Raw genomic sequence first — 55,282 nt, forward strand, 5'->3', positions numbered from 1 at the left:
GAAGCGCGCAGACGGGCAGCGACCTCGGCCGCCGCGTGATGGGCGGGTCGGGCAAACAGAAAGTTGGCCCGTGAGGGTCGATAACGACAGCGTTTCAGCCGACGTCTGTGATTGTCCTGGAAGAGAATAGTGCGCCCTAAATTGCCCTCGCGGCCCATCGTGGCCCTGTCTGATAATGGCATTTTTCTGTCGTACCATGAATTAAAGACAATAAAAAAGACATCCATCAGGATGCCTTTTTATGAATAATTATTTCTGAAAGCAGAGTCTGAATTACGACGATATCTGCAGCCAGTGCGTCAGCGCTTCTCGATCAATAGAGTCGCGATCAACCTTCAAATAAGCTACATCCTCTTCCTTGACGACCAATGCATCTTCGATGCCTTTAATGTTCTTGAGCTCTCTACTGCACTCGCTACTATCAGTGATTTTTTTCCCCTTTAGAGAAATAACTTCACTTGAAAGATGCTTGGGGACAGTCATGTTAAGGATGGACAGAAACCATAAGGCACCGAGTGCAGCGGCAAAAAGAAAGACGGCGTCGATACCGAAATGACCGGCCACTGCGCCGCCCAGACCGCCGCCCACGCTGGCGCCCAAAAACTGACTGGTAGAATACACACCCATGGCCGTGCCTTTGGCGCCCGCAGGGGAGAGCTTGCTGATCATGGACGGCAGCATGGCTTCCATCAGATTAAAGCCGGTAAAGAATACCAACAGCAGCAGGATCAATACCCACTTGGTCTGTCCTGTCTCGCCAAGGCCCAGAAGTGCCAGAGTCATGGCAATCACCGCGCCCATGAATACCATTTTCATGTGGCGATATTTCTCTGCCGCAATGATCAATGGCACCATGGCAAAAAAGCCAACCGCCATGACAGGAAGGTATACCCAACCATGATACTGGGCATCAATGCCGAGGTTTTCGAGCCTGAGCGGCAGGGCAATGAAGCAGCCTGTCAAAATGGCATGAAGGGCAAAAATTGAGAAATTCAGACGCAGGAGTTCGCTCTGAAACAGCATTTTTCTCAATTGCCGAGGGTCTACACCGACATCACGATGTTGTCTTGCCGGCGCTGCAGGTACCAGTCGCCAGAGAATCAAAAGACCAACAAGCGCCAGAAGGGCCGTACTCCAGAAAACGCCTGAAAGTCCGAATACCTCTGCCAGAAACGGTCCCAGTGCCATAGCCAGACCAAAGGCAACGCCAATGCTTATGCCAATGGCTGCCATGGCAGTAGTTCTTGTTTCCTCTCTGGTCTTGTCTGCCAGCAATGCCATAAGAGCACCGGCGATGGCGCCACTGCCCTGTAAACAGCGACCGGCAATAACGCCGTAGATGGAGGTTGAAAGTGCAGCCATGACACTGCCTGCAAAAAAAAGCAGCAACCCAAGGGCGATAATCTGTTTGCGACCCAAGCGATCGGAAAGCGTGCCAAAGGGAATCTGCAAGATGGCCTGTGTCAGACCATAACCGCCAAGCGCAATGCCGATCAGAAATGGTGTGGCGCCCTCAAGCTCTCGCGCATAAAGAGCAAGTACAGGCAGTACCATGAAAAGCCCCAGCATGCGAAAAGCATACAATATGCCCAGGCCGGTGATGGCACGGTACTCGCCCGCATTCAATGAAATTCGTTTCATGATTCTCCGGAGACCTTGAAGCAGGCCCTTATTTTAACGGTCTGACCATACATGGATGAAGCGCTGAAAAAGGCCTGGTCGAGGGATGGTGGAACAGGCTACCCATGTGACGAATGGAATTGAGAGAAGGTTCCATGTATCATGCCGCGGTGTTTTGTCGCAGTGGTTCAAGGCTGTTTACCCGATATTTTTGCCTGTTGTTGTTTAAGAATGCTTTCATGAAGCGGTGCGGTGGCGAAGTGCCTACTCACACGAAGGCATCGTGAAGGCGTGCACTCTAATGATAAAGTCTAAATAAGGCTTTATCGCAGCACTTGAAGTCAACGGGCGAAAAACTGAACAATAGCGGTGGCAGTGTATAGTGCCATGCAGGGCTGTCATGCCTGCGGCTTTCAGTCAGTCAGATGACGTTCATGTCACCTCCTTGCTGGGAGCAGTCACAGGCAGGGAACATCCGTCCAGGACAGTCACTTCCAATGATAAAACCATCAGACACTCCTGCAGCGTCAGGCTGTCTGGCGCGGTAAATGCCGTCCGTGAACGTTGCTGTCAGGTCGTGATCGGAAGCGGGCAGGTACCTGTCACGCATTTCCGGCCCTGTGGTCGGGTAAAAGCGAAGTGTTCAAGCTGGCCGTTCAAGAGAGCGTGAGATGAGAAAATGGAACTATCCAGACATTCTGAAAAGAATGTCACTGCTTGCTACTGTCGCGTTTGTGCTCAGTGGTTGTACGGGGTCAAGCCTTCTTGATCCCAAGGGGCCAATCGGCGCTGAACAGAAATATCTGATCATGACATCGTTCTTCCTGATGATGATCGTGGTCATTCCCGTCATTGTCATGACGCTTTTGTTCGCGTGGCGTTACAACTACATCAAGAATGCAAAGTATTCGCCCAACTGGTCTCATTCCAACAAGATCGAAGTTGTGGTCTGGGCTGTTCCACTCGCCATTATCCTGATTCTGGGGATCCTGACATGGCGCAGCACCCACGCTCTGGATCCGCATCGCGTGCCCGAGTCTGACAGGGATCCAATCGTCATTCAGGTCATGGCGCTGGACTGGAAATGGCTGTTTGTCTATCCGGAACAGGGCATTGCCTCTGTCAATGAGCTGGCCTTCCCGGTGGATACGCCGATCGAGTTCCGTGTGACCTCCAACAGTGTCATGAACTCCTTCTTCATCCCGCAGCTTGGCAGCCAGATCTACGCCATGGCTGGTATGGAGAACACCGTTCATCTGCTGGCCAGCGAGGAAGGCACATACCCCGGTATGTCGGCCAACTACAGCGGTCACGGGTTCAGCGGTATGCACTTCAAGGCATTGGCAACGTCGGATGAAGGTTTCCAGCAGTGGGTTGACAGTGTTCGACAGTCTTCGGAAACCCTGCAGCAGGATAGTTTCAACGAGCTGGCCAAACCCAGCCGAAACAACCCGGTCGAGTATTTCTCTTCCGTAACGCCTGGCCTGTATACCGATATTGTCAACAGTTACATCACGTCGGGCGATAGCTCGCATCATGGGGCTGAGGAGTAAACATGTTCGGCAAACTTAGTATCGAGGCCGTCCCCTACCACGAACCCATCGTTATGGTGGTTCTGGCCGTGGCGGCGGTGATGGGATTGGGAGTAGTTGCGGCTATTACCTATTTCAAGAAGTGGGGGTATCTCTGGAAGGAGTGGATTACCTCCGTGGATCACAAGCGACTGGGCGTGATGTATATCCTCGTCGCCATTGTCATGCTGATCCGTGGTTTTTCCGACGCCATCATGATGCGCTCCCAGCAGGCTATTGCCTCGGGTGGCGCAGAGGGCTATCTGCCGCCCGAACACTATGACCAGATCTTTACCGCGCACGGCGTCATCATGATCTTTTTCATGGCCATGCCGTTCATGGTGGGTCTGATGAATATTGCCGTACCGCTGCAGATCGGTGCTCGCGACGTTGCCTTCCCGTTTCTGAACTCGTTGAGCTTCTGGCTTACGGTTGCCGGCGTTATTCTGGTCAACGTCTCTCTGGGTGTGGGCGAGTTTGCTGCTACCGGCTGGCTGGCCTATCCGCCGCTGTCCGATATTCAGTACAGTCCGGGCGTTGGCGTGGATTACTGGATATGGAGTCTACAGATATCAGGTATCGGTACACTGCTGACCGGTGTGAACTTCTTCGTCACCATTCTGAAGATGCGTGCCCCCGGCATGACCCTGATGAAAATGCCGATGTTCACCTGGACGGCGCTGTGCACCAACGTCCTGATCATCACGGCCTTCCCGATCCTGACGGTCACCATCGCACTGCTGACGCTTGACCGTTACATCGGCACCCATTTCTTTACCAATGACATGGGCGGCAACCAGATGATGTACGTCAACCTCATCTGGGCGTGGGGCCACCCCGAAGTCTACATTCTGGTACTGCCTGCTTTCGGTATCTTCGCCGAGGTTGTTGCGACCTATTGCAAGAAGCGTCTGTTCGGCTACACCTCGATGGTCTATGCCACGGTCGCCATTACCGTACTGTCGTTCATTGTCTGGCTGCACCACTTCTTCACCATGGGTGCCGGTGCCAACGTGAACTCCTTCTTTGGTATCGCCACGATGATCATTGCGATCCCGACCGGGGTCAAAATCTTCAACTGGCTGTTCACCATGTATGAAGGTCGAGTTCAGTTCACTGTTCCGATGGCCTGGACGCTGGGCTTTCTCATCACCTTCACGATTGGTGGTATGACCGGTGTACTGCTGGCCGTGCCGGGCGCTGACTATGTACTGCACAACAGTCTGTTTTTGATCGCGCACTTCCATAACGTCATCATCGGCGGCGTTGTCTTCGGTTATCTGGCAGGTTTCACCTACTGGTTCCCGAAAGTGTTCGGATTCAAACTCGACGAAAAGCTTGGCAAGGCCTCTGCATGGTGCTGGATCGTGGGCTTCTTCACGGCCTTCATGCCGCTGTATGCACTCGGCTTCATGGGCATGACCCGTCGTCTGAACAGCTACGACAATCCGGACTGGCATTTCCCGTTGATCATCGCCGCCATTGGCGCCCTGATCATCGCCTGTGGTATTGCCTGTCAGCTGCTGCAGCTTTTTGTCAGCATCAAGAATCGTCACCAGAACATCGACGAAACCGGTGATCCGTGGGGCGGTCGTACGCTGGAATGGTCCATTCCTTCACCGGCTCCGTTCTACAACTTCGCACATACGCCTGTTGTTGAAGAGCGTGACGCTTTCTGGCACATGAAGGAGAAGGGCATCAGCGAGCAGAAGCCCGCCGAATACCAGGATATCCACATGCCGAAAAACACCTCGGCCGGATTCTTCATCGGTATCATTGCTTCTGTCTTCGGCTTTGCGCTGATCTGGCATATCTGGTGGCTGGCCATCGTTTCCGCTATCGGTATCTTCGTCACCATGGTGCTGCGTACCTTCAACGACGATATTGACTATTACGTTCCTGCTGCCGAAGTCGAGCGCATCGAAAGTCAGCGTTATCAAAAATTGTCAAATCAGGCGTAACACATGTCGACACAATCAATGACCAATCAGGACGCTCATGCCCACGGGCATGAGCACGATGACCATGAGCATCATGATCCAGTAGCGACCAAGGTATTTGGTTTCTGGATCTACATCATGAGTGACTGCGTACTGTTTGCATCGATTTTTGCAACCTACGCAGTGCTTGGCACGAACTATGCCGGTGGCCCCACCTCGCATGAGCTGTTCGAGCTGCCCTTTGTTCTGGTGGAAACCTTCGTACTGCTGGCCAGTAGCTTCATGATCGGGCTGGCAACGCTTGCCATGAACAAGGGCAACAAGCAGGGCACCATGCTCTGGCTGGCTCTGACGCTGATACTGGGCGCGGTATTCGTCAGTCTGGAAATCTATGAGTTCCATCACTTCATTTCCGAAGGGGCCGGACCTCAGCGCAGTGCCTTCCTGTCGTCCTTCTTTACGCTGGTCGGCACGCACGGTCTGCACGTTACCTCGGGTGTCATCTGGGCCATTATTCTCCTGATCCAGATTGCCACCAAGGGTCTGAACGACATGAACCGGTCGCGCCTGATGTGTCTGAGCCTGTTCTGGCACTTCCTGCACATCATCTGGATCTGCGTCTTCACCATCGTCTATCTGATGGGGGTCATCTAATGTCCAATCAGCACCATTCACAGGAAAGTCACGATCATGGCAGCGTCAAGTCCTATACCACGGGCCTGATTCTTTCCATCATCCTGACCGTCATTCCCTTTGGTCTGGTCATGACCGGCGCACTGTCGGCCATGACAACACTGGCTGCCATCATGATCATGGCAGTGGTTCAGATCGTGGTACAGGTCGTGTATTTCCTTCACCTTAATGAAGGTTCCGGACCGCGCTGGAACATGATCTCGCTGTGGTTCACGATCCTGATCGTAGGCATCGTGGTCGTCGGTTCGGTATGGATCATGTTCCATCTCAATCACAACCTGATGGTAGGGATGTAAGAAGCCTGTCCCGATGCTCAAAAGATATCTCCTGCTAACGAAGCCGGGCATTGTCTTCGGCAATCTGATCTCGGTAACAGGGGGATTCTTTCTGGCCTCGAGAGGAAGCATCGACCTGGTGTTGTTTTTCGCCACCGTTATCGGGGTGTCGCTGGTCGTTGCTTCCGGTTGTGTATTCAATAATGTCATTGATCGTGACATTGACGAGTACATGGCGCGCACGCAAAAGCGTGCGCTTGTCGAAGGCACGATTGATGTTCGCTCTGCGCTGATCATGGCCTGCCTGCTGGGTACAGCAGGCTTTTTACTTTTATTGATGGTTGCCAATCCGCTGGCTGCGGGTGTGGCCCTGTTTGGTTTTGCCATTTACGTTGGCGCCTATAGCCTCTGGCTCAAACGTCATTCGGTTCATGGCACGCTGATCGGTAGTCTGTCCGGTGCTGCACCTCCGGTCATTGGCTATTGCGCAGTCAGCAACCAGTTTGACCTTGGTGCGCTGCTGGTATTGTTGATTTTCAGTCTCTGGCAAATGCCGCATTCCTATGCAATTGCCATTTTCAGGCTGGAAGATTATCGGGCCGCCTCCATTCCCGTGCTTTCTGTTGCAAAGGGTGTGGCTTCTGCCAAGCGCCAGACAGTTGCCTACATTGTGGCGTTTGGTTTGGCCGCCACGCTCCTGACGTTGACGGGGTATACCGGCTACGTCTACCTGGTGGTCATGACTGTCATGACGCTTTACTGGCTCTACATTGCCATTACCCGTTATGGCCAGGGCGATGATAGCCGCTGGGCCCGTCAGCTTTTTGGGATTTCGATACTGGTCGTCACTGTTCTGAGTGCCGTCATGGCGATCGATTACCAAAAGCCTGCTTCGGAAATCACAACGGCACAGCTTGACCTGAAAGCACCTCTACACGTCTAATCAATTCAATGCTGTATTGACGTTCCGGTCGATCAGCATTGCCTTTCATGCTTGCCTGATGTGGTTGTCTTTGCTTTTGTTGGTCCGTGGTCATGCGACATGATGTCCCGAGGCTTTCACTTTTTCGCGTGAATGCTCTAACTTCATAGTTTCCGTGACTGTCCAGAACCCAAGGCAGGAGAGCCAAGCCAATGCTGGGGTTTGAAGCTTTAGACCTGGCGCGCTTCCAGTTCGCCTTTACCGTTTCCTTTCATATTCTTTTTCCCGCTTTTTCGATCGGCCTTGCAAGTTACCTGATGGTGCTGGAAGGGCTGTGGTTAAAAACGGGTAACGAGATTTACCATAATCTGTACCGCTTCTGGGTGCGCATCTTTGCCGTGGTCTTCGGTCTGGGGGTTGTCTCCGGTGTTGTCATGGCCTATGAGTTCGGCACCAACTGGAGTGGCTTTGCCGAAAGGGCTGGCGACATTACCGGGGTGCTATTGACCTATGAGGTGTTGACGGCCTTTTTCATGGAAGCCGGCTTCCTCGGCATCATGCTGTTCGGTGAAGGGCGGGTCAGTAGACGGTTGCATTTTTCGGCAACCTGCCTCGTAGCCGTTGGTACCCTGATTTCGATGACCTGGATCCTGATGTCCAACAGCTGGATGCAGACCCCAGCCGGCTATGAGGTCATCGATGGGCGCTTTGAGCCATCCAACTGGCTCGAGATCATGTTCAACCCGTCCTTCCCGTATCGCATTGTCCATATGGGACTGGCTGCCTTTATTTCGGTCGGATTTGTTGTTGGAGGTGTGGGCGCCTACCACCTTCTGCGCAACCGTCGTGACCAGGCCGCACGCAAGATGTTCTCCATGGCAATGTGGGCCATTCTGGTTGCGCTGCCTGTACAGATCATTGCAGGCGACATGCACGGCCTGAATACGCTGGAACATCAGCCTGCCAAGGTAGCGGCGATGGAAGGCCACTGGGAGAACGAGCCAGACCAGAAGGGTATGCCACTGGTGCTGTTTGCTCTGCCAAGCATGAATGACGCTGCCAATCACTTTGAGCTGAAGGTTCCCTATGCCAGCAGCCTGATCCTGACCCACACACTTGATGGCAAGATTCAGGGGCTCAAGGACTGGCCTCGTGACGAATGGCCTGATGTGCCACTGGTATTCTGGAGCTTCAGAATCATGGTGGGACTGGGCATGCTGATGCTGGGCATGGGCGTCGTGGGGCTGTTTCTGCGCTGGAGAGGGCAGCTTTATGAGGCTCGCTGGTTCCAGCGGCTCGCCCTGTTTACAACACCGGTAGGCTTTATTGCCCTGCTGGCTGGCTGGATCACGACAGAAGCCGGTCGCCAGCCCTGGGTGGTCTACGGCATGCTGCGAACCGAAGACGCTGTCTCAATGCACAGTGTGGGCAGCATGCTGACAACGCTGATCGGCTTTATGGTTGTCTACGCCATCATCTTTGGCATCGGGATCTACTATATGTTGAGACTGATCCGGTCCGAGCCGATGAACATGGTGCCTTCCGGCGGGCCGGGCCATGAGCGTCAGCCCAAGCGGCCCATGTCGGCGGCCGACGGCAGTTTCGAAGAGCAAAATTGATGGGGAGCCATGAGCATGACAATTGATCTGCCAGTCATCTGGTACCTGCTGATCGGTTTTGCTGTCGCCATGTACGTCATGATGGACGGCTTTAGCCTGGGCGTCGGAATCCTGTTTCCCTTCATCAAGGGCGACGAGAATCGCGATGTCATGATGAATACTGTGGCACCGGTATGGGATGGCAACCAGACGTGGATGATTCTGGGGGGGGCCGGTCTTTATGGTGCCTTCCCATTGGCGTATTCGGTCATTCTGCCCGCCATGTATCTTCCCTTGATCCTGATGCTGCTGGCATTGATCTTTCGGGGAATTGCCTTTGAGTTTCGCTTTAAATCGAACCGTTCACGCAAATGGTTTGACCTTGCATTCAGCGGCGGTGCCATGGTGGCGACCTTTAGTCAGGGTGTAGTGCTTGGCGGCATCATCAATGGCCTGGCGGTTTCGGAGCGTGCCTACCAGGGCGGCACCTTTGACTGGTTCTCACCATTTGCGTTGTTTACTGGACTGGCGCTCATGGCAGGTTATGCACTGCTGGGCGCCGGTTGGTTGATCATGAAAACCGAAGGGGATCTGCAAAAGCGGTTTTATCAGCTGGCCCGTCCCCTGACGCTATTGCTGGTGGCTTCCATGATCGTCATCAGTGTGTGGACGCCGCTTTCCAATGGTCGAATTGCCGAACGCTGGTTTACCTTTCCCAATATTGCCTGGTTTGCACCGGTGCCGATTCTGGTCGCCCTGCTTTCCTGGAGTATCTGGAACGGGGTGACGCATAGCCATGAGCGTCGTCTGTTTTTCAAGGTGCTGGGACTGTTCTTTCTCGGGCTCTCGGGGCTGGTCATCAGCTTTTTCCCCTTGATCATTCCGCCGGACATTACGCTTTGGGATGCGGCTTCGGCTCGGGCCAGCCAGTCGTTCCTGATTGTTGGCTATGTCATTCTGGTGCCCATTGTGCTCATTTACACGGCCTACAGTTATTATGTCTTTCGAGGCAAGGTGCGTGCCGGTGAGGGCTATCACTAGGATCAAATCCTGCGTTCAGAGATTACAAAGGGTACCCAAACGGGTACCCTTTTTGTTTTTCGTGCATTGCACTGGTTTCTAAAGAACAATGTCCGCCGCAATGCAGGCGGATAAAAGGATTTCAGGATATGAACACAACGCCATGAGTGTCAGTGATCTGATTAGACTGATGAGCGATGGTGCCTTTCATTCAGGTGAGGCACTGGGCAGAGAGGTTGGCGTCTCGCGAACAGCGATATGGAAACAGCTGCGCAAGCTTGAAGGGCTGGGACTGTCTGTCGAGACGACAAGAGGCTGTGGATATCGCCTGCTCAATCCACCAGAACCCCTACGGGGTGCTGATATCGTGGCCAACCTGTCACGACCGGCACGTCAATGTCTCAAGCATCTTTTTGTAGAAGATTCGATCGGCTCTACCAACACCTTTCTGCTGGAGCGCTTTGCTCAGGGCGCCGGGCATGGCGAAGTCTGTCTTGCCGAGTGGCAGAGTGCCGGAAGAGGGCGGCGTGGCCGGTCGTTCTACAGTGAATGGGGAGGTAATATTCACTTCTCTATTGGCTGGCAGTTTGAAAGCGGGGTAGGGGCACTGGAAGGTCTGAGCCTGGCGGTTGGGGTCATCATGGCGGATCTTCTATCAGAGCGGGGAATAGACGTTCAGCTGAAATGGCCCAATGATCTGCTGATATCAACGGCTTCGGGGATGTCCAAGCTCGGCGGCATTCTGGTCGAGGTTCGAGGCGATACCTCAGGGCCCTGTCAGGTAGTGATTGGAATCGGGGTCAATGTCCGTCTTTCCGAAAAGGGGAGGGCGGGTATTGAACAATCGGTGGCTGCCCTTGCTGATCTGACGCCCGATGTGTCGCGTAATGCCCTTGTCAGCGCCATAATCGAGGCGCACATGCAGATGCTGGGACGCTTTGAGGAGGCAGGGTTCACTGCCTGGCGTGATCGCTGGAACGATTATCATGTTTACCAGAACAGACCGGTTCGGATCTATCAGGGCAGTACCGTCAGCGAGGGTATGGCAAAAGGGGTCGATGACACAGGTAATCTGATTGTCAGTATCCATGGTGAGGACAGGCGCTTTGCCGGCGGCGAAGTCAGTTTGCGTGGTTGCTCATGATTCTGGATCTGGATATTGGCAACACGTTGTCGAAATGGCGTCTCAAGGATCGAAAAACCAGCGACATTCGGGCTCGGGGAGCCATGTGGACGCGTGACGAATGGCGCTCGGGCGCCGATATTCCTGATCTGGATATCGTCGATGTCATTCGCATATCAAACGTAGCGCGCAAGGACGTGCTGGAAGATACGGTCAGACTCTTGAGGCGACGCGTTGATGCCATTCATATCGCGCACTCCTCCCCTGAGGCGCTGGGCATTCGTAATGGATACGACACGCCTGAGCGATTGGGGGTGGATCGCTGGCTTGGCGTACTGTCCGGGTATCAGCTGACAGGCGGTTGCTGCACCGTAGACTGTGGCAGTGCTATCACCATGGATGCCGTGCTGCCGGGCGGGCAGCATATCGGAGGCTATATCATCCCGGGGCTCAGGCTCATGAAAGAGAGCCTCAAGCTTGGAACCCGCAAGGTGGTAATTGATCCTGAGCAGGACGCGCTTCATGTACTCTCACTAGGCACCAATACCGTGGATGCGGTTAATCACGGCGTTTTCATGGCCGCAATCAGCGCCATTAACCGCCTTTACATGGAAATCTGCGACAGTCAGGGCATGGCGCTGCCACTGTTGATTACCGGGGGCGATGCGGCACTCGTATCACGCGGGCTTCGCCTGCCGCATGCCCATTGGCCGGACATGGTCTATGCGGGGCTTGAGGCCCTCTTTCCGATAACGTCCGCCGAAGAGCAGGGTGTGCTGGCAGGTATGCCCAGGATGATCGAGCCGGCGAATTTAACGGAAATGCGCAGGGCGCTTGCGTTTACGCAGCTGCTCTGACAGAATGCGCCGCGTTCCAGAAAGCAGGGCATGCCGGTAAACAGCACGATATGCATGTGGAAAGGAACAAGGCTTGACAGGCCTTCTTGGATCGGTATAATTTTCCGCCAAGTTGGAGGGATTCCCGAGTGGCCAAAGGGAGCAGACTGTAAATCTGCCGCGCGAGCTTCGGAGGTTCGAATCCTCCTCCCTCCACCAAGATTTTTTCGATCACCAGGTGATTGAAAGATTGGGTAAGCGGGCATAGTTTAATGGTAGAACCTCAGCCTTCCAAGCTGATGATGCGGGTTCGATTCCCGCTGCCCGCTCCAGTTGTAAAGGGTTATGCTCATGTAGCTCAGGGGTAGAGCACACCCTTGGTAAGGGTGAGGTCGACGGTTCAATTCCGTCCATGAGCTCCATTCAGGGCGAGCCGGGAGGGTCGCCCTTTTTAGTCCGATGTGTGGGTTGTCGTGCATCGGGCTTTTTGATATCGTGCACGCCGCTCGCAAAGGTGATCACGACGACGATGTTACAGGCCAGTAGCTCAATTGGCAGAGCAGCGGTCTCCAAAACCGCAGGTTGGGGGTTCAAGTCCCTCCTGGCCTGCCAGTCTTCCTCAGATTGGCAGCTTTTGTGTGTAAATCGATTGCCGCACTCCTGAGGAGTTTTCTTCCCCATGAAACAGACCGCCGAAGTGCAGGATACCCGTTTTGATGCGCTCAAGTGGGCTGCTGCTGTGGTGCTTGTCGCTGTTGCGGTAGCGGGTAATGTCTATTTTGCCGATCAGCCGATGATTTATCGTGTGGTCGGCGTTGTCGTGCTGGTTGTGGCGGCGCTGGGTATTGCGCTGACGACCGGGCGAGGACGTGAGCTTACCTCGCTTGCCAGAAACGCCAAGAAGGAAATTCAGCGTGTTGTCTGGCCTACCCGCCAGGAAACCTTTCAAACGACCGCTATCGTGCTTGGCGCAGTTGTCATCGTGGGCCTGTTGCTCTGGCTGATTGATATGTTCTTCGGTTGGCTGGTGTCGACTCTCATTGGTTAGGAGCTTGCATGACTAAGCGCTGGTACGTTGTCCACGCCTACTCTGGTTTTGAAAAGCAGGTCATGCGTTCATTGGTCGAGCGTGTGAAGCTTTACGAAATGGAAGACCATTTCGGCGAAATACTGGTGCCTACGGAAGAAGTCGTTGAAATGCGCGATGGGAAGCGTCGCAAAAGCGAACGCAAGTTTTATCCCGGTTACGTGCTGGTTGAAATGGCGATGGATGACCGCAGTTGGCACCTTGTTAATGAAACACCCAGAGTGATGGGGTTTATTGGCGGAACGCCCGAGAAGCCCGCCCCCATTACGCCCAATGAGGCGGAAGCCATTCTGCGTCGTGTTCAGGATGGTACCGAAAAGCCACGACCCAAGACCATGTTCGATGCTGGCGAGACCGTCCGGGTTGCCGATGGTCCCTTTGCAGACTTCAATGGCGTGGTGGAAGAAGTCAATTATGAAAAGAGCCGTCTGCAGGTCAGTGTACTGATCTTCGGGCGCTCTACGCCCGTCGAGCTTGAGTTCTCGCAGGTCGAGAAAATTTAGGCTTGAAGGGTGCTGGTGATGCAGCAACGCTGCATCGATAGTCCGGGGAGCCGCAAGGCGCTATTACCCAATCGGAGTTCATCATGGCCAAGAAAGTTCAGGCTTACATCAAGCTGCAGGTCGCAGCGGGTAAAGCCAATCCCAGTCCGCCGGTAGGTCCGGCACTCGGTCAGCACGGCGTTAACATCATGGAGTTCTGCAAGGCATTTAACGCAGAAACCCAGGAGATGGAAGCCGGTCTGCCGACACCTGTCGTCATCACGGTCTATTCCGACCGCAGCTTTACGTTCATTACCAAGACGCCACCGGCGCCGGTGCTGCTCAAAAAGGCTGCAGGCATCAAGTCCGGTTCTGGTGAGCCGAACAAGAAGAAGGTCGGTACAGTCACGCGTGAGCAGATTGAAGAAATTGCTCGCACGAAAGAGCCTGACCTGACGGCTGCCGATCTTGAAGCTGCATTGCGTACCATTGCTGGTACTGCTCGCAGCATGGGCCTGAACGTGGAGGGTCTCTGATCATGGCCAAGCTTTCCAAGCGTATGAAGCTGATTCGCGATCGTGTTGATGCTTCACGTGTCTACAGTGTTGATGAAGCTGCTGCACTGCTGTCCGAGATTTCCTCCGTGAAATTCAAGGAAAGTGTAGAAATCGCTGTTAACCTGGGTGTTGATCCGCGTAAATCGGATCAGGTTGTACGTGGCGCTACCGTGCTGCCCAACGGCACAGGTCGTGACGTTCGCGTTGCGGTCTTTGCTCAGGGCGCAGCAGCTGATGCCGCGCGTGAAGCCGGTGCCGAAATTGTTGGCATGGACGATCTGGCTGCCGAAGTCAAAAAGGGCAACCTTGATTTTGACGTCGTCATTGCAGCGCCCGATGCCATGCGTGTTGTCGGTCAGCTGGGTCAGATTCTGGGTCCTCGCGGCCTGATGCCCAACCCCAAGGTAGGCACTGTAACGCCTGACGTTGCGACGGCTGTCAAGAATGCCAAGGCGGGTCAGGTGCGTTTCCGTACCGACAAGAACGGCATCATTCATGCGGGTATCGGCAAGGTCGATTTCACGCCTGAAGCCCTGCGTGGCAATCTGGAAGCACTGGTCAATGATCTGAAAAAGCTCAAGCCCAGCACTTCCAAAGGGGTTTATCTCAAAAAGATTTCCCTGTCCACGACCATGGGTCCTGGCGTTACTATCGATCATTCCTATCTGAACTGATCGATATTTACCGATTGCTTTGCGGTCCCCGTGCCCGTGGTGGAACGGGGCGCCGTCAAAGACCGCAGGTGTCGTCCCAAGGGGCGGCTTAATCATTTGCCCTGAGCAGGTGGCCTGCGCAGATGGCGCCTGTTGCCAGCCGGCAACACGCCATCATCCACTCTGTTGTATGTCCTCAGCAGATGGTAACCACGATGGCCATCCTTTCGGGTGGCCGGCACGAGGAGTGAAGATATGCCCCTGGGTCTTGAAGACAAGAAGGCAATTGTCGCTGAGGTCAGCGAAACTGCCGGACAGGCGCTCTCCGTTGTCGTAGCCAATTCTCGCGGTGTCGACGTGAGCGCCATGACGGCGCTGCGTAAAAAGGCCCGCGATAACGGCGTCCAGCTGCGTGTTGTGCGTAACACGCTGGCACGTCGCGCCCTGCAGGGCACTTCATGGGAGTGCCTGAACGAGACTTTTGTTGGTCCGTCTCTGCTGGCGTTTTCTCTTGAGCATCCAGGCGCCGGCGCGCGTCTGCTCAGGGATTTCGCTCGCGAACAGCCCAAGTTCGAAGTCAAGGCGCTGGCCTACGAAGGCGAGCTGATCGATGCGCAGGATATCGATCGTCTGGCAAGCCTGCCGACCTACGACGAAGCTATCGCCAAGCTGATGTCCGTCATGAAGGAAGCTTCTGCCGGCAAACTGGTACGCACGCTTGCAGCGCTGCGCGACCAGAAGCAGGAAGAAGAAGCGGCCTGATCGACGTATCATCCAGGCAAATTTCATCGGGCAGTCATTTGCCCCGCAAAGTACAGGAATGCAAACATGGCACTGAGCAAAGAAGACATCATCAACGCTGTTGCTGAAATGTCCGTCATGGAAGTCGTCGACCTGATTGAGTCGATGGAAGAGAAGTTTGGCGTCAGCGCCGCTGCAGCAGTTGTTGCAGGTCCGGGCGCCGGCGGTGAAGCCGCAGCTGTTGAAGAGCAGACTGAATTTGACCTGATCCTGACGGCTGCTGGTGACAAGAAGGTCAACGTCATCAAGGTCGTTCGCGAGATCACCGGTCTGGGCCTCAAGGAAGCCAAGGGCGCCGTCGACGGTGCTCCGGCTACTCTGAAGGAAGGCATGTCGAAAGAAGATGCCGAAGAAGCCAAGAAGAAGCTGGAAGAAGCTGGCGCTTCCGTGGAACTCAAGTAATCAGTGTTCTGCCTGAAAGCGCTATAGCATGACGGCTGGTGGCGGTCAGATGAGCTGACCGCCGCCGGCCTTTTTCTGTTGCCGGATGGGCTTAGCGTGCTTACCACACACCGCGAGTACGCTAAGGCGATCCGGAAAACTTCAAGCGGCGAGCTTTCTTCCAGGAAGCTTGCCGTTGGCGCCTGATGGAGCCAATCCGCTGGTGTACCGATCACGCCAGTCACTCATGGTGAACAAGCTGGGGATTACAGATGGCTTACTCATACACTGAGAAAAAACGCATCCGCAAGGATTTCGGCAAACTGCCCCAAGTAATGGATGTGCCTTACCTGCTGGCCATCCAGCTTGATTCCTATTATGACTTCCTGCAGCAGGATCGTGCCCCTGAAGGTCGCCATGATATTGGTCTGCATGCCGCCTTCAAGTCCGTGTTCCCGATTGAAAGCTTTTCGGGCAATGCGGCACTCGAATATGTCAGCTATCGCTTTGGTACTCCTGCCTTTGATGTCAAGGAATGCCAGCTGCGAGGCGTGACCTATTCCGCACCCCTGCGTGTCAAGGTACGTCTGATCATCTACGATCGCGAATCTTCAAACAAGGCGATCAAGGATATCAAGGAGCAGGAAGTCTACATGGGGGAAATCCCCCTGATGACCGAGAACGGTACCTTTGTAGTCAATGGTACCGAACGCGTTATTGTTTCTCAGCTCCACCGCAGCCCGGGCGTGTTCTTTGATCACGACAAGGGCAAGAGCCACTCATCGGGCAAACTGCTGTATTCGGCACGAGTGATTCCTTATCGCGGCTCCTGGCTTGACTTCGAGTTTGATCCGCGTGACAACGTCTTCGTGCGTATCGACCGTCGTCGCAAGCTGCCGGCAACCGTGCTGATGCGCGCGCTGGGATATAGTGCCGAGGATATTCTCGGTTACTTCTTCGACACTGATGTCTATCACGTCGAAAGAAACGGCTTCTCTGTTCAGCTGGTGCCGTCGCGTCTGCGTGGCGACACAGCCAGCTTCGATATGACCGACAATGATGGCAATGTCATCGTTGAAGAAGGTCGTCGTATTACCCAGAAGCATATCCGTCAGCTTGAAAAGGCGGGCATCGAGCGTCTTGACGTCCCGATGGAGTACCTCCTTGGCAAGACGCTGGCAAAGGATCAGGTTGATCCCAATACCGGTGAGCTGCTGGTGGCCTGCAATACCGAACTGACGCTTGAAATGCTCGAAAAGCTGGGTCAGGCCGGCATCAAGACCATCGAGACGCTGTATACCAACGATCTGGATACCGGATCGTTCATCTCTGACACACTGCGTGTTGATTCCACTGGTTCGCAGCTTGAAGCGCTGGTTGAAATCTATCGCATGATGCGTCCGGGTGAGCCGCCGACCAAGGAAGCGGCTGAATCGCTGTTCAACAATCTGTTCTTCAGCGAAGACCGCTATGACCTGTCCGGCGTTGGCCGTATGAAGTTCAACCGTCGCTTGCGCCGTGATACCGACGAAGGTCCGGGTGTTCTGACCCACAGCGATATCATTGATGTACTCCGAGAACTCATCAATATTCGTAACGGATTTGGCGATGTCGATGACATTGACCACCTGGGTAACCGTCGTATTCGTAGTGTTGGTGAAATGGCCGAAAACCAGTTCCGTGTGGGTCTGGTTCGCGTTGAGCGTGCGGTCAAGGAACGTCTGTCGATGGCCGAAAGCGAAGGCCTGATGCCGCAGGACCTGATCAATGCCAAACCGGTTGCGGCGGCGGTCAAGGAGTTCTTCGGCTCTTCTCAGCTTTCCCAGTTCATGGACCAGAACAATCCGCTGTCCGAGGTCACGCACAAGCGTCGTGTGTCCGCGCTCGGGCCGGGTGGTCTGACTCGTGAACGTGCCGGCTTTGAAGTGCGTGACGTACACGCCACGCACTATGGTCGTCTGTGCCCGATCGAGACCCCTGAAGGCCCGAACATCGGTCTGATCAACTCGCTGGCCACCTATAGCCATACCAACCACTATGGTTTCCTCGAGACGCCCTACCGCAAGGTGGAAAATCGTCAGGTGACCGATGAGGTCGTGCACCTTTCGGCGATCGAGGAAGGTGATTTCATCATCGCTCAGGCCTCGGCCACGGTCGATGAGAATGGTCAGCTGATTGACGACCTGGTTCAGGTTCGTCACCGGGGTGAAACCACCTTCATGGCGCCTGACAAGGTGACCCTGATGGATGTGTCGCCGCGCCAGGTCGTGTCGGTGGCTGCTGCCCTGATCCCGTTCCTCGAGCATGATGACGCCAACCGCGCCCTGATGGGTTCGAACATGCAGCGTCAGGCGGTGCCGACCCTGAAGGCCGACAAGCCTCTGGTCGGAACCGGCATGGAACGTTTTGTGGCACGTGACTCCGGCGTTTGCGCCGTCGCTCGACGTGGTGGTCTGGTGGACTCCGTGGACGCCAAGCGCATCGTTATCCGGGTCAATGAAGATGAAATCATCGGCGGTGAAGCCGGTGTAGATATCTACAACCTGACGAAATACGTGCGCTCCAACCAGAACACCTGTCAGAACCAGCGCCCCATCGTGCGCCAGGGAGACCGGATTGCCATTGGCGATATTCTGGCAGATGGTCCGTCGGTCGATACCGGAGATCTGGCGCTGGGTCAGAATATCCGTATCGCCTTCATGCCCTGGAATGGCTACAACTTCGAAGACTCCATGCTGATCTCGGAGCGCGTGGTTGAAGAAGACCGCTTTACCACGATCCATATTCAGGAGCTGACCTGCGTATCGCGTGATACCAAGCTGGGCGCCGAGGAAATCACCTCGGATATTCCCAACGTGGGCGAAGCGGCACTGGGCAAGCTTGATGAATCCGGCGTGGTCTATATCGGTGCCGAGATCAATCCGGGCGACATTCTGGTCGGCAAGGTGACGCCAAAGGGCGAAACCCAGCTGACACCGGAAGAGAAGCTGCTGCGCGCCATCTTTGGTGAGAAGGCCAGCGATGTGAAGGATACGTCGCTGCGTGCTTCCACCGGGATGCGCGGTACGGTCATCGACGTTCAGGTCTTTACCCGTGACGGCGTTGACAAGGATGCGCGTGCGCTTTCCATCGAGCAGCAGCAGCTGGACGAAGTACGCAAGGATCTGCAGGAAACCTATCGCATCGCCGAGAACGCGACCTTTGAACGTCTGCAGCGCACATTGTCCGGGCAGCCGGTCAACGGTGGGCCGCGACTTTCCAAGGGCGATGTGGTCACCGACGAGTATCTCGAAGAGCTGCCGCGCTCTCAGTGGTCGAAGATCCGTATGCAGGATGAGGCGCTCAACGAGCTGCTGCATCAGGCCGATGAGCAGCTGGAAATTCGCCGCAAGGAGATGGAGGAGCGTTTCGAGGACAAGAAGCGCAAGCTCACTCAGGGCGATGATCTCGCGCCGGGCGTGCTGAAGATCGTCAAGGTGTATCTGGCTGTCAGGCGTCGTATCCAGCCCGGTGACAAGATGGCCGGTCGTCACGGTAACAAGGGTGTCATCTCGGCCATCATGCCGGTTGAAGACATGCCATTCGATGACGAGGGAACGCCAGTCGACATCGTGCTCAACCCGCTGGGTGTTCCATCGCGCATGAACGTGGGTCAGATTCTTGAAACGCATTTGGGCATGGCGGCTCATGGTCTGGGTGTCAAGATCGATCGCATGATGCGAAATGCACGTGAGCAGCAGCTCACCGAGATTCGCGAGTTCCTGCATCAGGTGTACAACACCAGCGGCGGGCGCCAGGAAAACATTGATGAGCTGACCGACGATGAAGTGCTGGCCCTGGCCAGGAACCTCTCGGGCGGCGTGCCGATTGCTTCTCCGGTGTTCGATGGTGCCCATGAGCAGGAAATCAAGGGCCTGCTCCGTCTGGCCGATCTGCCGGACTCCGGTCAGATGGCGCTTTACGATGGCCGTACCGGCGAGAAGTTTGATCGTCCGGTGACGGTGGGTTACATGTACATGCTCAAGCTCAACCACCTTGTGGATGACAAGATGCATGCGCGTTCCACTGGCTCGTATTCGCTGGTCACTCAGCAGCCGCTTGGCGGCAAGGCGCAGTTCGGCGGCCAGCGCTTCGGCGAGATGGAAGTCTGGGCACTCGAAGCCTATGGCGCCGCCTATACGCTGCAGGAAATGCTGACGGTCAAGTCTGACGATGTCGAAGGGCGTACCAAGATGTACAAGAGCATCGTCGACGGCGATCACAGCATGCAGGCGGGTATGCCTGAATCCTTCAACGTACTGGTCAAGGAAATCCGCTCGCTGGGTATCGACATCGAGCTGGAAGGCTAAACGCCGCCTTTACCTATGAAGGTCCGCGGGGCCCTGATTGATCGGGCCCCGCTCATGACAACTCCGCAACGGAGCCGACCCCATGAAAGATCTGGTCAAAGTTCTTAAATCGCAGGCGCAGTCTGAAGAGTTTGATGCCATTCGGATTTCGCTTGCTTCTCCGGACATGATCCGCAGCTGGTCGTTTGGCGAGGTCAAAAAGCCCGAGACCATTAACTACCGGACGTTCAAGCCAGAACGTGACGGCCTGTTCTGTGCCAAGATTTTTGGTCCGGTCAAGGATTACGAGTGCCTGTGCGGCAAGTACAAGCGCATGAAGCACCGTGGCATCATCTGTGAAAAGTGCGGCGTCGAAGTGACTAAGGCGTCCGTGCGTCGCGAGCGGATGGGCCATATCGAACTGGCGTCTCCCGTCGCGCACATCTGGTTTCTGAAGTCGCTGCCGTCGCGTATCGGCATGCTGCTGGACATGACCCTGCGTGATATCGAGCGCGTGCTCTATTTCGAGTCCTTCGTGGTCATCGATCCCGGCATGACGACGCTTGAGCGCGGTCAGCTGCTCAACGATGAGCAGTATTTCGAAGCGCTTGAAGAGTTTGGCGACGATTTCGATGCCCGCATGGGCGCCGAGGCCGTACAGGCGCTGCTGTCCGATATCGATCTGGGCGAAGAGATCGATCGTCTGCGTGAGGAAATTCCGCAGACCAACTCGGATACCAAGATCAAGAAGCTGTCCAAGCGCCTCAAGCTGCTGGAAGCCTTCTATCGTTCCGGCAACCATCCAGGCTGGATGGTCATGGAAGTGCTGCCGGTACTGCCGCCGGATCTGCGTCCGCTGGTGCCGCTGGACGGTGGCCGCTTTGCAACGTCTGATCTCAACGACCTCTATCGTCGTGTGATCAACCGTAACAATCGTCTCAAGCGTCTGCTGGACCTGTCTGCGCCGGATATTATCGTCCGCAATGAAAAACGCATGCTGCAGGAATCGGTCGATGCCCTGCTGGACAACGGTCGTCGCGGTCGTGCCATCACCGGCTCGAACAAGCGTCCGCTGAAGTCACTGGCTGACATGATCAAGGGCAAGCAGGGACGTTTCCGTCAGAACCTGCTGGGCAAGCGTGTTGACTATTCCGGTCGTTCGGTTATCACCGTAGGCCCCACCCTGCGTCTGCATCAGTGCGGTCTGCCCAAGAAGATGGCGCTTGAGCTGTTCAAGCCCTTCATCTATTCGAAGCTGCAGGGCAGTGGCCAGGCCTCGACCATCAAGGCGGCCAAGAAGCTGGTAGAGCGTGAAATGCCCGAGGTGTGGGACATTCTCGCCGACGTTATCCGTGAACATCCGGTACTGTTGAACCGCGCGCCGACGCTGCACCGTCTGGGCATCCAGGCGTTCGAGCCGATGCTGATCGAAGGCAAGGCCATTCAGCTGCATCCGCTCGTTTGTGCGGCCTATAACGCCGACTTTGACGGCGACCAGATGGCCGTGCACGTGCCACTGACGCTGGAGGCCCAGCTCGAAGCGCGTGCACTGATGATGTCGACCAACAACGTGCTATCGCCGGCCAACGGTGATCCCATCATCGTCCCGTCGCAGGACGTGGTACTGGGTCTGTACTACATGACCCGCGAGCGCATCGGTGCCAAGGGCGAAGGCATGGCCTTCTCTGACCTCAATGAGGTTGAGCGCGCCTTCGGTACCCAGAACGTGGATCTTCATGCTCGCATTCGTGTTCGTCTGAGCGAATGGGCGCGTGATGAAGAGAGCGGTGAGCTGGTCGAGCAGGTCTCGGTCAAGGATACCACCGTGGGGCGTGCGCTTTTGTATCGCATCGTGCCGCGTGGCATGCCGTTCGAAATGGTCGATAAGTCCATGAAGAAAAAGGCGATTTCCCAGCTGATCAACGCCGGCTACCGTCTGGTGGGTCTGAAGGAAACCGTCATCTTTGCCGACCAGCTGATGTACACCGGTTTCCGTCTGGCGACCTGGTCGGGCGCCTCCATCGGTGTTAACGACTTCGTGATTCCCGACTCCAAGAAGGAGATCATCGAAGCGGCCGAGGACGAAGTGAAGGAAATCGAGGATCAGTTCTCCTCGGGTCTTGTCACGGCAGGCGAGAAGTACAACAAGGTCATCGATATCTGGTCCAAGGCGAACGACAAGGTCGCCCGTGCCATGATGACCGGTATTTCCAAGGAGACGGTGACCGACCGCGAAGGCAACGAGGTCGAGCAGGATTCGTTCAACAGCGTCTTTATCATGGCGGATTCCGGTGCTCGTGGTAGTGCGGCCCAGATTCGCCAGCTGGCCGGCATGCGCGGTCTGATGGCCAAGCCGGATGGCTCGATCATCGAAACGCCGATCACGGCCAACTTCCGTGAAGGTCTGAACGTACTGCAGTACTTCATCTCGACGCACGGTGCTCGTAAGGGTCTGGCGGATACGGCCCTAAAGACGGCCAACTCCGGTTATCTGACGCGTCGTCTGGTCGATGTGGCTCAGGATGTGGTCGTCACCGCGGTCGATTGCGGCACGGAAGAGGGTCTGACGCTGCATCCGGTCATCGAGGGTGGCGATATCATCGTCTCGCTGGCCGAGCGTGTTCTGGGTCGTGTCGTGGCCCGCGATGTCGTGGACCCGCAGACGCAGGAAGTACTGATTCCGCGCAACACGCTGTTGGACGAGGCATGGTGCAATCGCCTCGATACCATGGGTGTCGATGAAATTGTGGTGCGCTCGACCATCACCTGTGAAACGGCACATGGTGTCTGCTCTTCCTGCTACGGGCGCGATCTGGCCCGTGGCCATGTGGTCAACGTGGGCGAATCGGTGGGCGTCATTGCGGCACAGTCGATCGGTGAGCCGGGTACTCAGCTGACCATGCGTACCTTCCACATCGGTGGTGCGGCCTCGCGTGCTTCAGCCGTGGACAGTGTCCAGGTCAAGCATGGTGGCAGCGTTCGACTGCACAACATGAAGCATGTTGAGCGCAGCGACGGCAAGCTGGTCGTTGTCTCGCGCTCCAGTGCGCTGGCCGTTGCCGATGAGCATGGCCGCGAGCGTGAGTACTACAAGCTGCCCTATGGCGCCGAACTGTCCATCAAGGACGGTGCCCAGGTTGAGCCCGGCCAGGTGGTTGCCAAGTGGGATCCGCACACACATCCGATCGTTTCGGAAGTGCAGGGTCGCATTCAGTTCACTGACATGGAAGAAAACGTCACCATCAATAGAAGTGTTGATGAAATGACGGGGCTTTCATCCATTGAGGTGATCGAGTCCGGTAACCGTCCGACGTCCGGCCGCGACAAGCGCCCGATGATCATGCTGCAAAACGAGCATGGTGAGGCAGTATCACTGCCGGGGTCCAATACACCGGTACAGTACATGCTGCCCGGCAATGCGATTGTTTCCGTTGACGATGGTTCTGCGATCGGCATCGGTGAGGTGGTTGCTCGTATCCCGGTAGAAGCGTCCGGCAACAAGGACATCACTGGTGGCTTGCCGCGCGTTGCCGACTTGTTTGAAGCGCGCAAGCCCAAGGAAGCCTCGGTTCTGGCTGAAGCCACGGGCACCATTACCTTCGGCAAGGAAACCAAGGGCAAGCGTCGTCTAATGATTACACCTGCCGATGGCGATCCGATCGAAATGCTGATTCCCAAGTGGCGTCAGATCGGTGTCTTCGAAGGCGAAACCGTTGAGCGTGGTGAGGTCATTTCCGATGGCCCCAGCAATCCGCATGACATTCTGCGTCTGCTGGGTGTGAGTGAGCTGGCCAAGTACATCACGGCGGAAATTCAGGACGTTTATCGCCTGCAGGGCGTTGGCATCAATGACAAGCATATCGAAGTCATCGTGCGTCAGATGTTGCGCAAGGTAGAGATTATCGATGCTGGAGACAGTACGCTGATTCCAGGTGACCAGGTCGAACTGGTGCGTGTACTGGCAGAAAATGCCCGGCTGCAGGAGCAGGAGAAGTTTCCTGCCAAATACGACCGTGTGCTGCTGGGCATTACCAAGGCATCGCTGGCAACCGAATCCTTTATTTCGGCAGCGTCCTTCCAGGAGACCACGCGTGTACTGACCGAAGCAGCCGTCACCGGCAAGCGCGACTATCTGCGTGGTTTGAAGGAGAACGTGGTAGTTGGTCGTCTTATTCCGGCAGGCACAGGGCTTACCCATCATGCCGAGCGTCGTCGCAGGAAGGAGGGGGCCGCACGTGCCCCCCATCCTTCGGCCTTCGATGTCGAGCAGCAGCTGGGTGAGCATCTGACTGCGCTGGATGCTGACGACGATCTCTAAAGGTAGACAGGTCCTGCGTCAGATATGGCGCAGGGCTTGACGCCCTTGCGGGCAAACCCTTAGAATTCGCAGCCTTTAACAGTAGGGGCAGGTGCGTCCTGTCTCTGCTGTTTTGTATCATCATCATTGGAGCGAGCCTTTTATGGCAACGATTAATCAGCTGGTGCGCAAGCCCCGCAAGCGCCCACAGGCCAAAAGCGACGTGCCTGCACTGCAGGCATGCCCGCAGCGCCGTGGCGTTTGTACGCGCGTTTATACAACAACGCCCAAGAAGCCGAACTCGGCGCTTCGTAAGGTCTGTCGTGTTCGTTTGACCAACGGTTACGAAGTCGCTTCGTACATCGGCGGTGAAGGCCACAATCTTCAGGAGCACTCCGTGGTTCTGATCCGCGGCGGTCGAGTAAAGGACCTTCCGGGTGTGCGCTATCACACTGTTCGTGGTGCGCTGGATACCTCGGGTGTTCAAAACCGTAAGCAGTCACGCTCGAAGTACGGCACCAAGAAGCCGAAATCCTGATCGGTATCTACTCAATTTACACGGTCTGATAAGAGTAAGGCCGGGCAGCGCACCCTGAGGTGTTTAGTCCCGGGTTTACCTGAAAGACTCTTTTGACTGAGGGCTTATCATGCCTAGAAGACGTATTGCGGCGAAGCGCGACATCCTGCCGGATCCCAAGTTCGGAAGCGAGCGCCTGGCCAAGTTCATGAACCATCTGATGGTCAGCGGCAAGAAATCCGTCGCCGAGCGCATCGTATATGGTGCGCTGGATCGGGTTGCCGAACGCTCCAATGATGAGCCGCTGGACATTTTCGACAAGGCACTGGAAGCCATCCAGCCCATGGTCGAAGTTAAATCACGTCGTGTTGGCGGCGCTACCTATCAGGTGCCCGTTGAAGTGCGTCCTTCCCGTCGTCAGGCGCTGGCCATGCGCTGGCTGGTGGACGCGGCACGTAATCGTGGTGAGAAGACCATGGTGCAGAGGCTGGCCGGCGAAATGCTGGACGCGGCTGAAGGCAAGGGTGCTGCTGTCAAGAAGCGTGAGGACGTCCATCGTATGGCAGAAGCCAACAAGGCCTTCTCTCACTACCGCTTCTAATAGAAGCGCCTTCAGGCGAAGGCGCTTCCAACTACAGGATACGCTATCGTGGCACGCAAGACTCCTCTTAAGCGCTACCGCAATATCGGTATCTGCGCCCACGTTGATGCTGGCAAGACAACGACAACCGAACGTGTGCTTTTCTACACGGGTCTTTCTCACAAGATCGGTGAGGTGCACGAAGGCGCCGCTGTCATGGACTGGATGGAGCAGGAGCAGGAGCGTGGTATTACCATCACTTCTGCTGCAACCACCTGTTTCTGGAGCGGCATGAATCAGCAGTTCGATGAACACCGCATCAACATCATCGATACGCCCGGGCACGTTGACTTCACCATTGAAGTTGAACGCTCCCTGCGTGTTCTTGATGGCGCGATCGTCGTGCTGTGTGGCAGCTCCGGTGTTCAGCCGCAGACCGAAACCGTCTGGCGCCAGGCCAACCGTTATGAAGTTCCCCGCATGGTGTTCGTCAACAAGATGGACCGTGCCGGTGCAGACTTCTTCATGGTTGTCGAGCAGATGCGCAAGCGTCTGGGCGCCAATGCCGTACCGATCCAGATCAACTGGGGTGCGGAAGATGAATTCAAGGGCGTCATCGACCTTCTTCAAATGAAGGCCATTCTCTGGAATGAAGAAGACAAGGGCATGACCTATGACCTCGTCGACATTCCCGCTGAGCTGCAGGAAACGGCTCAGGAATGGCACGAGCATATGGTCGAGTCTGCCGCCGAAGCCTCTGAAGAATTGATGGAAAAGTATCTCGAAGGCGGTGAGCTTTCCATCGAAGAAATCAAGGCTGGCCTGCGTCGTCGTACGCTGGACAACGAAATCGTACTGGTAACCTGTGGCTCGGCGTTTAAGAACAAGGGCGTACAGGCCATGCTGGATGCGGTTATCGAGTACCTGCCGTCGCCGACCGAGGTCAAGGCCATCGAAGGTGAGCTGGATGACGCTGCGGGGACCATTGAAACCCGTGAAGCCGATGACAGCGCCCCCTTCTCTTCACTGGCCTTCAAGATCGCGACCGACCCGTTTGTCGGAACGCTGACCTTTATCCGCGTATACTCTGGCGTGCTTAACTCCGGCGACCAGGTCTATAACTCGGTGAAGGACAAGAAGGAGCGCGTTGGACGTATCGTTCAGATGCACGCCAACAGCCGCCAGGAGATCAAGGAAGTTTACGCAGGCGATATCGCTGCCTGTGTCGGTCTCAAGGATGTCACTACCGGTGATACCCTTTGTGACCCGAACTCCAAGATCGTTCTTGAGCGAATGGAATTCCCCGAGCCGGTTATTTCGGTGGCCGTTGAACCGAAATCCAAGGCTGACCAGGAGAAGATGGGTATCGCTCTGGGCAAGCTGGCTCAGGAAGATCCCTCTTTCCGCGTCAAGACTGACGAGGAAACCGGACAGACCATCATCTCCGGTATGGGCGAGCTTCACCTCGACATTCTTGTCGACCGCATGCGTCGCGAGTTCAAGGTCGAAGCCAATATCGGCAAGCCGCAGGTTGCCTATCGCGAGACGATCAAGAAGAGCGTCGAGCAGGAAGGCAAGTTTGTTCGTCAGTCCGGTGGTCGTGGCCAGTTCGGTCATGTCTACCTGCGCATCGAGCCGCTGACGGATGAGGATCGCGGTGATGATCCGGAAATGACCTTCAAGTTCAATTCCGAGATCGTCGGTGGTGTAGTACCCAAGGAATATGTGCCGGCAGTCGAGAAGGGTGCCTTTGAGCAGCTGCAGAACGGTGTCATCGCCGGTTATCCGATGATTAACGTCAAGGTTGCGCTGTATGACGGTTCCTATCACGACGTCGACTCCAATGAGAATGCCTTCAAGGTTGCCTCGTCGATGGCAATCAAGGAGGGCGCACGCAAGGCCGGAGCAGTTCTGCTCGAGCCGGTGATGAGCGTTGAAGTGGTAACACCCGAAGACTTCATGGGTGATGTCATGGGCGATCTTAACCGTCGGCGCGGTCTTGTTCAGGGTATGGATGACACTATTTCCGGTAAGGTTATCCGTGCCATGGTGCCGCTGGGTGAGATGTTCGGTTATGCAACCGATCTGCGTTCTCAGACCCAGGGCCGCGCAAGCTACTCCATGGAGTTTGCGAAGTACGATGAGGCACCGTCCAGCATCGTCGAAGCCGTCATTAACCAGAAATGATAACTGTTAGCTGACAAAGAGGTTATAGCAGTGGCCAAGGAAAAATTTGAACGTTCCAAACCGCACGTAAACGTAGGTACCATCGGTCACGTTGACCATGGCAAGACTACGCTGACTGCGGCCCTGACACGTGTTTCTGCCGAAGTATTTGGCGGTGACTGGCGTGCATTCGACACCATCGACAACGCTCCTGAAGAGCGTGAGCGTGGTATCACGATCTCGACAGCACACGTTGAGTACCAGTCTGAAATGCGCCACTACGCACATGTTGACTGCCCGGGACACGCTGACTACGTCAAGAACATGATCACCGGTGCTGCCCAGATGGACGGCGCTATCCTGGTCTGTTCTGCCGCCGACGGCCCGATGCCGCAGACTCGCGAGCACATTCTGCTGTCTCGTCAGGTTGGTGTTCCGTTCATCGTTGTCTTCCTGAACAAGGCAGACATGGTCGATGACGAAGAACTGCTCGAGCTGGTAGAAATGGAAGTTCGTGAACTTCTGTCCGAGTACGACTTCCCGGGTGATGACACGCCGATCATCATCGGCTCTGCTCTGATGGCTCTGGACGGCAAGGACGACAATGGCATGGGTACCACCGCCGTTGCCAACCTCGTTCGCGCCATGGATGAGTACATTCCAGAGCCGGAGCGTGCCATCGATCAGCCGTTCCTGATGCCGATCGAAGACGTTTTCTCCATCTCCGGTCGTGGCACTGTTGTGACCGGTCGTGTCGAGCGCGGTATCGTCCGTACTGGTGAAGAAGTCGAAATCATCGGTCTCAAGGACACCGTCAAGACTACCGTTACCGGTGTCGAGATGTTCCGCAAGCTGCTCGACGAAGGTCGTGCCGGTGAGAACGTTGGTGCCCTGCTGCGTGGTACCAAGCGTGATGACGTCGAGCGTGGTCAGGTTCTGGCCAAGCCGGGCAGCATCAAGCCGCACACCAAGTTCGAGTCCGAAGTCTACATCCTGTCCAAGGAAGAGGGTGGTCGTCACACGCCATTCTTCAAGGGCTATCGTCCGCAGTTCTACTTCCGTACCACTGACGTAACTGGTACCTGTGAGCTGCCGGAAGGCGTAGAAATGGTTATGCCGGGCGACAACGTCAAGATGGTTATCACCCTGATCGCTCCGATCGCCATGGAAGACGGCCTGCGTTTCGCCATTCGCGAAGGCGGTCGTACCGTTGGCGCTGGTGTTGTTGCCAAGATCGTCGAGTGATTTAGTTGCTCTAAATCTAAAGGGGCCTCCGTCGGGAGGCCCCTTTGTCATATGCATGTTTGACTCTGAGCGAGTGCCTGCCTATAATGCGCATCCTTTTGAGGCGTGCGTAGGCGGTCAGGCGCCCATCGGCGTCAGACATCGTCTTGAATTTCCCTGGAGTCCCGGGTAATGCAGAACCAGAAGATTCGCATTCGCTTGAAAGCCTTTGATCATCGTCTTATCGATCAGTCTGCACAGGAAATTGTGGATACTGCCAAGCGCACTGGTGCACAGGTACGCGGTCCGATTCCGCTGCCGACCAGACGTGAGCGTTATACCATTCTGATCTCTCCGCACGTCAACAAGGACGCGCGTGATCAGTATGAGATTCGTACTCACAAGCGTGTGCTGGATATCGTTGAGCCGACCGAGAAAACGGTTGATGCACTGATGAAGCTTGATCTGGCAGCGGGTGTAGACGTACAGATCAAGGTTGATTAACCCAACACTAGTCACTCATGCGGCATTTTCGGGCACTGGCCCCGCCGCTCACGCCGGGATGGCGTCACACAATGTGCTAGTGGAATGCTCTGGAAAGGGCAGCCATAGCGGGTGATAGCCCCGTACACTAAAGGAGACTGAACATGTCTATCGGTTTAGTCGGTAAAAAGAGCGGTATGACCCGTATCTTTACCGAAGATGGCGCATCCGTGCCGGTAACCGTAATTGAAGTCGAGCCTAACCGCGTCACGCGCATCAAGACTCTTGAGTCTGATGGTTATCGTGCCGTACAGGTTACTGCAGGCTCGCGCAAGGCCAAGCACCTCACCAAGGCAATTGCCGGGCAATATGCCAGCGCAGGTGTCGAGGCCGGTCGTTTCCTCGCGGAATTTCGTCTTTCCGAAGGCGAAGAAGATCCGCAGTCCGGAAGCGAGCTCACCGTATCCCTCTTCGAAGCAGGCCAGCTCATCGACGTTACCGGTACGTCCAAGGGCAAGGGCTTCCAGGGCGCAGTCAAGCGCTGGAACTTCCGCACGCAGGACAACACCCACGGTAACTCTCTGTCGCATCGTGCGCCGGGTTCCATCGGTCAGTGCCAGACGCCGGGTCGCGTCTTCAAGGGCAAAAAGATGGCCGGTCAGATGGGTAACGAGCGTGTCACCGTTCAGAGCCTTGAAATCGTCCGTGTTGACGCCGAACGCAATCTGTTGCTGGTCAAGGGCGCCGTACCTGGTGCTGCCGGTAGCGATGTGATCGTGCGCACCGCTGTCAAAGCTCGCTGAGGGGTAGGTAACGATGAATCTCAATCTTGCAGGTGCAGGAGCCGGAGCCGTCGAGATTTCCGACGAGACCTTTGGCAAGGAATTCAACGAGGCGCTGGTTCACCAGGTCGTGACTGCCTATCTGGCAGGCGCGCGTCAGGGTACCCGTGCACAGAAGAACCGTTCTGAAGTCAGCGGCGGCGGCAAGAAGCCGTGGCGTCAGAAGGGTACCGGTCGTGCTCGTGCCGGTTCCATCCGCTCGCCGATCTGGCGTACCGGTGGTGTGACCTTTGCGGCACGTCCGCAGGATCACTCTCAGAAGGTCAATCGCAAGATGTACCGCGCTGCCATGCGTTCCATTCTTTCGGAACTCGTGCGTCAGGAACGTCTGGTCGCTGTTGATGCCTTTACCGTAGACAGCCCCAAGACCAAGCAGCTGGTTGGTCGTCTTTCCGACCTCGGTCTGGAAAAGGTGCTGATCGTGACTGACGAGCTGGATCAGAATCTCTATCTGGCCGCTCGCAACATTCCCAATGTGGATGTGATCGAAGCGTCGAGCGCGGATCCTGTCAGCCTGATTGCCTATGACAAGGTGCTGATGACCGTACCCGCCCTCCGCAAGTTCGAGGAGAAGCTGGCATGAATCAGGAACGCGTATTCCAGGTGCTGCTTGGCCCGCACATGACCGAGAAGGCTGCCTACGCTGCAGAGCGTAACCAGTACGTCTTCAAGGTCGCCAGTGATGCTACCAAGCCCGAAATCAAGAAGGCTGTTGAAGCGCTTTTTGAAAAGAAGGTCGACAGCGTCCAGGTCCTGAACATGAAAGGCAAGGTCAAGCGTAACGCTCGTGGTGAAGGTCATCGCAGCGGTTATCGCAAGGCCTACGTCACCCTGGCTGCGGGCGAAACGCTCGAAGACTTCACCGGCGCCGAGTGAGGCAGGAGAACGGATCATGGCAGTAGTCAAGACAAAACCCACGTCCGCCGGCCGTCGCCATAAGGTGAAGGTCGTCACTGAAGGACTGTACAAGGGGCGGCCGCATGCGGCGCTGACCGAAGCACAGTCACGTTCGGGCGGTCGTAACAACAACGGTCGTATCACTACCCGTCACGTCGGTGGTGGCAATCGCCAACACTATCGTCTGGTAGATTTCAAGCGCAACAAGGATGGCATTCCGGCCATCGTCGAGCGTCTTGAATACGATCCGAATCGCAGCGCACACATTGCACTGCTCAAGTATGTGGACGGTGAACGTCGTTACATCATTGCCCCCCGCGGTGTTGCAGAAGGCGATCGCCTGGAGTCGGGTGTTAACGCACCGATTCGTCAGGGTAACGCTCTGCCCCTGCGCAATGTTCCGGTTGGTTCGACCATTCATTGCATCGAGCTCAAGCCCGGCAAGGGCGCGCAGCTCGTACGCAGCGCTGGTACCAGTGCTCAGCTGGTTGCACGTGAGGGCAACTACGCCACTGTGCGTTTGCGTAGCGGTGAAATGCGCCGAATCCTGGCTGAATGCCGCGCCACGCTGGGCGAAGTCGGTAATTCCGAGCATAGCCTTGGGCAGCTCGGCAAGGCCGGTGCCAAGCGTTGGAGAGGCGTACGTCCGACTGTTCGCGGCGTCGCGATGAACCCGGTTGATCACCCGCATGGTGGTGGTGAAGGTCGTACCAGTGGTGGCCGTCATCCGGTAACCCCATGGGGTATTCCGACCAAGGGTCACAAGACGCGCAAGAACAAGCGTACCGACAAGCTTATCGTGCGTCGTCGCAAAGCCAGATAAACGGTGCCGCAAGGCCAAACATCAGTATTTAAGGGGTAACGGCTGTGCCACGTTCACTTAAGAAAGGTCCCTTCATTGACCTTCATCTTTTGAAGAAGGTTGAGGCGGCTGTGGAAAAGAGCGACCGCAAACCGATCAAGACCTGGTCGCGTCGCTCGATGATCCTGCCCAATATGGTAGGACTCACCATTGCTGTCCATAACGGTCGCCAGCATGTACCGGTTCACGTCTCTGAAGAGATGGTGGGCCACAAGCTGGGCGAATTTGCTGCCACCCGCACCTATCGCGGTCACGCGGCTGACAAGAAAGCCAAGCGGTAAGGGAGAGGACCACAATGGAAGAAGTAGCTGCTAAATTGCGCGGCGCTCGCCTGTCCGCCCAGAAAGCACGCTTGGTGGCAGATCAGGTGCGGGGCAAGCCGGTCGCAGAAGCACTGAATATCCTGGCATTTTCGCCCAAAAAGGCGGCTGTGCTGGTGAGAAAGGTACTGCAATCCGCTATCGCCAACGCGGAAGAAAATAACGGCATGGACATCGACGAGCTTCGCGTCTCGACCATCTGTGTCGATGAGGGCATGACGCTCAAGCGTATCCTGCCGCGTGCCAAGGGCCGTGCGGATCGCATCATGAAGCGTACCTGCCATATCACCGTCAAGGTAGCCGAGAAGTAGGAGTCGACCAGATGGGTCAAAAAGTCAATCCAGTCGGTATTCGCCTCGGGATCGTCAAGGATCACACTTCCGTGTGGTACGCCGAGCGCGGTGCTTATGCCGACAAGCTGAATAACGATCTCAAAGTTCGCAGTTTCCTGTTTGAGCGCCTGAAAAGCGCGTCTGTCAGCAGGATCCATATCGAGCGTCCGGCAAACAATGCCCGTATTACCATTCATACTGCCCGTCCGGGTATCGTGATTGGCAAGAAGGGTGAAGATGTCGAGCGCCTCCGTCGCGATCTGACCAACCTCATGGGCGTGCCTGTGCATGTCAACATTGAGGAGGTTCGCAAGCCTGAGCTTGATGCTGCGCTGGTAGCGCAGAACGTCGCAGGTCAGCTTGAACGTCGCGTCATGTTCCGACGTGCCATGAAGCGGGCGGTACAAAACGCCATGCGTCTGGGCGCCAAGGGTATCCGGATTCAGCTTTCCGGCCGTCTTGGTGGTGCAGAAATCGCGCGTACGGAATGGTATCGCGAAGGCCGTGTTCCCCTTCACACCCTGCGTGCCGATATCGATTACTCGGTTTACGAGGCGCACACCACTTACGGTGTCATCGGTGTCAAGGTGTGGATCTTCAAGGGCGAAATTCTTGGTGGGATCGAAGAAGTCCGTGCGAAGCAGAATAATTCGCAGACTGGCGCTCCCGGCAAGAAGAAAGGTTCCAAGTAAGGGGATAGTCGATGTTACAGCCCAAGCGTACCAAATTCCGCAAGCAGCAAAAGGGCCGCAACCGCGGTCTGGCGCATCGCGGTAGTAGCGTGAGCTTCGGTGAGTACGGCCTCAAGGCGACCGGCCGTGGTCGTATCACTGCTCGTCAGATTGAAGCCGGCCGTCGTGCTATCACGCGTCATGTTAAACGTGGCGGAAAGATCTGGATCCGTGTCTTCCCGGATAAGCCGATTTCCGAAAAGCCGCTCGAAGTCCGTATGGGTAAGGGCAAGGGCTCTGTCGAATACTGGGTCGCTCAGATTCAGCCCGGTAAGGTTCTCTACGAGATTGAAGGCGTATCGGAAGAGATGGCACGCGAAGCGTTCACTCTCGCGGCTCAGAAGATGCCCGTTGCCACTACCTTTGTGAAACGGACGGTAATGTAATGAAAGCTCAGGAACTTCGTGACAAGTCGACCGAAGCGCTCAATGAGCAGCTGTTCGAACTGCTGCGCGAGCAATTCAACCTGCGGATGCAGAAGGCTACCGGTCAGTTGAGCCAGAACCATCTGCTCAAACAGGTTCGCCGCGACATCGCGCGCGTGAAGACTGTGCTCAACGAGAAGGTGGACTGAAATGGCCGAAGAACAGGCAAACAAAGCACGCAGGCTCACCGGACGTGTGGTGAGTGATCGGATGGAAAAATCGATCGTTGTCATGATCGAGCGTCGTGAGCGCCATCCGATCTACGGAAAGTACATGAAGCGCTCCACCAAACTGCATGCGCACGACGAAACCAATCAGGCCCATATCGGCGATCTGGTTTCCATCGAAGAGTGTCGGCCGCTTTCAAAGAAAAAGGCATGGACTCTGGTTGAAGTCGTCGAGCAGGCCAGAGGGTAAGGCAGCAGCCTAAACCCGTGCATCAGTTCAGGTTTGGAGAAAACCGATGATTCAAACGCAAACAATGCTGGATGTCGCCGACAACAGCGGAGCGCGCAGGGTCCAGTGCATCAAGGTCCTGGGTGGTTCTCACCGCCGTTACGCCCGTGTTGGTGACATCATCAAGGTGACGGTCAAGGAAGCGATTCCGCGTGGCCGTGTCAAAAAGGGTCAGGTGCTCAAGGCCGTTGTAGTACGCACACGCAGCGGAATTCGCCGTCCGGATGGTTCTCTTATCCGCTTCGATGGCAATGCGGCGGTTTTATTGAACAACGCCAACGAGCAGCCGGTAGGCACTCGTATTTTCGGGCCGGTAACCCGCGAACTTCGTACCGAGAAGTTCATGCGGATTATCTCCCTGGCGCCCGAAGTGCTGTAAGGAGCGAGGCGGAATTATGCGCAAGATCAAACGTGATGATGAAGTCGTCGTCATCGCCGGCAAGGACAAGGGCAAGCGCGGCACCGTCAAGCGGGTTCTGCAGGACGGGCGCTACGTGGTTTCAGGTGTGAACATGATCAAGCGTCACACCAAGCCCAACCCGATGGCCGGCAATCAAGGGGGTATCGTTGAGCGTGAGGCTCCGATCCACGGTTCTAACGTTGCCATCTTCAATACGGAGACCGGCAGGGCGGATCGGGTCGGCTTTCAGATGAATGACGACGGTACCAAGATCCGTATCTTCAGGTCGACGCAAAAGCAGATCGACGCCTAACGCGATTCGGGTGGCAACATGGCGAACTTGAAAGAGCAGTATAAAGACGAGGTGATGGCCAAGCTCACTGAGCAGTTTGGCTACGCCAACGTAATGCAGGTGCCCCGGATCACCAAGGTGACTCTGAATATGGGCGTTGGTGATGCGACCAGCGATAAAAAGCTGATCGACAATGCCGTGGCTGATCTGGAAAAGCTTTCCGGACAGAAGCCTATCGTAACTCTGGCGCGCAAGTCAGTTGCGGGCTTCAAGGTACGTGAAGGCTGGCCGATCGGCACCAAGGTAACCCTGCGCAGCGAGCGCATGTGGGATTTTCTTGACCGGCTTGTCAATATCGCGATTCCGCGTATTCGTGATTTCCGTGGCCTCAATGCGAAGTCATTTGATGGCCGCGGGAACTACTCGATGGGTGTGCGTGAACAGATCATCTTTCCCGAAATCGAATACGACAAGGTTGACCGTGTTCGCGGGCTGGATATCACCATCACGACGTCTGCCGGCACCGACGAAGAAGCTCGTGCACTCCTGAGTGCACTGAACTTCCCCTTCCGGAAATAAAGGTGTAATCATGGCAAAGAAAAGCATGGTTGAGCGCGAGCGCAAGCGCGCCGAGCTGGTAGACAAGTATGCAGCCCGTCGTGCTGAGCTCAAGGCGATCATCAATAACGTCAACAGCTCGGACGAAGAGCGCTTCGATGCGCAGCTGCAGCTGCAGAAACTGCCGCGCGATTCGAGCCCGGTGCGTCAGCGCAATCGCTGCCGCATTACCGGCCGTCCGCACGGCTATTACAACAAGTTCGGACTTGGGCGCAATAAACTGCGCGAAGCGGCCATGCGCGGCGACGTGCCGGGCCTGACCAAGTCCAGCTGGTAATCGCATCAGGAGCGTTATCGATGAGCATGCAGGATACACTCGCGGATATGCTGACTCGTATCCGTAATGCGCAGATGGCGACCAAGGAGACGGTGACCATGCCGTCTTCCAAGATCAAGGTCGAAGTCGCGCGTGTTTTGAAGGAAGAAGGTTACATTGCCGACTTCTCCGTTGAAGGCGACGTCAAGATTGACCTGACGATTACCCTCAAGTACTTCGAAGGCAAGCCGGTTATTGAGCACATTCAGCGTGTTTCGAAACCTTCCCTTCGCAGCTACAAGGGCAAGGATGAACTGCCGCGCGTAGCAGACGGTCTGGGGGTGGCCATCGTGTCCACTTCCAGAGGTGTCATGACCGATCGTGCGGCGCGCCAGGCAGGCGTCGGCGGTGAAGTCATCTGCACCGTATTCTAGGAGTCTATGATGTCCAGGATTGCAAAATACCCGGTTAAGCTGCCGAGCGGTGTGGAAGTTACGCTCGAAGAAGGCAGGCTGACCGTCCGGGGCGGTCAGGGGCAGCTGGAAATGAACGTTCACAACGATGTTGTGATTGGTCAGCAGGAAGATCAGCTGACGTTCGAACCCAGCGCTTCAGCCAAGAATTGGGCCATGGCCGGGACAACCCGCGCTCTGGTCAATAACATGGTCGTTGGTGTTACTGAAGGCTTTACCCGTTCGCTGGAAATTACAGGCGTGGGTTATCGTGCTCAGGCCAACGGTCAGACACTCAACCTGACACTTGGTTTCTCTCACCCGATCGATTACAAGGTGCCTGAAGGCGTGGTTGTTGAAACGCCCAGGAACACCACAATCGTTCTCAAGAGCGCTGATAAGCAGCGTCTTGGTCAGGTGGCTGCCGAGATTCGTGCGTTCCGTCCGCCGGAGCCCTATAAGGGCAAGGGTGTTCGTTACAGCGATGAACGCATCCTTCGTAAAGAAGCCAAGAAGAAATAGGGCAGGGTTATGAACGCGAAGAAAGAAGCTCGTCTCCGTCGTGCCCGCCGCACGCGCGCCAAGATCCGCGAACTTGGTATCAATCGTCTGAGTGTCAATCGCACGCCGCGTCACATGTACGCTCAGATTATTTCCGCAGACGGTGGCCAGGTACTGGTCAGCGCCTCCACGCTCGACAAGTCGCTGCGTGAAGATGCGACCGGCAATGCTGATGCTGCTGCTCGCGTTGGTACACTGCTGGCCGAGCGTGCAAAGGAAGCGGGAATTACTCAAGTTGCCTTTGACCGTTCCGGGTTCAGGTACCATGGTCGGGTCAAGGCCCTCGCTGATGCCGCGCGCGAAGGCGGCCTGCAATTCTAAAGGGTTCTACGATGGCGAATAATGAACAGAGGGGCAGCGGCGATCTGCAGGAAAAACTTGTTCAGATCAACCGTGTTGCCAAAGTGGTCAAGGGCGGCCGTATTTTCGGTTTTACCGCTCTGACCGTCGTAGGCGATGGCAATGGTCGCATCGGCTTTGGTCGTGGCAAGGCGCGTGAAGTGCCGGTCGCGATTCAAAAGGCGATGGATCAGGCGCATCGCAATATGATCAAGGTCGAGCTGCGCGGTAACACGCTGCAGTATCCGGTACGTGCCAACCATGGCGCTTCCAAGGTCTTCATGCAGCCTGCCTCCGAAGGTACCGGCATCATCGCGGGTGGTGCGATGCGTTCGGTGCTGGAACTGGCTGGTGTACATGACGTCCTGGCCAAGTGCTATGGCTCGACCAATCCGGTCAACGTCGTGCGCGCAACCGTCAAGGGCCTCGCTTCCATGCGTTCTCCCGAGGACGTTGCGGCAAAGCGTGGCCTGTCCGTTGAAGCGATTACGGGGTAAGCGCCATGTCAGCCACAATCAGGGTTACTCAGGTACGCAGCACGATCGGCGTACTTGAAAAGCACAAGGCCACCATGCGCGGGCTGGGTCTTCGTCGTATCAACCACACGGTTGAGCTCGAAGACACCCCAGCCGTTCGTGGCATGATCAACAAGGTCAACTACCTCGTTCGCGTTGAAGGAGCTCAGTAATGACCATGAAACTGAATAGCCTGAGCCCGGCGCCGGGTGCCAAGCACGCTGAAAAGCGTGTTGGTCGCGGTATCGGTTCCGGCCTGGGCAAGACCGCTGGTCGCGGTCACAAGGGCCAGACTTCTCGCAGCGGCGGTTCCATCAAGCCGGGCTTTGAAGGTGGTCAGATGCCGCTTCAGCGTCGTCTGCCCAAGTTTGGCTTCACGTCTGCCAAGTCACTGGTCAGTGAAGAAGTTCGTCTTAACGAGCTGGCCAATGTTGAAGGCGATGTGGCGGATCTGGCCAGCCTGAAAAAGGCCAACGTACTGAAAAATGCTACGCGTTTTGCAAAGGTTGTGCTGTCCGGCAATCTCGATCGCGCCATTACCGTACGTGGTCTGAAAGTCACCAAGGGTGCACGGGCTGCCATTGAAGCCGCCGGTGGCAAGGTAGAGGACTAAATGGCAAAGTCAGGAAAAGTACCGGCTAACATGCAAAGCGGTCTGGGCGAGCTATGGGCTCGCTTACGATTCGTTTTTATCGCAATCGTGGTGTACCGTATTGGTGCTCACATTCCAGTCCCCGGTATCAATCCTGACCAGCTCGCTGCCTTGTTCAGAGAAAACCAGGGCACCATTCTGAGCATGTTCAATATGTTCTCGGGTGGTGCTCTGGAGCGCATGAGCATCTTTGCACTGGGCATTATGCCCTATATTTCTGCATCGATAATCATGCAGCTTCTGACCGTGGTTTCGCCGCAGCTTGAACAGCTGAAGAAGGAAGGCGAGGCCGGCCGTCGAAAGATCAGCCAGTACACTCGCTACGGCACGGTGTTACTGGCACTGATCCAGGCGATCGGCATGTCAGTAGGGCTTGTCAGTAACGGGGTCGCTTACAGTGCCGATTTCAGCTTCTATTTTACGGCCGTAACCACTTTCGTGGCAGGTGCCGTATTCCTGATGTGGCTGGGTGAGCAGATTACCGAAAAGGGAATCGGCAATGGTATCTCGCTGATCATCTTTTCCGGTATTGTTGCCGGTTTGCCCGGTGCGCTTGGGCAGTCATTCGAACTGGCACGCAACGATGGTGCCTGGAACGTACTGCCATTGCTGGCGCTTGGCGTACTGGGTATTGCAACGATCGCCTTTGTGGTCTTCATTGAGCGTGGTCAGCGCCGTATCACGGTGAATTACCCGCGTCGACAGGTCGGCAACAAGATGTATGCCGGCCAGAGCAGCTATCTGCCAATGAAGGTCAATATGGCTGGCGTTATCCCGCCCATTTTTGCCTCGAGTATTCTGCTTTTCCCGGCATCGCTGGGTCAGTGGTTTGGTCAGGGTGAGAACATGGGATGGCTGTCAACCATTTCCCAGGCGCTGGGGCCGGGCCAACCGTTGTATATTCTGCTGTTTGCCACTGCCGTTGTTTTCTTCTGTTTCTTCTACACTGCCCTGGTTTTTAACCCGAAGGATGTAGCTGACAACTTGAAGAAGTCAGGAGCATTTCTGCCAGGTATTCGTCCTGGCGAGCAGACATCGCGTTATATCGACAAGGTCATGACGCGTCTTACGTTGTTTGGCGCTCTCTACATTACGCTGGTCTCCTTGATGCCCCAGTTTCTCATGGTGGCATGGCAGGTACCTTTCTACTTCGGTGGCACCTCGCTGCTGATCGTGGTTGTGGTCGTCATGGATTTCATGGCGCAGGTTCAGTCTCATTTGATGTCCAGTCAGTATGAGTCCGTGATGAAGAAGTCAAACCTCAAGGGGTATGGCAGTGGCGGCGCAATGCGCTGACATGCCTCGGTGATGGCAGGCTGCCGGCCGAGCCTGCCATTCGCCATTCAGGCCGCAGGGTCTGATCACGCCGTCATACAGTTTTATTGTGATAGCGGTAAGGGTGGGAAGCCTTTGCTTCACCGCCAATGAGACAGGTTGTGATGTATACCCCTTGCCATGAGTTATCAGGGGCGGTATGCTATTGCGCCTTTTACAGACGATTAACCGAGCAAGCCGCTCAAATTCGGAGAAAGCTGATGGCCCGTATTGCAGGCGTCAATATCCCGGACAACAAGCATGCGGCGATCTCGCTGACCTACATCTACGGTATTGGTCGCACCCGCGCTATGGAAATCTGTGCGCAGGTGGGTATTGCACCTAACGTCAAGGTTGGAGATATCTCCGCCGAGAAACTCGACGAAGTGCGTACTGCAGTTGGCCAATATGCCGTGGAAGGTGACCTTCGCCGTGAGATTACGCTGAATATCAAGCGTCTCATGGATCTGGGTTGCTACCGTGGTCTGCGCCATCGTCGCAGTCTTCCGATGCGCGGGCAGCGCACGAAGACGAATGCGCGTACCCGTAAGGGACCGCGTAAACCGATTCGCAAATAAACGCATGTCCGGCGTTTAGAATTCAGGAACATCAAACATGGCTAACCCGCGCAGTAACCGTAAAAAGGTTAAAAAGCAGGTGGTGGATGCGGTTGCCCACATCCATGCCTCTTTTAACAATACGATCGTGACGATCACAGACCGCCAGGGCAACGCTCTTTCATGGGCCACTGCCGGTGGTTCGGGTTTTCGTGGTTCTCGCAAGAGCACCCCGTTCGCTGCCCAAGTGGCAAGTGAACGTGCAGCAACTGCTGCAGCCGAGTATGGTGTGAAAAACGTCGACGTACTGGTCAAGGGCCCGGGGCCCGGCCGTGAGTCCGCCGTGCGTGCATTGAATGCCGCCGGTTTTCGCGTGCAAAGCATTGTTGACGCGACACCCATCCCGCATAACGGGTGCCGCCCGCCGAAAAAGCGTCGCGTTTAAGGAGACACACTCATGGCACGTTATACTGGTCCGAAGTGCAAGCTCTCTCGTCGCGAAGGCACCGATCTCTTTTTGAAGAGCGGTGTTACAGCGTTCGAGAAGAAGTGCAAGTCAGAGACTCCCCCGGGTCAACACGGTCAGCGCCGTCAGCGTCTTTCCGAATACGGCTCGCAGCTGCGTGAAAAGCAGAAGGTCCGTCGTTACTACGGCGTACTGGAAAAGCAATTCCGCAATTATTACAAGGAAGCCGCGCGTCAGAAGGGAGCCACTGGTGAGGTTCTGCTTCAGCTCCTTGAGACCCGCCTCGACAACGTCGTTTACCGCATGGGCTTTGGCTCGACCCGCAGCGAATCTCGCCAGCTGGTCAGCCATAAGGCCATCGCTGTTAACGGTCGTACCGTCAACGTGGCATCCTACAAGGTTCGCCCCGGTGATGTGGTCAGCGTTCGTGAAAAGGCCAAAAATCAGTCGCGTATTCAGCAGTCCCTCGAGCTTGCTGGCAATCGCGGCGATATAAGCTGGGTCGACGTTGACTCGAAGAAGATGGAAGGCACTTTCAAGGCTCTGCCTGAGCGCGGCGACCTGTCTGCCGACATCAACGAAAACCTGATTGTCGAGCTGTACTCCAAATAAGCATTGAGCTTTTTTGGATTAACCGTTTGGCAGCCTGATAGGTGTTCATATGCAGCGTTCAGTGACAGAGTTTCTAAGACCTCGTGATATCAAGGTTGAAGAAGTCAGCGCGAATCATGCAAAGATCGTGCTCGAGCCTTTCGAGCGCGGCTTTGGTCATACTCTCGGGAACGCTCTGCGTCGTATTCTGCTGTCATCCATGCCCGGGTGTGCGATTACAGAAGCAGAAATCGAAGGCGTTCTGCACGAGTACAGCGCAATCGAAGGTGTTCAGGAAGATGTCATCGAGATCCTCCTGAATCTGAAGGGCGTGTCCATCAAGATGCATGGCCGCGATGACGTTGTATTAACGCTGAACAAGCAGGGCCCGGGCATCATGACCGCCGGCGATATTGCCGCTGATCATGACATCGAGATCGTCAATCCGGATCACGTCATTGCCCATCTCAATGATGGCTGTGAACTAAAAATGCAGTTGCGCGTCATGCGTGGCCGTGGTTACGAGCCTGCAGACGTCCGTGCCGAACGTGATGATGAGTCGCGCGCGATCGGTCGACTTCAGCTTGATGCCACGTATACGCCGGTTCGCCGCGTTTCCTATGCAGTCGAAGCGGCACGTGTTGAACAACGTACCGACCTTGACAAGCTGGTCATTGATTTGGAAACCGATGGCACGCTGGATCCCGAAGAAGCCATCCGCCGCTCTGCGACCATTTTGCAGGAGCAGTTGGCTGCCTTCGTTGATCTTGAAGCCGAGAAAGAGCAGGAAGTGGAGGAAGAGGAAGATCAGATTGATCCGATTCTGCTGCGCCCTGTTGATGATCTCGAATTGACTGTCCGAAGTGCCAACTGCCTCAAGGCCGAGAATATCTACTATATCGGTGACCTGATTCAGCGCACCGAAGTAGAGCTTCTTAAAACACCCAATCTCGGCAAGAAGTCGTTGAACGAAATCAAGGACGTTCTCGAGGCCCGTAATCTTTCACTCGGCATGCGGTTGGACAACTGGCCGCCGGCGAGTCTGAAGGATGACAAGGCCTCTGCCTGAACGGGTGACTCGCGCCCCAGATTGGTAAGGAATCTTATCCATGCGTCATCGTAAAACCGGTCGTCATCTAAGCCGTAACAGCTCGCATCGTAATGCCATGTTCCAGAACATGTGCATCTCGCTGGTCGAGCATGAAATGATCAAAACCACGCTGCCCAAGGCCAAGGAGCTGCGTCGTTATATCGAGCCGCTGATCACCCTGTCTAAAAATGACAGTGTGGCCAATCGCCGCCTGGCGTTCAGCCGTACCCGCTCCAAGGATACGGTTGGCAAACTCTTTAACGAGCTGGGTCCGCGTTACAACGCCCGTCCGGGTGGTTATGTTCGCGTACTCAAGTGTGGCTTCAGAGCTGGCGACAATGCGCCCATGGCGTATGTTGAGCTGGTTGATCGCCCGGTAGCAGCAGAAGCCAGCGACGAAGAATAACCGCACTTTTTGCTATCGTCAGAAAAGCCGACCCCAGGGTCGGCTTTTTTTGTCTTTTAGCAAGGCGAACATGATCCATACTGAAAGTCCAATCAGCCTCTTGAGTACCTGTCGTGGGATGTCATTTCGTCAATGGAGAGTGCAAAAACTGTCAAAGTGACCTGCCTTTCTCTTTTACCATGGCGTTTCAGCCTATCGTCGATTTATCGACCAGCAGTGTTTTCGCTCATGAAGCGCTGGTGCGGGGTGTCAACGGCGAGTCTGCATGGTCAGTGCTTTCACAGGTAACGCCAAAAGATCTTTATGCCTTCGACCAGGCTTGTCGAGTGCGCGCTATCGAAATGGCCAGTCAGCTCGGCATGACCTCAAAACTCTCCATCAATTTTTTGCCCAATGCCGTCTATGAGCCTCGGGCCTGTATTCGTGCCACGTTGAAAGTCGCCGAGCGAGTAGGGTGGTCACTGAATAATCTTATCTTTGAAATTACCGAAAACGAGCATGTGACTGATCGAGAGCATCTGTGCCATATCGTTGAGGAATACCACGAGATGGGCTTTACCGTGGCGCTGGACGACTTTGGTACGGGGCACGCCAATCTTGATCTTTTGACTGTCCTCACACCCCATCACCTGAAGCTGGATCGCGTCCTGATCAGTGGGATTGGACAGGATGTTCGGCGCCAGAATCTGGTGCGTTATGTCGCTTCAATGGCCAAAGCCCTCAATATCGGACTGGTGGCAGAAGGCGTTGAAACCCTCGAAGAGGCGCGCTGGCTGTACCAGCAGGGAATCATGCGCCATCAGGGCTATTATTACGCACGGCCTGCCCTTGAAGCGCTGCCGGAGGTTGATCCAGCCTGTATCAGTGCCGTGACGGCAGCATAAAAAGGCCGGAAGCGCCATGACTTCCGGCTTTTTTGCGGTCCTGATTGACAGCTAGTAGCCTCTTTCCAGCAGCGGCTTCAAAAAGCGTCCTGTGTGCGAGATGGTCTGCTCGCTGACCTCCTCAGGTGTACCTTCGGCAATGATACGTCCACCGCCGGAGCCGCCTTCGGGCCCCAGATCGATAATCCAGTCTGCCGTCTTGATGACATCCAGATTGTGCTCGATGACCACCACCGAATTGCCTTGATCGCGAAGGCGATGCAGAACCCCCAGCAGTTGCCGGATGTCTTCGAAGTGAAGGCCTGTGGTGGGCTCATCAAGGATATAAAGTGTCTTGCCGGTATCCCGCTTGGCCAGCTCACGTGCCAGTTTGACCCGCTGTGCCTCACCGCCGGAAAGCGTGATCGCGCTTTGCCCCAGCTTGATATAGGAAAGGCCGACGTCCATCAGGGTCTGCAAGCGGCGGGCAATGGCAGGCACCGGCGAGAAAAACTCGACGGCTTCTTCGATCGTCATCTCCAGAACATCGTGAATGCTGTGCCCCTTGTAGAGGACGTCCAGTGTTTCACGGTTGTAGCGCCGGCCGCCACAGACGTCACAGGGCACATAGATATCAGGCAGGAAGTGCATCTCTACCTTGATCATGCCCTCGCCCTGACATGCTTCACAGCGTCCGCCCTTGACGTTGAAGGAAAACCGCCCCGGCTTGTAGCCCCGCGATCGCGCCTCTGGCGTGCCGGCAAAGAGCTCGCGAATCGGCGTGAATATACCGGTGTAAGTGGCCGGGTTGGAGCGAGGCGTACGTCCGATGGGGCTTTGATCGATATCGATGACCTTGTCGAGCTGATCGAGGCCTTCAATCTCCTTGAATGGCGAGGGGGTGAGCGTGGTGGCCTTGTTGAGTTCGCGGGCCGCCACGGGCATCAGGGTGGCATTGATCAGGGTGGATTTCCCCGACCCCGACACGCCGGTCACACAGACAAAAAGCCCCAGCGGTAGTGCAAGGTCAACATTGTCGAGATTGTTGCCGCTGGCCTTTGTCAGGCGCAGCATCTTCTCGGGGTTGATCGGCGTACGTGGCGAGGGGATCTCGATGCGCCGGGTGCCCGAGAGGTATTGTCCGGTCAGCGATTCCGAACTGGCTTCAATCTCGTCAGGGGTGCCCTGGGCAATAATCTGACCGCCATGAACACCTGCGCCAGGGCCAATATCGAGCACGTGATCTGCGGCTCGAATGGCATCCTCGTCATGCTCGACCACGATGACGGTATTGCCCAGATCGCGAAGCCGGACCAGTGTCTGCAGCAAACGATCGTTATCGCGCTGATGAAGGCCGATGGAGGGTTCATCAAGAATGTACATGACGCCCACCAGCCCGGCGCCAATCTGGCTGGCCAATCGTATACGCTGAGCTTCACCGCCTGACAGGGTGTCGGCACTGCGCTCCAGCGTCAGGTAGTCAAGGCCGACATTGACCAGAAACTCGAGACGGCTGGTAATCTCATAGAGAATGCGTTTGGCAATTTCGCCCCGGCGCCCGGGGAGATCCATTTCGCCAAAAAATGTCCGTGCTTCCCCGATCGGTTTGGTGACCACTGAGGGCAGCGAATGATCATCGACAAAAACGTGTCGTGCCTCGCGTCTCAATCGGCTTCCGTGACAGGTCGGGCAGGGGCGTACGGCCAGGTGTCGCGACAGATCATCGCGGACCATGCTTGAATCGGTTTCCCGGTAGCGCCTCTCCATATTGGGCAGTACGCCCTCAAAGGCATGCTCTCGAGCGACCTTCTTGCCGCGGTCGTTGACGTAGGAAAACGAAATGGATTCACGACCGCTGCCATGCAGCACCACATCGCGCACCCGCTGTGGCAGCTGCTTCCACGGCGTCTCCAGCTCGAAACTGTAGTGTGCAGCAACAGCTTCCAGCTGGTTGAAATAGTAAATGCTGCGTCTATCCCATCCCTTGATAACGCCTTCTGACAGAGAAAGCTCGTCCTGACGGATAAGCTTGTCAGGATCGAAAAACTGATGCACGCCCAGCCCGTCACAGCTCGGACAGGCGCCCGCCGGATTGTTGAAGGAGAACATGCGCGGCTCGAGTTCGGCGATCGAGTAGCCACAGATGGGACAGGCAAAGCGCGAGGAAAAGATCATGTCTTCGCGGTCGCCATCCATGAAATGCAGCACGGCAGCACCGTCGGCCAGCCCCAGCGCGGTTTCAAACGACTCTGCTAGGCGCTGCTCGATGTCCTGGCGGATCTTCAGGCGATCCACCACGACACTGATGTCGTGCTTCTTGTTCTTGTCCAGAGTCGGCAGTTCATCGAATTCATATGTCTGACCGTCGATCTGTACCCGTACGAATCCCTGAGTGCGCAGCTCGGTCAGGGCCTGCTGATGTTCTCCCTTTCGGCCCTTGATGATGGGGGCCAGCAACATGACACGGGTGCCTTCCTCAAGTGCCAGCGTCTGATCGACCATCTGCGAAACGGTCTGGGCTTCAAGATCGAGCTCATGATCGGGGCATCGCGGTGTGCCAGCGCGGGCATACAGCAAGCGCAGGTAGTCATATATTTCGGTGATGGTGCCGACAGTCGAGCGCGGATTGTGGGATGTGGACTTCTGTTCGATGGAAATGGCCGGTGACAGCCCCTCGATGTGGTCCACATCGGGTTTTTCCATCATGGAAAGAAACTGGCGTGCATAGGTCGACAGCGATTCAACGTAGCGCCGTTGCCCTTCTGCATACAGGGTGTCAAAGGCCAGAGAAGACTTGCCTGATCCGGAGAGCCCGGTAATGACAATCAGTTTGTCACGGGGCAGCTCGACATCAATGTTCTTCAGGTTGTGGGTGCGAGCCCCACTCACCGAAATACGATCCATACCTACCTCATCGCCGGCGTCGGAAAGACACTATAGAAGGAGTTGAAAGCGAGGCGCAAAATGCAGTGCACAGCGTTTTCCATGTGATGCGGGGCCCGGTAAAATGGTGACAGCACACCATACCGGGGCAGGTGCCCATCAGGGCACGTAAAAAGTAGCCGCTTGAAGCGCTGCTTTGGTTCGTTCCACGATATGTGTGGCAAGGCCTGCATTGCAGTGAATATCCATACAGTTATTATAGACGATCATGTCAAGGCAATGTCCCTGGCAGTCCATTCGTTTAAACATGCCAGCCGGCACTGGAGAGAAACATGGCCCGTGGGGTAAACAAGGTCATACTGATCGGTAATCTGGGTCAGGATCCGGAAGTACGTTTTCTGCCCTCCGGCAGTCCTGTCTGCAATCTGCGTCTGGCCACTACTGACAACTGGACTGACCGTCAGAGTGGTCAGCGTCAGGAGCGCACCGAGTGGCACAGCGTTGTGATGTTCAACAAGCTGGCCGAAATTGCGCAGCAGTATGTCAAGAAGGGCTCTCGGCTCTATATCGAGGGACGTCTGCAGACCCGCAAGTGGCAGGGACAGGACGGGCAGGACCGTTACTCGACTGAAATCGTGGCCAATGACATGCAGATGCTGGACAGCCGTAGCGGTGCTCAGGGCGGCGACTTCGGCGGTCAGGGCGGCGGTGGCTATGGCCAGCAGGGTGGTGGTTACGACCAACAGGGCGGCGGCACCCGCCAGAACAGTCCCTCGGGTGGCCAGAATCAGGGTGGCTACGGTCAGGGCCAGAACAGCCATGGGCAAGGCTCTCAGCAGGGTGGCCAGGGCAATCAGCAGGGTGGTCAGAATCAGGGTGGCGGCGCGCCCAACCCTGGCAGTTTCGATGATTTCGATGACGAGATTCCGTTCTAGACATCGGGATTCAGTGTGCCTTACCAGACCCGCCATCCGGCGGGTCTTTTCATATGATGTTTAGTGCTCCTGTTTCAGTCGGGCCTGAAGAAGCTTCAAAATGGCGCGCTCTTCGGGGCCTGTCAGGTCATCCTGATCAAGGGCTTCTTCGATCTGCTCCAGAAAATGTCGCAGTAACCGGCCATCCAGATAGCTTTCGATGACACGTGGATCAATATAGCTTGCGCGAGCAATGCTGGGTGTATTGCCCAGTCGTGTGGCCACGCGCTCGACCGCTTCACGAATATATTGCTGGCTGACATCGTCACCATCGCCGATACCCAGCTCGTCCAGCGCCAGTGCTGCGATGGAAGTGCCGGCCCAGGTGCGAAAGTCCTTGGCACTGAAGCGCTCTCCCATGACGTCGTGAATGTAGTCATTGAGATCGTGGCTATCGACCCGTACCTTGCGCCCGTCATCATCAAAATACTTGAAGATTTCGTAGCCGGGGATATCGTCGAGTTCTCCGACAATTTGTGCCAGTTTTTCATCCTCGACTACCTTGTGCTGTTGTTGGCCACTCTTGCCCTGATAGTCGAAAATCAGCTCATCGCCGTTGATGGTGAGATGGCGTGAGCGCATGGTGGTCAGCCCATAGGAGTCGTTCTGCTCGCTATAGCTGTCGTTGCCGGGGCGAAAATAGGCGGTATCCAGAAGCCTGACCATGCAGGCCAGCACCTTCTCTCGTGGCATGCCTTCGCGTGCCATGTGTTGGCCGGTAATGCGTCGCATGGTCGAGAGTCGCTGAGCGAAGTCGACGATGCGATCAAATTTCATCCGTTCACGCTGCTCTCGCCACTCGCTGTTGTAGATATATTGCTTGCGCCCGGCATCGTCTCTTCCTGTCGCATGAATGCGTGCCTCCCGGTCAAGGGTAATGGCCACGTCGCGCCAGGCCGGGGGCACGGCAAGGCTTTTGATCCACGCTCGCCACTGGCGGTCCTTCAGGGTCCGTCCGCCTTCGTCGCGATAGGTAAATCCCTTGCCGCTGCGATGGCGTGTCACGGTGGTGGCTTCTCTTGTCATGCAGGCAGGCTTCTTGGCTGGTGAACGTTACAGAGACTCTGACTGATCATAGACGATTATCATCTGTCCGCTGCGGCGGATCCGGCGGCGCGGAGCGGGGCAGGGGCAGTGCAACCCATGGGTTTTTTTTGTAAAGTGTCGGGCCTGCCGCGTCACTGCCCGCCAAGAGTGACGTCATTTTCTGTCGGGCCGCAAAATCAATGAAACTATTACTGCTTGATGCCGATCACTGTCTTGGTCGGGCGCTCATCGATGAAAGCGACTCGCGAAGCGATGTTGAGCTGATCATTGAACGTTCCCGCCAGTGCTCCCTATCACATTTGAAGGCCCGGGCACCGGATGCCGTCATTTTTCCGCCATTACTGGATCCAGCCAGTGTCGACTACGCCGAGATTGTTGAGCATGTCGATCAGGTCGGTGCTGTCATGACTGCCTGTCATGTCCATGGGGTGCCGCTGGTCTGGTTGGTCAGCGATCAGGTCTTTGAAGCCGGCCTGGACATGCCCATCGAGGAGAGTGTGCTGCCTTCGCCTCGCGATGAAGGCCTGCAGCGTCTGCTGGAAACAGGCAATCGAATTCGATCGACCCTGACCGAACACTTTATCGTGCGTACCGGGCCGCTGATGGCGCTGGAAGGGCACAATGCATGGCTTGCAGAGCTATTGGACGCTCTGGTGGAGGGGAGGCCCCTGCGAGCCGCAGAAGACGAGATTATCTGTCCAACGCCCGTGCAGGCCGTGGCACGTGCCATGATTGGCATTCTGGCCCAGCAGTTTTCAGGCGCCAATGCCTGGGGGACCTATCATCTTGCCGGTGTTGAGCCGGTCAGTCTTTATACCTTCCATGGCGTCGTGCGCCACCAGCTGGAAATTCAGCTGGCCAGAAGACATATCGATCTGACACTCGGCGAGATTCAGCCCTTGCATCATCATCATGATCAGCCGCTGCGACGCGTACTCAACTGTCGTCAGATGCTTGAGACCTTTGGCGTGCATCAAAAGCCCTGGCGGCTGGCGCTGGATGCCATGCTCGAACAGTGGTGTCAGATACGCTTTGACGAGGAGAAGGGGCCGTGAAGGCGCTACGCAGTCTTTTGTTTTATACCGGCTATCTGATGGCCATTCTTGTCAGCGCGGTTACCCTGGTGCCGCTGGCCTTTTTTCTACCGCTCAACGGCCGGTTTCGCGTCCTGAATCTTTATAATCACTTTATCGTGTTCTGGTTCAGCCTCTGCTGTGGCGTACGCTATCGTGTGGAAGGTCGTGATCACGTTCCGGACACGCCCTGCGTCCTGTTGTCCAACCATCAAAGCGAATGGGAAACCCTTTTTCTTCAGACCATCAAATCGCCCATGTGTACGGTACTTAAACAGGAACTGCTGAAAATCCCTGTTTTCGGTTGGGCGCTAAGGATGCTCAGACCCATTCCTCTGGATCGGTCAAAGCCATCACGGGCGCTCAGAATGGTCTTGAGTGAAGGTGCCGCTCGACTGGAATCCGGACTTTCCGTGCTGCTGTTTCCCGAAGGTACCCGGGTTCCCCCTGGAGAACGCCGCCGTTTCAACAAAAGCGGTGTGCATATGGCCTGCCGGGCAGGGGTACCGATACTGCCGGTGGCTCATAACGCCGGTGAGCACTGGCCAGGCAAGGGTCTGATCAAAACACCCGGGCAGATTAATGTCGTGATTGGTGAGCCCATTGCGACCAGGGGGCGCAGGCCGGATGAGGTGACCTGGGAGGTCGAGCAGTGGATCGAGCAGCAGCTCTCACGTATTTCAAGCGTGCCCAGGCCTGCCGTGGAAGAGGCCTCTGCCAGCGCCTTGTAGAGGCCGGGCAGCGGCAGGGAGCAAGAAAATGAATCTCTAAAGACATGAAAAAGGGCGCCCCTGTGGGCGCCCTTTTTGTGTCGATGCTGCAGCGATCAGGTCGACGGGTCGGTCATTCGCTGAAAGATCAGGCAGGCATTGGTCCCACCGAATCCGAAGCTGTTGGACAGCACCCGGTCAAGGCGTACACCGTCACGACGACTGGTCACGATATCCAGATCACTGGCTTGCGGATCGACCTCATCAATATTGGCTGACGCGCAGATGAAATCGTTTTGCATCATGAGAAGCGAGTAGATGGCTTCCTGTGCGCCGGTTGCACCCAGGGAATGTCCGGTCAGCGACTTGGTCGAGGAGATTGCGGGCACCCTGTCACCAAAGACATCACGCAGGGCCTTGATCTCGCACATATCGCCTACCGGCGTCGAGGTGCCATGCGTATTGATATAGTCAATATCACCCTTGACGGTGGCCATTGCCTGCTGCATGCAGCGAGCGCCGCCTTCACCGGAGGGCGCGACCATATCGTGACCATCGGAATTAGCCCCGTAGCCCACGACCTCGGCATAAATTTTGGCACCGCGCGCTTTGGCATGCTCAAGTTCTTCGAGTACCAGCATGGCACCACCACCGGCGATGACGAAGCCGTCGCGGGCAGTGTCATAGGCGCGAGAGGCCTTTTCAGGGCAATCGTTATAGCTGGTGGACAGCGCACCCATGGCATCAAACAGGCAGGACAGGGTCCAGTGCTCTTCCTCGCCACCGCCGGCAAAGACGATATCCTGCTTGCCCAGCTGGATCTGTTCGACGGCACTGCCGATACAGTGCGCCGAGGTCGCGCAGGCAGAAGAGATGGAGTAGTTGATGCCCTTGATGCCAAAGGGGGTGGCCAGACATGCTGATACGGTGCTGCCCATGGTGCGGGTTACCCGATAGGGTCCGACCCGACGCAACCCCTTTTCACGCAGGATATCGGCGGCTTCAACCTGATTGGCAGAAGAAGCGCCACCCGAACCTGCAATCAGGCCGGTGCGCACGTTGGACACGTCTTCGGGTGCAAGCCCGGCATCCTCGATGGCCTGCTGCATGGAGACATAGGCATAGGCGGCCGCATCACCCATGAAGCGGCGCTGCTTGCGATCGACCAGAGCATCCAGGTCGATGTCTACAACACCGGCAACATGGCTTCGCATTCCGCGCTCGACATACTCTTCGCGAAAGCGAATGCCGGAACGGCCTTCCTTGAGAGATTGAAGTACCTGATGCTGATCGTTGCCCAGGCAGGAGACAATGCCCAGGCCAGTGACTACCACTCGTCGCATGGGAGCCTCCCCATCAGAAATTCGCAGTGGAGGTGAACAGGCCAACGCGCAGATCGTTGGCTTCGTAAATATCGCGGCCATCCACGGACAGTACGCCATCGGCGATGCCCAGGATCAGGCGGCGCGTGATCACCCGTTTGATGTGGATATGATAGGTGACCTTCTCGGCGTCCGGAAGAATCTGTCCGGAGAACTTGACCTCGCCACATCCAAGGGCGCGGCCGCGGCCGGGATTGCCCAGCCAGCCCAGATGGAAACCTACCAGCTGCCACATGGCGTCAAGGCCCAGGCAGCCGGGCATGACAGGATCACCCGGGAAGTGACACTGGAAAAACCAGAGGTCAGGGCTAATATCCAGCTCAGCGATCAGCTCGCCCTTGCCGTATTTGCCACCCGCTTCCTGAATGTTGGTGATGCGATCCAGCATCAGCATGTTCGGTGCCGGCAGCTGTGCATTTCCAGGGCCGAAAAGCTCACCCTGACTGCATGCAAGCAGCTGATCACGGTTAAAGGAGTGTTGCGTGGTCACTGACATGTTCCGGAAATCAAAGGAATAGGTACTCCCGGGGAGGGGAGCGCGCCTAGTTTACTGATAGAGGTGGCGAAATGCACGCCAGCGCCTGTAGGCAGGCCTGCAGCCTTGGCGTCACTCTTCAGCTACGTTTAACTTAGTGCCTTGAAGGCTTCCAGCGCTCGTTGACGCGCCGCGCGATGATCCACCATGGGAGCCGGATAACCGGTCTGCTGACAGGTGGCGGCATCAGGCGCATGACGCTTTTTTGCGGCAACGTTTGCCAGTTCGGGCACAAACTCTGCAATAAATAGGCCTTCCGGGTCAAAGCGTCTGGACTGGGTGGTTGGATTAAAGATGCGAAAATAGGGTGATGCATCCGTCCCCGTGGAGGCCGCCCACTGCCAGCCACCGTTGTTGGCGCCCAGTTCACCATCCACAAGATGCTGTAGAAAAAACGCTTCGCCGCGTCGCCAGTCTATCAGCAGATGTTTGCTGAGAAACATGGCGGTCACCATTCGCAGGCGATTATGCATCCAGCCGGTCGTGATCAGCTGGCGCATGGCCGCATCCACCAGAGGATAACCGGTGTTGCCGTCGCACCAGCGTTGAAAGTCTTCATCGCTGTCACGCCAGACCAGAGCCTTCGTGTGTTCCTGAAAGGGCTGGTGGCAGTTGACACGGGGGAAACCGACCAGCACATGCTGATAAAATTCGCGCCAGATAATCTCGCTGATCCAGCTTTGTAGATTACTGTCACCGTCACCCAGATGCCCGCCATTTCTGGCCGCTGCAGCGTTGATGCACTGGCGCCAGGAAATCATGCCCAGCGCCAGCCAGGCCGATAGACCGCTGGTCGCCGTCATGGCCGGAAAGTCGCGCCCGCTGTCGTAGTGATGCGCTCTTTTTTGCAGAAAACGCGCCAGTCGGTCCTGTGCAGCCTCTTCTCCGGCAGGCCAGTCATCGGCATCGATGACGGCACTGCCAGTATCAAGTTCGGGAATAGCGTCGCCTGCAACATCGTCCAGGGCAGTCTGTGCCCTGGGCGCATCAAACTGCTGAAGCTGGTCGGACCCGATATTCTTGAGCCAGGCTTTATAAAAGGGTGTAAAGACGCTGTAGTAGCGCCCATCGCCAGTCAAAAGCTCGCCTGGCGTGAAGGCGATCTGGTCGGTATAGCGATGAGTGTCCAGATCGCTTCGATGAAACTGCTCGCTGACCTGCCGGTCGCGACGTCGTTCATTGAGGCCATATTCATCGTTAAAGTGCACGGCCTCACAATCGAGCGCCAGCGCCAGCTCAAGAAGCTGCTCGGGCAGGGTGTCAAAGTGCTCGGCACTGATGATCTTCAGAGGAATATTGAGGCTTTTCAGATGCTCTGACAGCACTTCAACTCCGCGCCGCCAGAAAGCGAGCTTGTTGTCACCGTGCCCATGCTGTCGCCACTGCTGCGGGGTCCAGCAGATCACTCCGATCACGGGCCCACGCTGCGCTGCATGGTAAAGGGCAGTATTGTCTTCACATCTCAGGTCGGTTCTAAACCAGACCAGCTGGCGCTTGCTACCCATTTGCCGGTTCCTTTCGCAAGCAACCCGCCGTAAGGCGGGTCGCAGTCAATCCATGACATTATCGATATCAGCCATGACGAGCGGTGGCCAGTCTCAGTTGGGCGATCGCTCGGGCCGGGTCGCTGTCCAGTGCGCTCAGGTTTTCCTCATTCGTCTCACGCAGCTGCCGCGTAATGGAGCCTGCAACACGAATGGGCAGCATGCCCTGGTAGGATGCTTGTGAAAGCTGGCGGCGAAGCCCTTCGATATCGGCTTCCATGGCGCCGGAAAGAACGATGGTTCTGGCATCCTTGCGTCGGGCGGCTTCAATAAGTTCACCGACGGGAACGGAGCCATCAAACAGGGTAATGTAAAAACCGGCGCTGCTGACAGTGAAGGCAAACAGAAGCTGCCAGAGTGCACCGCAGCCGCCCGGAAGATAGCTCATCAAAATACGTGGCTCGGTATTTTCATGGTTGCCATGATAGAGCCGCAGGCCCAGCCGGGTTCTTAAAAATGATTCCAGAAAACATCGCTGTGCCATGGGAGTGGCGTGATCTGCCCAGTCAGTCTCAAGACGTTCCACAACAGGTTGCCAGAGACGCGCAATGGCCGTGTTGACTGGGTACAGACCCATGCTTCGAGTAAAAAGATTCTCGAGGCGGTTGGTATCAAACTCGGCAACAGCGTCAATGACCTCAAGGTGTTGACCTTCCCAGTCATGATCCGATGACGCTTCTCCAGAGGAAGATACCTGGTCGCTATCCTTCGACGCCGGTGTATCGTTTGAAGCCTGATCCAGCAGTTCTCCTACCTGGCTGACCGGAACGCCCCGATTCAGCCACTGCAGGATACGCTCGACCCGCTCGATGTCTTCGCGAGCATAAAGGCGATGCCCTTTGGGGGTACGTCTTGGCTGAATCAATCCGTAACGGCGCTCCCATGCACGCAGCGTTACCGAATTGACACCGGTCAGGCGCGACACCTCTCTTATGGGGTAGAGCGGTCCGCCTACAGCACTTGCCACTTTCTCAGTCATGGTAAAGAGAGCCTCCTTCGCAGTTCCTGCTAACAGGAACGTGGATGCCTTTGGAACAACCCACGTTGCGAAAATGAGCTATTCGACCTGCATGCATGATGGCGTTGGCCATCATGGTCGAACAAATAAATTTAACCTGTGTATAGCAAGAGTGTAGCAGTATTTGCACAGGTGTTGTACGTCAAACTTCACTGTGTACAACTGCTGTCACGCTGGTTCTCCGCAACGATTGAAACGACCACATCTGCAAACGATGGATGCTGGCCCACCGGGTCCAGAAGGGTCAGCGAAAGCTCAGGGTGTTCCTGATGCAGGGCGTCCAGCTGTTTCGGCACGTCCTCGCGCAGGTGGCGTCCTGCGGCAAAAAAGAGTGGCAGGATATCGATATTGTTAAACCCCTCGGCGTGCAGCTCTGCGACCACGTTTTCGATCAGCGGCTCACAGAGTTCCATATAGGCCAGTCGAACCGGCGTTGTCATGCGTTCCTTGAGGCGCTGTTCCAGTGTTTCGAAAGGCGCCTGCCAGCGGCTGTCCGTGGAGCCATGGGCCAGTACGATCAGTGCAGTTGTCATGTCAGTATCATTCCTGAATCATCAAAATGTTGAATTGGCCGGTCACGCTGGCGGCGGGCGTCTTCATGCGCGGCAAAGCGCCTGTGCCAGTCGGTTGCCCGATTGCCAGGCCGCCTCGACGCGGCCATCGATGCACCAGTCGCCGCAAAGGGATAGCCCCTTTGACATGTCGACAAGATAGCCTGCGGTGTG

Annotated in this window: 62 protein-coding genes and 4 tRNA genes (1 of these 66 cut by a window edge); 56 read left to right on the forward strand and 10 right to left on the reverse strand. The window is 56.0% G+C overall.

Annotated features, from left to right (window positions below; all coding sequences use genetic code 11):
* Both Q0931_RS00005 and Q0931_RS00010 read right to left on the reverse strand, forming a co-directional pair.
* Positions 1-227: hypothetical protein (locus Q0931_RS00005; protein ID WP_299256002.1), on the reverse strand; the 227-nt coding region annotated here is incomplete at its 3' end.
* Between the two features lie 46 nt (positions 228-273).
* The gene (locus Q0931_RS00010) at positions 274-1,641 is read right to left on the reverse strand and encodes an MFS transporter (RefSeq protein WP_299256004.1); all 1,368 of its coding nucleotides are present in this window, start codon (positions 1,639-1,641) and stop codon (positions 274-276) included.
* A gap of 686 nt (positions 1,642-2,327) precedes the next feature.
* Between Q0931_RS00010 and cyoA the strand changes: the two genes are divergently transcribed.
* The 53 genes from cyoA (at position 2,328) to Q0931_RS00275 (ending at position 43,412) form a co-directional block, all read left to right on the forward strand.
* Complete coding sequence (cyoA, locus tag Q0931_RS00015) at positions 2,328-3,173, forward strand: ubiquinol oxidase subunit II (protein WP_299257214.1); 846 nt, start codon at positions 2,328-2,330, stop codon at positions 3,171-3,173.
* A gap of 2 nt (positions 3,174-3,175) precedes the next feature.
* A complete protein-coding gene (cyoB, locus tag Q0931_RS00020; RefSeq protein WP_299256006.1) occupies positions 3,176-5,152 on the forward strand; it encodes a cytochrome o ubiquinol oxidase subunit I in 1,977 nt (658 codons plus the stop codon).
* 3 nt (positions 5,153-5,155) lie between these two features.
* Entirely contained in the window at positions 5,156-5,785 is a 630-nt protein-coding gene (cyoC, locus tag Q0931_RS00025; RefSeq protein WP_299256008.1) for a cytochrome o ubiquinol oxidase subunit III, read from the forward strand.
* Positions 5,785-6,120, forward strand: coding sequence for a cytochrome o ubiquinol oxidase subunit IV (gene cyoD / locus Q0931_RS00030; RefSeq protein ID WP_299256009.1), 336 nt, complete (start codon positions 5,785-5,787; stop codon positions 6,118-6,120). The genes cyoC and cyoD overlap by 1 nt, the downstream gene beginning before the upstream one ends.
* Before the next feature lie 13 nt (positions 6,121-6,133).
* Positions 6,134-7,042, forward strand: coding sequence for a heme o synthase (gene cyoE / locus Q0931_RS00035; RefSeq protein WP_299256011.1), 909 nt, complete (start codon positions 6,134-6,136; stop codon positions 7,040-7,042).
* Between the two features lie 191 nt (positions 7,043-7,233).
* The gene (locus tag Q0931_RS00040) at positions 7,234-8,640 is read left to right on the forward strand and encodes a cytochrome ubiquinol oxidase subunit I (RefSeq protein ID WP_299256013.1); all 1,407 of its coding nucleotides are present in this window, start codon (positions 7,234-7,236) and stop codon (positions 8,638-8,640) included.
* A gap of 15 nt (positions 8,641-8,655) precedes the next feature.
* Positions 8,656-9,660, forward strand: a complete 1,005-nt coding sequence (cydB, locus tag Q0931_RS00045) for a cytochrome d ubiquinol oxidase subunit II (protein ID WP_299256015.1) — start codon at positions 8,656-8,658, stop codon at positions 9,658-9,660.
* A 142-nt stretch (positions 9,661-9,802) separates the two neighbouring features.
* Positions 9,803-10,783, forward strand: coding sequence for a biotin--[acetyl-CoA-carboxylase] ligase (locus Q0931_RS00050; protein WP_299256016.1), 981 nt, complete (start codon positions 9,803-9,805; stop codon positions 10,781-10,783).
* Positions 10,780-11,619: a type III pantothenate kinase gene (locus Q0931_RS00055; protein ID WP_299256018.1), complete on the forward strand. Its 840-nt coding sequence runs from the start codon at positions 10,780-10,782 to the stop codon at positions 11,617-11,619. The genes Q0931_RS00050 and Q0931_RS00055 overlap by 4 nt, the downstream gene beginning before the upstream one ends.
* 114 nt (positions 11,620-11,733) lie before the next feature.
* Positions 11,734-11,817 (forward strand) — tRNA-Tyr (locus Q0931_RS00060).
* A gap of 39 nt (positions 11,818-11,856) precedes the next feature.
* Positions 11,857-11,930, forward strand: a tRNA-Gly gene (locus Q0931_RS00065).
* Positions 11,931-11,945: 15 nt separating this feature from the next.
* Positions 11,946-12,020, forward strand: a tRNA-Thr gene (locus tag Q0931_RS00070).
* Between the two features lie 114 nt (positions 12,021-12,134).
* Positions 12,135-12,210, forward strand: a tRNA-Trp gene (locus tag Q0931_RS00075).
* A gap of 67 nt (positions 12,211-12,277) precedes the next feature.
* A complete protein-coding gene (gene secE, locus Q0931_RS00080) occupies positions 12,278-12,646 on the forward strand; it encodes a preprotein translocase subunit SecE (RefSeq protein WP_189517986.1) in 369 nt (122 codons plus the stop codon).
* Positions 12,647-12,654: 8 nt separating this feature from the next.
* Positions 12,655-13,188 (forward strand): transcription termination/antitermination protein NusG, encoded by a 534-nt coding sequence (nusG, locus tag Q0931_RS00085; RefSeq protein ID WP_299256023.1) that lies wholly within the window; start codon positions 12,655-12,657, stop codon positions 13,186-13,188.
* 83 nt (positions 13,189-13,271) lie between these two features.
* On the forward strand, positions 13,272-13,703 hold the full coding sequence (rplK, locus tag Q0931_RS00090; protein WP_299256025.1) for a 50S ribosomal protein L11: 432 nt from the start codon (positions 13,272-13,274) through the stop codon (positions 13,701-13,703).
* Positions 13,704-13,705: 2 nt separating this feature from the next.
* Entirely contained in the window at positions 13,706-14,398 is a 693-nt protein-coding gene (rplA, locus tag Q0931_RS00095) for a 50S ribosomal protein L1 (RefSeq protein WP_299256027.1), read from the forward strand.
* 234 nt (positions 14,399-14,632) lie between these two features.
* Positions 14,633-15,139 (forward strand): 50S ribosomal protein L10, encoded by a 507-nt coding sequence (rplJ, locus tag Q0931_RS00100; protein WP_108842847.1) that lies wholly within the window; start codon positions 14,633-14,635, stop codon positions 15,137-15,139.
* Between the two features lie 66 nt (positions 15,140-15,205).
* Complete coding sequence (gene rplL / locus Q0931_RS00105; protein ID WP_299256033.1) at positions 15,206-15,580, forward strand: 50S ribosomal protein L7/L12; 375 nt, start codon at positions 15,206-15,208, stop codon at positions 15,578-15,580.
* A 251-nt stretch (positions 15,581-15,831) separates the two neighbouring features.
* Entirely contained in the window at positions 15,832-19,908 is a 4,077-nt protein-coding gene (rpoB, locus tag Q0931_RS00110; RefSeq protein ID WP_299256035.1) for a DNA-directed RNA polymerase subunit beta, read from the forward strand.
* 82 nt (positions 19,909-19,990) lie between these two features.
* Positions 19,991-24,205: a DNA-directed RNA polymerase subunit beta' gene (gene rpoC, locus Q0931_RS00115; RefSeq protein ID WP_299256037.1), complete on the forward strand. Its 4,215-nt coding sequence runs from the start codon at positions 19,991-19,993 to the stop codon at positions 24,203-24,205.
* Positions 24,206-24,347: 142 nt separating this feature from the next.
* On the forward strand, positions 24,348-24,722 hold the full coding sequence (gene rpsL / locus Q0931_RS00120; protein ID WP_086620798.1) for a 30S ribosomal protein S12: 375 nt from the start codon (positions 24,348-24,350) through the stop codon (positions 24,720-24,722).
* 109 nt (positions 24,723-24,831) lie between these two features.
* Complete coding sequence (rpsG, locus tag Q0931_RS00125) at positions 24,832-25,302, forward strand: 30S ribosomal protein S7 (protein ID WP_299256043.1); 471 nt, start codon at positions 24,832-24,834, stop codon at positions 25,300-25,302.
* Between the two features lie 48 nt (positions 25,303-25,350).
* Positions 25,351-27,468: an elongation factor G gene (fusA, locus tag Q0931_RS00130; protein ID WP_299256045.1), complete on the forward strand. Its 2,118-nt coding sequence runs from the start codon at positions 25,351-25,353 to the stop codon at positions 27,466-27,468.
* Between the two features lie 30 nt (positions 27,469-27,498).
* Positions 27,499-28,692 carry an elongation factor Tu gene (tuf, locus tag Q0931_RS00135; protein WP_299256047.1) on the forward strand — a complete coding sequence of 398 codons (1,194 nt, stop codon included), beginning with the start codon at positions 27,499-27,501 and terminating at the stop codon, positions 28,690-28,692.
* Between the two features lie 171 nt (positions 28,693-28,863).
* Complete coding sequence (rpsJ, locus tag Q0931_RS00140; RefSeq protein ID WP_019951460.1) at positions 28,864-29,175, forward strand: 30S ribosomal protein S10; 312 nt, start codon at positions 28,864-28,866, stop codon at positions 29,173-29,175.
* Between the two features lie 143 nt (positions 29,176-29,318).
* Positions 29,319-29,957, forward strand: coding sequence for a 50S ribosomal protein L3 (gene rplC, locus Q0931_RS00145; protein WP_299256051.1), 639 nt, complete (start codon positions 29,319-29,321; stop codon positions 29,955-29,957).
* Positions 29,958-29,970: 13 nt separating this feature from the next.
* A complete protein-coding gene (rplD, locus tag Q0931_RS00150) occupies positions 29,971-30,579 on the forward strand; it encodes a 50S ribosomal protein L4 (protein ID WP_299256053.1) in 609 nt (202 codons plus the stop codon).
* Positions 30,576-30,872 carry a 50S ribosomal protein L23 gene (gene rplW / locus Q0931_RS00155; RefSeq protein ID WP_086620792.1) on the forward strand — a complete coding sequence of 99 codons (297 nt, stop codon included), beginning with the start codon at positions 30,576-30,578 and terminating at the stop codon, positions 30,870-30,872. The genes rplD and rplW overlap by 4 nt, the downstream gene beginning before the upstream one ends.
* A gap of 16 nt (positions 30,873-30,888) precedes the next feature.
* Entirely contained in the window at positions 30,889-31,716 is an 828-nt protein-coding gene (gene rplB / locus Q0931_RS00160) for a 50S ribosomal protein L2 (protein WP_189518011.1), read from the forward strand.
* A gap of 44 nt (positions 31,717-31,760) precedes the next feature.
* Positions 31,761-32,036, forward strand: a complete 276-nt coding sequence (gene rpsS, locus Q0931_RS00165) for a 30S ribosomal protein S19 (protein WP_008959165.1) — start codon at positions 31,761-31,763, stop codon at positions 32,034-32,036.
* Between the two features lie 14 nt (positions 32,037-32,050).
* A complete protein-coding gene (rplV, locus tag Q0931_RS00170) occupies positions 32,051-32,386 on the forward strand; it encodes a 50S ribosomal protein L22 (RefSeq protein ID WP_086620791.1) in 336 nt (111 codons plus the stop codon).
* 11 nt (positions 32,387-32,397) lie between these two features.
* Positions 32,398-33,099, forward strand: coding sequence for a 30S ribosomal protein S3 (gene rpsC, locus Q0931_RS00175; protein WP_108842857.1), 702 nt, complete (start codon positions 32,398-32,400; stop codon positions 33,097-33,099).
* An 11-nt stretch (positions 33,100-33,110) separates the two neighbouring features.
* Positions 33,111-33,524 (forward strand): 50S ribosomal protein L16, encoded by a 414-nt coding sequence (gene rplP, locus Q0931_RS00180; protein WP_108842858.1) that lies wholly within the window; start codon positions 33,111-33,113, stop codon positions 33,522-33,524.
* Positions 33,524-33,712, forward strand: a complete 189-nt coding sequence (rpmC, locus tag Q0931_RS00185) for a 50S ribosomal protein L29 (RefSeq protein ID WP_086620788.1) — start codon at positions 33,524-33,526, stop codon at positions 33,710-33,712. The genes rplP and rpmC overlap by 1 nt, the downstream gene beginning before the upstream one ends.
* A gap of 1 nt (position 33,713) precedes the next feature.
* Positions 33,714-33,980: a 30S ribosomal protein S17 gene (gene rpsQ / locus Q0931_RS00190; protein ID WP_115854533.1), complete on the forward strand. Its 267-nt coding sequence runs from the start codon at positions 33,714-33,716 to the stop codon at positions 33,978-33,980.
* A 46-nt stretch (positions 33,981-34,026) separates the two neighbouring features.
* The gene (gene rplN, locus Q0931_RS00195) at positions 34,027-34,398 is read left to right on the forward strand and encodes a 50S ribosomal protein L14 (RefSeq protein WP_086620786.1); all 372 of its coding nucleotides are present in this window, start codon (positions 34,027-34,029) and stop codon (positions 34,396-34,398) included.
* 16 nt (positions 34,399-34,414) lie between these two features.
* A complete protein-coding gene (rplX, locus tag Q0931_RS00200; RefSeq protein ID WP_086620785.1) occupies positions 34,415-34,732 on the forward strand; it encodes a 50S ribosomal protein L24 in 318 nt (105 codons plus the stop codon).
* Positions 34,733-34,750: 18 nt separating this feature from the next.
* Positions 34,751-35,290: a 50S ribosomal protein L5 gene (gene rplE / locus Q0931_RS00205; protein WP_086620784.1), complete on the forward strand. Its 540-nt coding sequence runs from the start codon at positions 34,751-34,753 to the stop codon at positions 35,288-35,290.
* Positions 35,291-35,300: 10 nt separating this feature from the next.
* Positions 35,301-35,606, forward strand: coding sequence for a 30S ribosomal protein S14 (rpsN, locus tag Q0931_RS00210; RefSeq protein ID WP_299256067.1), 306 nt, complete (start codon positions 35,301-35,303; stop codon positions 35,604-35,606).
* A gap of 20 nt (positions 35,607-35,626) precedes the next feature.
* Positions 35,627-36,019, forward strand: coding sequence for a 30S ribosomal protein S8 (rpsH, locus tag Q0931_RS00215; protein ID WP_299256069.1), 393 nt, complete (start codon positions 35,627-35,629; stop codon positions 36,017-36,019).
* Positions 36,020-36,028: 9 nt separating this feature from the next.
* Positions 36,029-36,559, forward strand: a complete 531-nt coding sequence (gene rplF, locus Q0931_RS00220; RefSeq protein WP_299256071.1) for a 50S ribosomal protein L6 — start codon at positions 36,029-36,031, stop codon at positions 36,557-36,559.
* A gap of 9 nt (positions 36,560-36,568) precedes the next feature.
* On the forward strand, positions 36,569-36,919 hold the full coding sequence (gene rplR, locus Q0931_RS00225; protein ID WP_299256073.1) for a 50S ribosomal protein L18: 351 nt from the start codon (positions 36,569-36,571) through the stop codon (positions 36,917-36,919).
* An 11-nt stretch (positions 36,920-36,930) separates the two neighbouring features.
* Positions 36,931-37,434, forward strand: a complete 504-nt coding sequence (gene rpsE / locus Q0931_RS00230; RefSeq protein ID WP_299256075.1) for a 30S ribosomal protein S5 — start codon at positions 36,931-36,933, stop codon at positions 37,432-37,434.
* Between the two features lie 5 nt (positions 37,435-37,439).
* Positions 37,440-37,625, forward strand: coding sequence for a 50S ribosomal protein L30 (rpmD, locus tag Q0931_RS00235; protein ID WP_086620778.1), 186 nt, complete (start codon positions 37,440-37,442; stop codon positions 37,623-37,625).
* 5 nt (positions 37,626-37,630) lie between these two features.
* On the forward strand, positions 37,631-38,065 hold the full coding sequence (rplO, locus tag Q0931_RS00240; RefSeq protein WP_086623262.1) for a 50S ribosomal protein L15: 435 nt from the start codon (positions 37,631-37,633) through the stop codon (positions 38,063-38,065).
* A complete protein-coding gene (gene secY / locus Q0931_RS00245; RefSeq protein WP_299256078.1) occupies positions 38,066-39,400 on the forward strand; it encodes a preprotein translocase subunit SecY in 1,335 nt (444 codons plus the stop codon).
* Positions 39,401-39,639: 239 nt separating this feature from the next.
* Positions 39,640-39,996 carry a 30S ribosomal protein S13 gene (gene rpsM / locus Q0931_RS00250; protein WP_108842866.1) on the forward strand — a complete coding sequence of 119 codons (357 nt, stop codon included), beginning with the start codon at positions 39,640-39,642 and terminating at the stop codon, positions 39,994-39,996.
* Between the two features lie 37 nt (positions 39,997-40,033).
* Complete coding sequence (rpsK, locus tag Q0931_RS00255; protein WP_009099028.1) at positions 40,034-40,420, forward strand: 30S ribosomal protein S11; 387 nt, start codon at positions 40,034-40,036, stop codon at positions 40,418-40,420.
* 12 nt (positions 40,421-40,432) lie between these two features.
* A complete protein-coding gene (gene rpsD / locus Q0931_RS00260) occupies positions 40,433-41,053 on the forward strand; it encodes a 30S ribosomal protein S4 (RefSeq protein WP_299256086.1) in 621 nt (206 codons plus the stop codon).
* A 49-nt stretch (positions 41,054-41,102) separates the two neighbouring features.
* Positions 41,103-42,101 (forward strand): DNA-directed RNA polymerase subunit alpha, encoded by a 999-nt coding sequence (gene rpoA, locus Q0931_RS00265; RefSeq protein WP_115854544.1) that lies wholly within the window; start codon positions 41,103-41,105, stop codon positions 42,099-42,101.
* Between the two features lie 40 nt (positions 42,102-42,141).
* Positions 42,142-42,528 carry a 50S ribosomal protein L17 gene (gene rplQ / locus Q0931_RS00270; RefSeq protein WP_299256089.1) on the forward strand — a complete coding sequence of 129 codons (387 nt, stop codon included), beginning with the start codon at positions 42,142-42,144 and terminating at the stop codon, positions 42,526-42,528.
* A 179-nt stretch (positions 42,529-42,707) separates the two neighbouring features.
* Positions 42,708-43,412 (forward strand): EAL domain-containing protein, encoded by a 705-nt coding sequence (locus Q0931_RS00275; RefSeq protein WP_299256091.1) that lies wholly within the window; start codon positions 42,708-42,710, stop codon positions 43,410-43,412.
* Between the two features lie 51 nt (positions 43,413-43,463).
* Here Q0931_RS00275 and uvrA read toward each other — a convergent pair whose 3' ends face one another.
* A complete protein-coding gene (gene uvrA, locus Q0931_RS00280) occupies positions 43,464-46,295 on the reverse strand; it encodes an excinuclease ABC subunit UvrA (protein ID WP_299256093.1) in 2,832 nt (943 codons plus the stop codon).
* A gap of 311 nt (positions 46,296-46,606) precedes the next feature.
* On the opposite strand from uvrA, the gene ssb reads away from it, so the two are divergent.
* Complete coding sequence (gene ssb, locus Q0931_RS00285) at positions 46,607-47,209, forward strand: single-stranded DNA-binding protein (RefSeq protein ID WP_299256095.1); 603 nt, start codon at positions 46,607-46,609, stop codon at positions 47,207-47,209.
* 60 nt (positions 47,210-47,269) lie between these two features.
* Here the strand turns inward: ssb and Q0931_RS00290 are convergent, their stop codons facing one another.
* Positions 47,270-48,274 (reverse strand): DNA topoisomerase IB, encoded by a 1,005-nt coding sequence (locus Q0931_RS00290; protein ID WP_299256097.1) that lies wholly within the window; start codon positions 48,272-48,274, stop codon positions 47,270-47,272.
* Positions 48,275-48,474: 200 nt separating this feature from the next.
* Here Q0931_RS00290 and Q0931_RS00295 point away from each other — a divergent pair, with 200 nt between their 5' ends.
* Both Q0931_RS00295 and Q0931_RS00300 read left to right on the forward strand, forming a co-directional pair.
* Positions 48,475-49,350: a sugar nucleotide-binding protein gene (locus tag Q0931_RS00295; protein WP_299256099.1), complete on the forward strand. Its 876-nt coding sequence runs from the start codon at positions 48,475-48,477 to the stop codon at positions 49,348-49,350.
* On the forward strand, positions 49,347-50,099 hold the full coding sequence (locus Q0931_RS00300; RefSeq protein ID WP_299256101.1) for a 1-acyl-sn-glycerol-3-phosphate acyltransferase: 753 nt from the start codon (positions 49,347-49,349) through the stop codon (positions 50,097-50,099). The genes Q0931_RS00295 and Q0931_RS00300 overlap by 4 nt, the downstream gene beginning before the upstream one ends.
* A 95-nt stretch (positions 50,100-50,194) precedes the next feature.
* Here the strand turns inward: Q0931_RS00300 and fabB are convergent, their stop codons facing one another.
* The 6 genes from fabB to Q0931_RS00330 form a co-directional block, all read right to left on the reverse strand.
* Positions 50,195-51,421 (reverse strand): beta-ketoacyl-ACP synthase I, encoded by a 1,227-nt coding sequence (gene fabB, locus Q0931_RS00305; RefSeq protein WP_299256103.1) that lies wholly within the window; start codon positions 51,419-51,421, stop codon positions 50,195-50,197.
* Positions 51,422-51,434: 13 nt separating this feature from the next.
* Complete coding sequence (gene fabA / locus Q0931_RS00310) at positions 51,435-51,950, reverse strand: 3-hydroxyacyl-[acyl-carrier-protein] dehydratase FabA (RefSeq protein WP_108843371.1); 516 nt, start codon at positions 51,948-51,950, stop codon at positions 51,435-51,437.
* Positions 51,951-52,084: 134 nt separating this feature from the next.
* Positions 52,085-53,500, reverse strand: a complete 1,416-nt coding sequence (gene phrB, locus Q0931_RS00315; RefSeq protein WP_299256106.1) for a deoxyribodipyrimidine photo-lyase — start codon at positions 53,498-53,500, stop codon at positions 52,085-52,087.
* Positions 53,501-53,567: 67 nt separating this feature from the next.
* A complete protein-coding gene (locus Q0931_RS00320) occupies positions 53,568-54,518 on the reverse strand; it encodes a MerR family transcriptional regulator (protein WP_299256108.1) in 951 nt (316 codons plus the stop codon).
* A 188-nt stretch (positions 54,519-54,706) separates the two neighbouring features.
* Positions 54,707-55,090 (reverse strand): CbiX/SirB N-terminal domain-containing protein, encoded by a 384-nt coding sequence (locus Q0931_RS00325; RefSeq protein WP_299256109.1) that lies wholly within the window; start codon positions 55,088-55,090, stop codon positions 54,707-54,709.
* A gap of 63 nt (positions 55,091-55,153) precedes the next feature.
* On the reverse strand, positions 55,154-55,282 hold the 3' portion of the coding sequence (locus Q0931_RS00330) for an FAD-dependent oxidoreductase (protein WP_299256112.1). It continues 873 nt past the right edge of the window; 129 of the gene's 1,002 nt are visible here — the last part of the coding sequence; its start codon lies beyond the right edge, outside the window; it ends in the stop codon at positions 55,154-55,156.

The sequence above is a fragment of the uncultured Kushneria sp. genome, assembly GCF_947497025.1.
Lineage (GTDB): Bacteria > Pseudomonadota > Gammaproteobacteria > Pseudomonadales > Halomonadaceae > Kushneria.

What these genes read in the sequence shown, in the direction of transcription:
- Q0931_RS00010 (WP_299256004.1), bottom strand. Translation starts at nt 1,641, where the DNA reads ATGAAACGAATTTCATTGAATGCGGGCGAGTACCGTGCCATCACCGGC.
- cyoA (WP_299257214.1), top strand. Translation starts at nt 2,328, where the DNA reads ATGTCACTGCTTGCTACTGTCGCGTTTGTGCTCAGTGGTTGTACGGGG.
- cyoB (WP_299256006.1), top strand. Translation starts at nt 3,176, where the DNA reads ATGTTCGGCAAACTTAGTATCGAGGCCGTCCCCTACCACGAACCCATC.
- cyoC (WP_299256008.1), top strand. Translation starts at nt 5,156, where the DNA reads ATGTCGACACAATCAATGACCAATCAGGACGCTCATGCCCACGGGCAT.
- cyoD (WP_299256009.1), top strand. Translation starts at nt 5,785, where the DNA reads ATGTCCAATCAGCACCATTCACAGGAAAGTCACGATCATGGCAGCGTC.
- cyoE (WP_299256011.1), top strand. Translation starts at nt 6,134, where the DNA reads ATGCTCAAAAGATATCTCCTGCTAACGAAGCCGGGCATTGTCTTCGGC.
- Q0931_RS00040 (WP_299256013.1), top strand. Translation starts at nt 7,234, where the DNA reads ATGCTGGGGTTTGAAGCTTTAGACCTGGCGCGCTTCCAGTTCGCCTTT.
- cydB (WP_299256015.1), top strand. Translation starts at nt 8,656, where the DNA reads ATGACAATTGATCTGCCAGTCATCTGGTACCTGCTGATCGGTTTTGCT.
- Q0931_RS00050 (WP_299256016.1), top strand. Translation starts at nt 9,803, where the DNA reads ATGAGTGTCAGTGATCTGATTAGACTGATGAGCGATGGTGCCTTTCAT.
- Q0931_RS00055 (WP_299256018.1), top strand. Translation starts at nt 10,780, where the DNA reads ATGATTCTGGATCTGGATATTGGCAACACGTTGTCGAAATGGCGTCTC.
- secE (WP_189517986.1), top strand. Translation starts at nt 12,278, where the DNA reads ATGAAACAGACCGCCGAAGTGCAGGATACCCGTTTTGATGCGCTCAAG.
- nusG (WP_299256023.1), top strand. Translation starts at nt 12,655, where the DNA reads ATGACTAAGCGCTGGTACGTTGTCCACGCCTACTCTGGTTTTGAAAAG.
- rplK (WP_299256025.1), top strand. Translation starts at nt 13,272, where the DNA reads ATGGCCAAGAAAGTTCAGGCTTACATCAAGCTGCAGGTCGCAGCGGGT.
- rplA (WP_299256027.1), top strand. Translation starts at nt 13,706, where the DNA reads ATGGCCAAGCTTTCCAAGCGTATGAAGCTGATTCGCGATCGTGTTGAT.
- rplJ (WP_108842847.1), top strand. Translation starts at nt 14,633, where the DNA reads ATGCCCCTGGGTCTTGAAGACAAGAAGGCAATTGTCGCTGAGGTCAGC.
- rplL (WP_299256033.1), top strand. Translation starts at nt 15,206, where the DNA reads ATGGCACTGAGCAAAGAAGACATCATCAACGCTGTTGCTGAAATGTCC.
- rpoB (WP_299256035.1), top strand. Translation starts at nt 15,832, where the DNA reads ATGGCTTACTCATACACTGAGAAAAAACGCATCCGCAAGGATTTCGGC.
- rpoC (WP_299256037.1), top strand. Translation starts at nt 19,991, where the DNA reads ATGAAAGATCTGGTCAAAGTTCTTAAATCGCAGGCGCAGTCTGAAGAG.
- rpsL (WP_086620798.1), top strand. Translation starts at nt 24,348, where the DNA reads ATGGCAACGATTAATCAGCTGGTGCGCAAGCCCCGCAAGCGCCCACAG.
- rpsG (WP_299256043.1), top strand. Translation starts at nt 24,832, where the DNA reads ATGCCTAGAAGACGTATTGCGGCGAAGCGCGACATCCTGCCGGATCCC.
- rpsJ (WP_019951460.1), top strand. Translation starts at nt 28,864, where the DNA reads ATGCAGAACCAGAAGATTCGCATTCGCTTGAAAGCCTTTGATCATCGT.
- rplC (WP_299256051.1), top strand. Translation starts at nt 29,319, where the DNA reads ATGTCTATCGGTTTAGTCGGTAAAAAGAGCGGTATGACCCGTATCTTT.
- rplD (WP_299256053.1), top strand. Translation starts at nt 29,971, where the DNA reads ATGAATCTCAATCTTGCAGGTGCAGGAGCCGGAGCCGTCGAGATTTCC.
- rplW (WP_086620792.1), top strand. Translation starts at nt 30,576, where the DNA reads ATGAATCAGGAACGCGTATTCCAGGTGCTGCTTGGCCCGCACATGACC.
- rplB (WP_189518011.1), top strand. Translation starts at nt 30,889, where the DNA reads ATGGCAGTAGTCAAGACAAAACCCACGTCCGCCGGCCGTCGCCATAAG.
- rplV (WP_086620791.1), top strand. Translation starts at nt 32,051, where the DNA reads ATGGAAGAAGTAGCTGCTAAATTGCGCGGCGCTCGCCTGTCCGCCCAG.
- rpsC (WP_108842857.1), top strand. Translation starts at nt 32,398, where the DNA reads ATGGGTCAAAAAGTCAATCCAGTCGGTATTCGCCTCGGGATCGTCAAG.
- rplP (WP_108842858.1), top strand. Translation starts at nt 33,111, where the DNA reads ATGTTACAGCCCAAGCGTACCAAATTCCGCAAGCAGCAAAAGGGCCGC.
- rpmC (WP_086620788.1), top strand. Translation starts at nt 33,524, where the DNA reads ATGAAAGCTCAGGAACTTCGTGACAAGTCGACCGAAGCGCTCAATGAG.
- rpsQ (WP_115854533.1), top strand. Translation starts at nt 33,714, where the DNA reads ATGGCCGAAGAACAGGCAAACAAAGCACGCAGGCTCACCGGACGTGTG.
- rplN (WP_086620786.1), top strand. Translation starts at nt 34,027, where the DNA reads ATGATTCAAACGCAAACAATGCTGGATGTCGCCGACAACAGCGGAGCG.
- rplX (WP_086620785.1), top strand. Translation starts at nt 34,415, where the DNA reads ATGCGCAAGATCAAACGTGATGATGAAGTCGTCGTCATCGCCGGCAAG.
- rplE (WP_086620784.1), top strand. Translation starts at nt 34,751, where the DNA reads ATGGCGAACTTGAAAGAGCAGTATAAAGACGAGGTGATGGCCAAGCTC.
- rpsN (WP_299256067.1), top strand. Translation starts at nt 35,301, where the DNA reads ATGGCAAAGAAAAGCATGGTTGAGCGCGAGCGCAAGCGCGCCGAGCTG.
- rpsH (WP_299256069.1), top strand. Translation starts at nt 35,627, where the DNA reads ATGAGCATGCAGGATACACTCGCGGATATGCTGACTCGTATCCGTAAT.
- rplF (WP_299256071.1), top strand. Translation starts at nt 36,029, where the DNA reads ATGTCCAGGATTGCAAAATACCCGGTTAAGCTGCCGAGCGGTGTGGAA.
- rplR (WP_299256073.1), top strand. Translation starts at nt 36,569, where the DNA reads ATGAACGCGAAGAAAGAAGCTCGTCTCCGTCGTGCCCGCCGCACGCGC.
- rpsE (WP_299256075.1), top strand. Translation starts at nt 36,931, where the DNA reads ATGGCGAATAATGAACAGAGGGGCAGCGGCGATCTGCAGGAAAAACTT.
- rpmD (WP_086620778.1), top strand. Translation starts at nt 37,440, where the DNA reads ATGTCAGCCACAATCAGGGTTACTCAGGTACGCAGCACGATCGGCGTA.
- rplO (WP_086623262.1), top strand. Translation starts at nt 37,631, where the DNA reads ATGAAACTGAATAGCCTGAGCCCGGCGCCGGGTGCCAAGCACGCTGAA.
- secY (WP_299256078.1), top strand. Translation starts at nt 38,066, where the DNA reads ATGGCAAAGTCAGGAAAAGTACCGGCTAACATGCAAAGCGGTCTGGGC.
- rpsM (WP_108842866.1), top strand. Translation starts at nt 39,640, where the DNA reads ATGGCCCGTATTGCAGGCGTCAATATCCCGGACAACAAGCATGCGGCG.
- rpsK (WP_009099028.1), top strand. Translation starts at nt 40,034, where the DNA reads ATGGCTAACCCGCGCAGTAACCGTAAAAAGGTTAAAAAGCAGGTGGTG.
- rpsD (WP_299256086.1), top strand. Translation starts at nt 40,433, where the DNA reads ATGGCACGTTATACTGGTCCGAAGTGCAAGCTCTCTCGTCGCGAAGGC.
- rpoA (WP_115854544.1), top strand. Translation starts at nt 41,103, where the DNA reads ATGCAGCGTTCAGTGACAGAGTTTCTAAGACCTCGTGATATCAAGGTT.
- rplQ (WP_299256089.1), top strand. Translation starts at nt 42,142, where the DNA reads ATGCGTCATCGTAAAACCGGTCGTCATCTAAGCCGTAACAGCTCGCAT.
- Q0931_RS00275 (WP_299256091.1), top strand. Translation starts at nt 42,708, where the DNA reads ATGGCGTTTCAGCCTATCGTCGATTTATCGACCAGCAGTGTTTTCGCT.
- uvrA (WP_299256093.1), bottom strand. Translation starts at nt 46,295, where the DNA reads ATGGATCGTATTTCGGTGAGTGGGGCTCGCACCCACAACCTGAAGAAC.
- ssb (WP_299256095.1), top strand. Translation starts at nt 46,607, where the DNA reads ATGGCCCGTGGGGTAAACAAGGTCATACTGATCGGTAATCTGGGTCAG.
- Q0931_RS00290 (WP_299256097.1), bottom strand. Translation starts at nt 48,274, where the DNA reads ATGACAAGAGAAGCCACCACCGTGACACGCCATCGCAGCGGCAAGGGA.
- Q0931_RS00295 (WP_299256099.1), top strand. Translation starts at nt 48,475, where the DNA reads ATGAAACTATTACTGCTTGATGCCGATCACTGTCTTGGTCGGGCGCTC.
- fabB (WP_299256103.1), bottom strand. Translation starts at nt 51,421, where the DNA reads ATGCGACGAGTGGTAGTCACTGGCCTGGGCATTGTCTCCTGCCTGGGC.
- phrB (WP_299256106.1), bottom strand. Translation starts at nt 53,500, where the DNA reads ATGGGTAGCAAGCGCCAGCTGGTCTGGTTTAGAACCGACCTGAGATGT.
- Q0931_RS00320 (WP_299256108.1), bottom strand. Translation starts at nt 54,518, where the DNA reads ATGACTGAGAAAGTGGCAAGTGCTGTAGGCGGACCGCTCTACCCCATA.
- Q0931_RS00325 (WP_299256109.1), bottom strand. Translation starts at nt 55,090, where the DNA reads ATGACAACTGCACTGATCGTACTGGCCCATGGCTCCACGGACAGCCGC.